Source organism: Serratia sp. TSA_198.1 (assembly GCF_052686505.1).
In genome coordinates this window covers 1-57,671 of sequence record NZ_JBQZFP010000008.1, presented here as the reverse complement: position 1 = coordinate 57,671, position 57,671 = coordinate 1, and the positions used below count along the sequence as shown (strand labels likewise).

52 protein-coding genes (1 of these 52 running past the window's edge) are annotated in these 57,671 nt (G+C 58.0%); 35 read left to right on the top strand and 17 right to left on the bottom strand.

The features are described from left to right. The 4 genes from aceF to yacL form a co-directional block, all read left to right on the top strand. On the top strand, positions 1 to 480 hold the final stretch of the coding sequence (aceF, locus tag ACUTSW_RS22865) for a pyruvate dehydrogenase complex dihydrolipoyllysine-residue acetyltransferase (protein WP_445585445.1). The gene continues 1,410 nt to the left of window position 1, outside the view; only the last 480 of its 1,890 coding nucleotides appear in the window; its start codon lies off the left edge, out of view; its stop codon occupies positions 478 to 480. Between the two features lie 234 nt (positions 481 to 714). Then, a complete protein-coding gene (gene lpdA, locus ACUTSW_RS22860) occupies positions 715 to 2,139 on the top strand; it encodes a dihydrolipoyl dehydrogenase (RefSeq protein WP_004947933.1) in 1,425 nt (474 codons plus the stop codon). Between the two features lie 949 nt (positions 2,140 to 3,088). After that, entirely contained in the window at positions 3,089 to 5,686 is a 2,598-nt protein-coding gene (acnB, locus tag ACUTSW_RS22855; protein WP_004947931.1) for a bifunctional aconitate hydratase 2/2-methylisocitrate dehydratase, read from the top strand. A gap of 138 nt (positions 5,687 to 5,824) precedes the next feature. Further along, positions 5,825 to 6,187 carry a protein YacL gene (gene yacL / locus ACUTSW_RS22850; protein WP_004947927.1) on the top strand — a complete coding sequence of 121 codons (363 nt, stop codon included), beginning with the start codon at positions 5,825 to 5,827 and terminating at the stop codon, positions 6,185 to 6,187. Positions 6,188 to 6,228: 41 nt separating this feature from the next. Here the strand turns inward: yacL and speD are convergent, their stop codons facing one another. From speD to ACUTSW_RS22835, 3 genes are all read right to left on the bottom strand, one after another. Further along, positions 6,229 to 7,023 (bottom strand): adenosylmethionine decarboxylase, encoded by a 795-nt coding sequence (gene speD / locus ACUTSW_RS22845; protein WP_004947924.1) that lies wholly within the window; start codon positions 7,021 to 7,023, stop codon positions 6,229 to 6,231. Positions 7,024 to 7,049: 26 nt separating this feature from the next. Beyond that, on the bottom strand, positions 7,050 to 7,913 hold the full coding sequence (speE, locus tag ACUTSW_RS22840) for a polyamine aminopropyltransferase (RefSeq protein WP_004947920.1): 864 nt from the start codon (positions 7,911 to 7,913) through the stop codon (positions 7,050 to 7,052). Between the two features lie 111 nt (positions 7,914 to 8,024). After that, positions 8,025 to 8,372: a YacC family pilotin-like protein gene (locus ACUTSW_RS22835; protein WP_006327880.1), complete on the bottom strand. Its 348-nt coding sequence runs from the start codon at positions 8,370 to 8,372 to the stop codon at positions 8,025 to 8,027. 268 nt (positions 8,373 to 8,640) lie between these two features. Here ACUTSW_RS22835 and cueO point away from each other — a divergent pair, with 268 nt between their 5' ends. Together cueO and hpt are read left to right on the top strand one after the other, a co-directional pair. Next, a complete protein-coding gene (gene cueO, locus ACUTSW_RS22830) occupies positions 8,641 to 10,299 on the top strand; it encodes a multicopper oxidase CueO (RefSeq protein WP_445585444.1) in 1,659 nt (552 codons plus the stop codon). 87 nt (positions 10,300 to 10,386) lie between these two features. After that, positions 10,387 to 10,923: a hypoxanthine phosphoribosyltransferase gene (hpt, locus tag ACUTSW_RS22825; RefSeq protein ID WP_004947911.1), complete on the top strand. Its 537-nt coding sequence runs from the start codon at positions 10,387 to 10,389 to the stop codon at positions 10,921 to 10,923. A gap of 50 nt (positions 10,924 to 10,973) precedes the next feature. Here the strand turns inward: hpt and can are convergent, their stop codons facing one another. After that, positions 10,974 to 11,636 carry a carbonate dehydratase gene (gene can, locus ACUTSW_RS22820; RefSeq protein WP_013814459.1) on the bottom strand — a complete coding sequence of 221 codons (663 nt, stop codon included), beginning with the start codon at positions 11,634 to 11,636 and terminating at the stop codon, positions 10,974 to 10,976. Positions 11,637 to 11,825: 189 nt separating this feature from the next. On the opposite strand from can, the gene ACUTSW_RS22815 reads away from it, so the two are divergent. The 3 genes from ACUTSW_RS22815 to ACUTSW_RS22805 all read left to right on the top strand — a co-directional run bounded on the left by ACUTSW_RS22815 (position 11,826) and on the right by ACUTSW_RS22805 (position 14,972). After that, positions 11,826 to 12,749 carry an ABC transporter ATP-binding protein gene (locus ACUTSW_RS22815; protein WP_004947905.1) on the top strand — a complete coding sequence of 308 codons (924 nt, stop codon included), beginning with the start codon at positions 11,826 to 11,828 and terminating at the stop codon, positions 12,747 to 12,749. Then, positions 12,746 to 13,516 carry an ABC transporter permease gene (locus ACUTSW_RS22810; RefSeq protein ID WP_004947902.1) on the top strand — a complete coding sequence of 257 codons (771 nt, stop codon included), beginning with the start codon at positions 12,746 to 12,748 and terminating at the stop codon, positions 13,514 to 13,516. The genes ACUTSW_RS22815 and ACUTSW_RS22810 overlap by 4 nt, the downstream gene beginning before the upstream one ends. Positions 13,517 to 13,691: 175 nt before the next feature. Further along, the gene (locus tag ACUTSW_RS22805) at positions 13,692 to 14,972 is read left to right on the top strand and encodes a polysaccharide deacetylase family protein (protein ID WP_445585443.1); all 1,281 of its coding nucleotides are present in this window, start codon (positions 13,692 to 13,694) and stop codon (positions 14,970 to 14,972) included. Positions 14,973 to 15,008: 36 nt separating this feature from the next. Here ACUTSW_RS22805 and panD read toward each other — a convergent pair whose 3' ends face one another. From panD to panB, 3 genes are all read right to left on the bottom strand, one after another. Then, complete coding sequence (panD, locus tag ACUTSW_RS22800; protein WP_004947897.1) at positions 15,009 to 15,389, bottom strand: aspartate 1-decarboxylase; 381 nt, start codon at positions 15,387 to 15,389, stop codon at positions 15,009 to 15,011. Positions 15,390 to 15,524: 135 nt separating this feature from the next. Further along, on the bottom strand, positions 15,525 to 16,379 hold the full coding sequence (gene panC / locus ACUTSW_RS22795) for a pantoate--beta-alanine ligase (RefSeq protein ID WP_063200498.1): 855 nt from the start codon (positions 16,377 to 16,379) through the stop codon (positions 15,525 to 15,527). Between the two features lie 22 nt (positions 16,380 to 16,401). Then, positions 16,402 to 17,196: a 3-methyl-2-oxobutanoate hydroxymethyltransferase gene (gene panB, locus ACUTSW_RS22790; RefSeq protein WP_445585442.1), complete on the bottom strand. Its 795-nt coding sequence runs from the start codon at positions 17,194 to 17,196 to the stop codon at positions 16,402 to 16,404. Between the two features lie 159 nt (positions 17,197 to 17,355). Between panB and qseB the strand changes: the two genes are divergently transcribed. Together qseB and qseC are read left to right on the top strand one after the other, a co-directional pair. Then, positions 17,356 to 18,018 (top strand): quorum sensing response regulator transcription factor QseB, encoded by a 663-nt coding sequence (gene qseB / locus ACUTSW_RS22785; protein ID WP_445585471.1) that lies wholly within the window; start codon positions 17,356 to 17,358, stop codon positions 18,016 to 18,018. Next, on the top strand, positions 18,015 to 19,373 hold the full coding sequence (gene qseC, locus ACUTSW_RS22780; protein WP_445585441.1) for a quorum sensing histidine kinase QseC: 1,359 nt from the start codon (positions 18,015 to 18,017) through the stop codon (positions 19,371 to 19,373). Before qseB ends, qseC begins: the two co-directional genes overlap by 4 nt. 24 nt (positions 19,374 to 19,397) lie before the next feature. Here qseC and folK read toward each other — a convergent pair whose 3' ends face one another. The 6 genes from folK to thpR form a co-directional block, all read right to left on the bottom strand. Continuing rightward, positions 19,398 to 19,898, bottom strand: coding sequence for a 2-amino-4-hydroxy-6-hydroxymethyldihydropteridine diphosphokinase (gene folK, locus ACUTSW_RS22775; RefSeq protein WP_004947882.1), 501 nt, complete (start codon positions 19,896 to 19,898; stop codon positions 19,398 to 19,400). Next, a complete protein-coding gene (pcnB, locus tag ACUTSW_RS22770) occupies positions 19,898 to 21,451 on the bottom strand; it encodes a polynucleotide adenylyltransferase PcnB (RefSeq protein WP_071990204.1) in 1,554 nt (517 codons plus the stop codon). Before pcnB ends, folK begins: the two co-directional genes overlap by 1 nt. A 61-nt stretch (positions 21,452 to 21,512) precedes the next feature. Continuing rightward, on the bottom strand, positions 21,513 to 22,412 hold the full coding sequence (gene gluQRS / locus ACUTSW_RS22765; protein WP_445585440.1) for a tRNA glutamyl-Q(34) synthetase GluQRS: 900 nt from the start codon (positions 22,410 to 22,412) through the stop codon (positions 21,513 to 21,515). Positions 22,413 to 22,607: 195 nt separating this feature from the next. Continuing rightward, complete coding sequence (dksA, locus tag ACUTSW_RS22760; RefSeq protein WP_004947862.1) at positions 22,608 to 23,063, bottom strand: RNA polymerase-binding protein DksA; 456 nt, start codon at positions 23,061 to 23,063, stop codon at positions 22,608 to 22,610. A 182-nt stretch (positions 23,064 to 23,245) separates the two neighbouring features. After that, the gene (gene sfsA, locus ACUTSW_RS22755) at positions 23,246 to 23,953 is read right to left on the bottom strand and encodes a DNA/RNA nuclease SfsA (RefSeq protein WP_063200511.1); all 708 of its coding nucleotides are present in this window, start codon (positions 23,951 to 23,953) and stop codon (positions 23,246 to 23,248) included. Next, on the bottom strand, positions 23,950 to 24,492 hold the full coding sequence (gene thpR / locus ACUTSW_RS22750) for an RNA 2',3'-cyclic phosphodiesterase (protein WP_062868587.1): 543 nt from the start codon (positions 24,490 to 24,492) through the stop codon (positions 23,950 to 23,952). The genes sfsA and thpR overlap by 4 nt, the downstream gene beginning before the upstream one ends. Positions 24,493 to 24,572: 80 nt before the next feature. Here thpR and hrpB point away from each other — a divergent pair, with 80 nt between their 5' ends. The 6 genes from hrpB (at position 24,573) to fhuB (ending at position 35,920) form a co-directional block, all read left to right on the top strand. Beyond that, positions 24,573 to 27,011: an ATP-dependent helicase HrpB gene (gene hrpB, locus ACUTSW_RS22745; RefSeq protein WP_445585439.1), complete on the top strand. Its 2,439-nt coding sequence runs from the start codon at positions 24,573 to 24,575 to the stop codon at positions 27,009 to 27,011. Positions 27,012 to 27,233: 222 nt separating this feature from the next. Then, positions 27,234 to 29,738: a bifunctional glycosyl transferase/transpeptidase gene (gene mrcB / locus ACUTSW_RS22740; RefSeq protein ID WP_445585438.1), complete on the top strand. Its 2,505-nt coding sequence runs from the start codon at positions 27,234 to 27,236 to the stop codon at positions 29,736 to 29,738. A 248-nt stretch (positions 29,739 to 29,986) separates the two neighbouring features. Then, positions 29,987 to 32,182 (top strand): ferrichrome porin FhuA, encoded by a 2,196-nt coding sequence (gene fhuA / locus ACUTSW_RS22735; protein WP_445585437.1) that lies wholly within the window; start codon positions 29,987 to 29,989, stop codon positions 32,180 to 32,182. Positions 32,183 to 32,229: 47 nt separating this feature from the next. Beyond that, on the top strand, positions 32,230 to 33,027 hold the full coding sequence (fhuC, locus tag ACUTSW_RS22730) for a Fe3+-hydroxamate ABC transporter ATP-binding protein FhuC (RefSeq protein WP_434461387.1): 798 nt from the start codon (positions 32,230 to 32,232) through the stop codon (positions 33,025 to 33,027). Then, complete coding sequence (gene fhuD, locus ACUTSW_RS22725; protein WP_445585436.1) at positions 33,027 to 33,935, top strand: Fe(3+)-hydroxamate ABC transporter substrate-binding protein FhuD; 909 nt, start codon at positions 33,027 to 33,029, stop codon at positions 33,933 to 33,935. The genes fhuC and fhuD overlap by 1 nt, the downstream gene beginning before the upstream one ends. Continuing rightward, the gene (gene fhuB, locus ACUTSW_RS22720; protein WP_445585435.1) at positions 33,932 to 35,920 is read left to right on the top strand and encodes a Fe(3+)-hydroxamate ABC transporter permease FhuB; all 1,989 of its coding nucleotides are present in this window, start codon (positions 33,932 to 33,934) and stop codon (positions 35,918 to 35,920) included. The genes fhuD and fhuB overlap by 4 nt, the downstream gene beginning before the upstream one ends. 27 nt (positions 35,921 to 35,947) lie before the next feature. Here fhuB and ACUTSW_RS22715 read toward each other — a convergent pair whose 3' ends face one another. Beyond that, positions 35,948 to 36,214: a hypothetical protein gene (locus ACUTSW_RS22715; RefSeq protein ID WP_445585434.1), complete on the bottom strand. Its 267-nt coding sequence runs from the start codon at positions 36,212 to 36,214 to the stop codon at positions 35,948 to 35,950. A gap of 14 nt (positions 36,215 to 36,228) precedes the next feature. Beyond that, on the bottom strand, positions 36,229 to 37,383 hold the full coding sequence (gene metK / locus ACUTSW_RS22710) for a methionine adenosyltransferase (RefSeq protein ID WP_004947833.1): 1,155 nt from the start codon (positions 37,381 to 37,383) through the stop codon (positions 36,229 to 36,231). 826 nt (positions 37,384 to 38,209) lie between these two features. On the opposite strand from metK, the gene ACUTSW_RS22705 reads away from it, so the two are divergent. Together ACUTSW_RS22705 and speA are read left to right on the top strand one after the other, a co-directional pair. After that, a complete protein-coding gene (locus ACUTSW_RS22705) occupies positions 38,210 to 38,353 on the top strand; it encodes a virulence promoting factor (RefSeq protein ID WP_006327842.1) in 144 nt (47 codons plus the stop codon). Further along, complete coding sequence (gene speA / locus ACUTSW_RS22700; protein ID WP_004947831.1) at positions 38,346 to 40,322, top strand: biosynthetic arginine decarboxylase; 1,977 nt, start codon at positions 38,346 to 38,348, stop codon at positions 40,320 to 40,322. The genes ACUTSW_RS22705 and speA overlap by 8 nt, the downstream gene beginning before the upstream one ends. A 675-nt stretch (positions 40,323 to 40,997) precedes the next feature. On the opposite strand, the gene ACUTSW_RS22695 is transcribed toward speA, so the two are convergent. After that, positions 40,998 to 41,168 (bottom strand): hypothetical protein, encoded by a 171-nt coding sequence (locus tag ACUTSW_RS22695; protein ID WP_161941312.1) that lies wholly within the window; start codon positions 41,166 to 41,168, stop codon positions 40,998 to 41,000. Positions 41,169 to 41,273: 105 nt separating this feature from the next. Between ACUTSW_RS22695 and speB the strand changes: the two genes are divergently transcribed. The 16 genes from speB (at position 41,274) to ACUTSW_RS22615 (ending at position 56,605) form a co-directional block, all read left to right on the top strand. Continuing rightward, entirely contained in the window at positions 41,274 to 42,194 is a 921-nt protein-coding gene (gene speB, locus ACUTSW_RS22690; RefSeq protein WP_062868575.1) for an agmatinase, read from the top strand. 223 nt (positions 42,195 to 42,417) lie between these two features. After that, complete coding sequence (gene rluF / locus ACUTSW_RS22685) at positions 42,418 to 43,281, top strand: 23S rRNA pseudouridine(2604) synthase RluF (RefSeq protein ID WP_197929663.1); 864 nt, start codon at positions 42,418 to 42,420, stop codon at positions 43,279 to 43,281. A gap of 360 nt (positions 43,282 to 43,641) precedes the next feature. Beyond that, positions 43,642 to 43,959, top strand: a complete 318-nt coding sequence (locus ACUTSW_RS22680) for a non-heme iron oxygenase ferredoxin subunit (protein ID WP_004947822.1) — start codon at positions 43,642 to 43,644, stop codon at positions 43,957 to 43,959. 2 nt (positions 43,960 to 43,961) lie between these two features. Then, positions 43,962 to 44,270: a recombinase-like helix-turn-helix domain-containing protein gene (locus tag ACUTSW_RS22675; protein WP_062868571.1), complete on the top strand. Its 309-nt coding sequence runs from the start codon at positions 43,962 to 43,964 to the stop codon at positions 44,268 to 44,270. An 18-nt stretch (positions 44,271 to 44,288) separates the two neighbouring features. After that, positions 44,289 to 45,332, top strand: a complete 1,044-nt coding sequence (locus tag ACUTSW_RS22670) for a Rieske 2Fe-2S domain-containing protein (RefSeq protein WP_445585433.1) — start codon at positions 44,289 to 44,291, stop codon at positions 45,330 to 45,332. Continuing rightward, the gene (locus ACUTSW_RS22665) at positions 45,329 to 46,084 is read left to right on the top strand and encodes an SDR family oxidoreductase (protein ID WP_062868569.1); all 756 of its coding nucleotides are present in this window, start codon (positions 45,329 to 45,331) and stop codon (positions 46,082 to 46,084) included. Before ACUTSW_RS22670 ends, ACUTSW_RS22665 begins: the two co-directional genes overlap by 4 nt. Positions 46,085 to 46,112: 28 nt before the next feature. Continuing rightward, a complete protein-coding gene (locus tag ACUTSW_RS22660; RefSeq protein WP_004947809.1) occupies positions 46,113 to 46,907 on the top strand; it encodes an IclR family transcriptional regulator in 795 nt (264 codons plus the stop codon). Between the two features lie 109 nt (positions 46,908 to 47,016). Beyond that, complete coding sequence (locus ACUTSW_RS22655) at positions 47,017 to 47,958, top strand: VOC family protein (protein WP_445585432.1); 942 nt, start codon at positions 47,017 to 47,019, stop codon at positions 47,956 to 47,958. Further along, positions 47,955 to 49,166, top strand: coding sequence for an NAD(P)/FAD-dependent oxidoreductase (locus ACUTSW_RS22650; RefSeq protein WP_063200541.1), 1,212 nt, complete (start codon positions 47,955 to 47,957; stop codon positions 49,164 to 49,166). Before ACUTSW_RS22655 ends, ACUTSW_RS22650 begins: the two co-directional genes overlap by 4 nt. A 23-nt stretch (positions 49,167 to 49,189) precedes the next feature. Beyond that, positions 49,190 to 50,452: an MFS transporter gene (locus tag ACUTSW_RS22645; RefSeq protein WP_208904387.1), complete on the top strand. Its 1,263-nt coding sequence runs from the start codon at positions 49,190 to 49,192 to the stop codon at positions 50,450 to 50,452. Positions 50,453 to 50,481: 29 nt separating this feature from the next. Further along, entirely contained in the window at positions 50,482 to 51,006 is a 525-nt protein-coding gene (locus ACUTSW_RS22640; RefSeq protein ID WP_017893910.1) for a cupin domain-containing protein, read from the top strand. After that, positions 51,006 to 51,824 carry an alpha/beta fold hydrolase gene (locus ACUTSW_RS22635; protein WP_445585431.1) on the top strand — a complete coding sequence of 273 codons (819 nt, stop codon included), beginning with the start codon at positions 51,006 to 51,008 and terminating at the stop codon, positions 51,822 to 51,824. The genes ACUTSW_RS22640 and ACUTSW_RS22635 overlap by 1 nt, the downstream gene beginning before the upstream one ends. Then, positions 51,821 to 52,615 (top strand): SDR family oxidoreductase, encoded by a 795-nt coding sequence (locus tag ACUTSW_RS22630; protein ID WP_445585430.1) that lies wholly within the window; start codon positions 51,821 to 51,823, stop codon positions 52,613 to 52,615. Before ACUTSW_RS22635 ends, ACUTSW_RS22630 begins: the two co-directional genes overlap by 4 nt. A gap of 17 nt (positions 52,616 to 52,632) precedes the next feature. Next, complete coding sequence (locus tag ACUTSW_RS22625; protein ID WP_006327812.1) at positions 52,633 to 53,427, top strand: aspartate dehydrogenase; 795 nt, start codon at positions 52,633 to 52,635, stop codon at positions 53,425 to 53,427. A 16-nt stretch (positions 53,428 to 53,443) separates the two neighbouring features. Then, a complete protein-coding gene (locus ACUTSW_RS22620; protein ID WP_445585429.1) occupies positions 53,444 to 54,913 on the top strand; it encodes an aldehyde dehydrogenase in 1,470 nt (489 codons plus the stop codon). A gap of 51 nt (positions 54,914 to 54,964) precedes the next feature. Then, entirely contained in the window at positions 54,965 to 56,605 is a 1,641-nt protein-coding gene (locus ACUTSW_RS22615) for a thiamine pyrophosphate-binding protein (protein WP_445585470.1), read from the top strand. 38 nt (positions 56,606 to 56,643) lie between these two features. Here ACUTSW_RS22615 and ACUTSW_RS22610 read toward each other — a convergent pair whose 3' ends face one another. After that, entirely contained in the window at positions 56,644 to 57,396 is a 753-nt protein-coding gene (locus tag ACUTSW_RS22610; RefSeq protein ID WP_004947785.1) for a M48 family metallopeptidase, read from the bottom strand. Positions 57,397 to 57,671: the final 275 nt, after the last annotated feature.

Here is a 57,671-nt window from a genome sequence, read left to right as displayed (position 1 = left end):
GAGCAGATGCCGCGCTTCAACAGCTCTCTGTCCGAAGATGGCCAGAAGTTGACGCTGAAAAAATATATCAACGTCGGTGTTGCGGTTGATACGCCAAATGGTCTGGTGGTTCCGGTATTCAAGGATGTGAACAAGAAAAGCATCACTGAGCTGTCCCGCGAGCTGATGGCTATCTCCAAAAAAGCGCGCGACGGCAAGCTGACCGCAGGCGAAATGCAGGGCGGTTGCTTCACCATCTCCAGCCTGGGCGGTATCGGGACGACTCACTTCGCGCCTATCGTCAACGCGCCGGAAGTGGCTATCCTGGGCGTCTCCAAGTCCGCTATGGAGCCAGTCTGGAACGGTAAAGAGTTCGTGCCGCGTCTGATGATGCCAATGTCGCTCTCCTTCGACCACCGTGTTATTGATGGTGCAGATGGTGCGCGCTTTATTACCATCATCAACAATATGCTGGCTGACATTCGCCGTCTGGTGATGTAATGAAAAAAGGGCGCAGCATGCTGCGCCCTTACTACTTCAGTAGCAGTTTTGTCGGTTTTTGCATGACTCGACAAAATTGTTGAGACACGGGTCACTTCGAACGCGCTTTGCAGATTATTAACAATTCTGTAAACTGCTCGCGGTGTAAGCGTCCCGGTGGATGAAGGGCGTTATGAGATCGATTAGCAATAAAAATGACGTCTGACCCGCCGGACAATCAATTAAGAGGTCATGATGAGTACTGAAATTAAAACTCAGGTCGTGGTACTTGGGGCGGGCCCGGCAGGTTACTCTGCTGCCTTTCGTTGCGCTGACTTAGGTCTTGAAACCGTTCTGGTTGAACGTTATTCCACGCTGGGCGGTGTTTGCCTGAACGTGGGATGTATCCCTTCCAAAGCACTGTTGCACGTTGCCAAAGTGATCGAAGAAGCCAAAGCGCTGGCCGAGCACGGCATCGTTTTCGGCGAGCCGAAAACCGACATCGACAAAGTGCGCGTCTGGAAAGAAAAAGTCATCAATCAGCTGACCGGTGGTCTGGCTGGCATGGCTAAAGGCCGTAAAGTTAAAGTCGTTAACGGTCTGGGCAAGTTCACCGGCGCTAACACCCTGGTCGTTGAAGGCGAAAATGGTCCTACTACCATCAACTTCGACAACGCCATCATCGCCGCAGGCTCCCGTCCGATCCAACTGCCATTCATTCCTCATGAAGACCCGCGCGTGTGGGATTCTACCGATGCGCTGGAACTGAAAACCGTCCCTGAGCGTCTGCTGGTGATGGGCGGCGGTATTATCGGCCTGGAAATGGGTACCGTATACCATGCGTTGGGTTCACAGATCGACGTGGTCGAGATGTTTGACCAGGTGATCCCGGCTGCCGACAAAGACGTGGTGAAAGTCTTCACCAAACGCATCAGCAAGCAGTTCAACCTGATGCTGGAAACCAAAGTGACTGCGGTAGAAGCCAAAGAAGACGGCATCTACGTCACTATGGAAGGCAAAAAAGCGCCTGCAGAACCACAGCGTTACGACGCGGTGCTGGTAGCTATCGGCCGTGTGCCGAACGGCAAACTGCTGGAAGCGGGCAAAGCCGGTGTGGAAGTTGACGAGCGTGGCTTTATCCGCGTCGACAAACAGCTGCGTACCAACGTGCCGCACATCTTCGCTATCGGCGACATCGTCGGTCAACCGATGCTGGCGCACAAAGGCGTGCATGAAGGCCACGTTGCCGCTGAAGTTATCGCCGGCATGAAGCACTACTTCGACCCGAAAGTGATCCCATCAATCGCTTACACCGAGCCGGAAGTTGCATGGGTGGGTCTGACCGAGAAAGAAGCGAAAGAGAAAGGCATCAGCTATGAAACGTCCACCTTCCCGTGGGCAGCTTCCGGGCGTGCTATCGCTTCCGATTGTGCAGACGGCATGACCAAACTGATCTTCGACAAAGAAACTCACCGTATCATCGGTGGCGCGATTGTCGGCACCAACGGCGGCGAGCTGCTGGGCGAAATCGGTCTGGCTATCGAGATGGGTTGTGATGCGGAAGACATCGCGCTGACCATCCATGCTCACCCAACCCTGCATGAATCCGTAGGCTTGGCGGCAGAGATCTTCGAAGGCAGCATCACCGATCTGCCAAACCCGAAAGCCAAGAAGAAGTAATTCTCCGGCTGATAAGGTTGAAACAGCGGCTCCTGAAAAGGGGCCGTTTTTTATGGGTGGCAGTTAGGTAAAAGGCCGCTCAATGAGCGGCCAGTAGCTTACTTGTTCTGGAATATCACGTTCAACGTGAGGCTGTTGCCTTTAACCGACTTTGCTCACGCCAAACGCCGATCCCAGTACAATGAGCAGGATAAACAAAGAACTCCCTTTCATTGCGCGATCCTTGTGGAACCACGACCACCGCGACTTCACCGGAAAAATCCCGGCGGAACAAGTGCCCGGTAGCGCTTGTATCGTTCTTTAACGATGTAAGAATTCCCTAAGGTGTCTGCTAACACCGAACGGAACAACAGAACCGCCTTAACGGCGGTTTTTTTGTGCCTTTCACTCCCAATTTTTGGTATTCACAATTAATAGCCATTGTAAGTGAGCGGGTATTATGTTGTGCTCATCGGGCTGTTTTATGTTGTGAACGGAACCTTCCAGCAGCCCCGTTGGGCCTATGCCGCAGCCGATTACACTGCGCTCAACGATTCAGCAAAGATTTAATGTTGCTTTTATGTGAACGAATTAACAACCGTTTCAAATCCTGATATGCTGGCTGAGCGGAACCGGGCACTGTACCTTACAGGCCAGGACATCGACAGCAGTGCCCCGTCAGGATCAATGGCACCAACACCGTGCGCTAAACCCGGTTTGAACATATGCCCTATGGCTTTCAAGTTGCAGTTAGGCGCCCAGTTCGTTCATCCCCAGGCGCTTACTCAGGTAAGTAACTGGGGTGACAAATCTGCCGGGAGCAGATTTGAACGCTGCTCGCAGCGGCCCCGAAGGGGTGTGGCCCATGGACGGGCCACATAACTGAACGCAGGTAACAACACTGCGGCTTGAAAGACGACGGGTATAAACGCCAGGCACAATAAATGACAATGAGAGCGAGGAGAATGTCGTGCTAGAAGAATACCGTAAGCACGTAGCCGAGCGTGCTGCAGAGGGCATCGTCCCTAAGCCGTTAGACGCCACACAAATGGCAGCGCTGGTTGAATCATTAAAGAATCCGCCACAAGGCGAAGAAGAATTCCTGTTAGACCTGCTGATTAATCGTGTTCCACCAGGCGTCGACGAAGCCGCCTACGTCAAAGCAGGTTTCCTGGCGGCCATCGCCAAAGGCGAAGCGACCTCTCCCCTGATTACCCCCGAGAAAGCCGTAGAACTGTTGGGCACCATGCAGGGCGGTTACAACATTCATCCGCTGATCGACGCGCTGGATAACGAAAAACTGGCCGCTATCGCCGCCAAAGCGCTTTCCCATACGCTGCTGATGTTCGACAACTTCTACGACGTGGAAGAGAAAGCCAAGGCGGGTAACCCGCACGCCAAACAGATTATGCAGTCCTGGGCCGATGCCGAGTGGTATCTGTCACGCCCGAAACTGGCGGAAAAAATCACCGTTACCGTATTTAAAGTCACCGGCGAAACCAACACCGACGATCTGTCGCCGGCGCCGGATGCCTGGTCGCGTCCGGACATCCCATTGCACGCCCTGGCGATGCTGAAAAACGAACGTGAAGGCATAGTGCCGGATCAACCGGGCAGCGTTGGCCCGATTAAGCAAATTGAGCTGCTGAACAAGAAAGGTTTCCCGCTGGCCTACGTCGGTGACGTGGTCGGTACCGGTTCTTCCCGTAAGTCCGCCACCAACTCTGTGCTGTGGTTTATGGGCGACGACATCCCGTATGTGCCGAACAAGCGCGGTGGCGGTGTGGTGCTGGGCAGTAAAATCGCGCCTATCTTCTTCAATACCATGGAAGATGCCGGTGCCTTGCCGATTGAAGTGGACGTTTCCGAGCTGAACATGGGCGACGTGATCGACGTTTACCCGTACAAAGGCGAAGTGCGCAACCACGAAACCGGCGAACTGATCGCCAACTTCGAACTGAAAACCGACGTATTGCTGGATGAAGTCCGCGCCGGCGGCCGTATCCCGCTGATTATCGGCCGTGGTTTGACCACCAAGGCGCGTGAAGCGCTGGGCCTGCCGCACAGCGACGTGTTCCGTATCGCCAAAGAAGTTGCCTCCAGCAACAAGGGCTTCTCGCTGGCGCAGAAAATGGTGGGCCGCGCCTGTGGCGTTGCCGGCGTGCGTCCAGGCGAATACTGCGAGCCGAAGATGGCCTCCGTAGGTTCTCAGGACACCACCGGCCCGATGACCCGTGACGAACTGAAGGACCTTGCGTGCCTGGGCTTCTCCGCCGATCTGGTCATGCAGTCGTTCTGTCACACCGCCGCGTACCCGAAACCGGTTGATGTGACCACTCACCACACGCTGCCGGACTTTATCATGAACCGTGGCGGCGTATCGCTGCGTCCGGGCGACGGCGTTATTCACTCGTGGCTGAACCGCATGCTGTTGCCGGATACCGTCGGCACCGGCGGTGACTCCCACACCCGTTTCCCGATCGGTATTTCCTTCCCGGCCGGCTCCGGTCTGGTGGCGTTTGCCGCAGCGACCGGCGTTATGCCGCTGGATATGCCTGAGTCGGTGCTGGTGCGCTTCAAAGGTAAAATGCAGCCGGGCATCACACTGCGCGATCTGGTGCACGCCATTCCTTACTATGCGATCCAGCAGGGCCTGCTGACCGTTGAGAAGAAGGGCAAGAAGAACATCTTCTCCGGCCGTATTCTGGAAATCGAAGGCTTGCCGGAGCTGAAAGTCGAGCAGGCGTTTGAACTGACCGACGCCTCTGCCGAACGTTCCGCTGCCGGTTGTACCATCAAGCTGGATAAGGCACCGATCGAAGAGTACCTGAACTCTAACATCGTGCTGCTGAAGTGGATGATCTCCGAAGGTTACGGCGATCGCCGTACGCTGGAGCGCCGCATTCAGGGTATGCAGAAATGGCTGGCGGATCCGCAACTGCTGGAAGGCGATGCGGATGCGGAATACGCTGCGGTGATCGACATCGATCTGGCAGAGATCACTCAGCCAATCCTGTGTGCGCCGAACGATCCTGACGACGCGCGCCTGCTGTCCGACGTGGCTAACAGCAAGATCGATGAAGTGTTCATCGGTTCTTGCATGACCAACATCGGCCACTTCCGCGCCGCCGGCAAGCTGTTGGACCAGCACAAGGGGCAACTGCCAACCCGCCTGTGGGTTGCGCCGCCGACCAAGATGGATGCGGCTCAACTGACCGAAGAAGGCTATTACAGCGTGTTCGGCAAGAGCGGTGCGCGTATCGAGATCCCGGGTTGTTCACTGTGCATGGGTAACCAGGCGCGAGTGGCCGACGGTGCGACGGTGGTTTCCACCTCTACCCGTAACTTCCCGAACCGTCTGGGTACCGGTGCCAACGTTTATCTGGCCTCTGCAGAACTGGCGGCGGTTGCTTCGCTGCTGGGCCGTTTGCCAACGCCGGACGAGTATCAAACGTACATGGAACAGGTCGATAAAACGGCGGCGGATACTTACCGCTACCTGAACTTCGACCAACTGGGCCAGTACACCGAAAAAGCCGACGGCGTGATCTTCCAAACCGCCGTTTAAGCCGCTATATTGCGCAACTGTTCAACGGGAGGCCTTGGCCTCCCGTTTTATTTTGCTCAGTTGCCAACTTTGCGAGCGCTCGCTGAGTTAGTCATGAATTAATGTTTACACTAAGAAAAAGGCTCAGGAGGGCGTGCTATGGATTACGAATTTCTGCGTGACGTGACCGGTCAGGTGGTGGTCAGATTTTCGATGGGGCATGAAGCGATTGGCCACTGGATCAATGAGGAAGTCAAAGGCGACTTCAACCTGCTGGATCGGATCGAAGCCGGGGCGGCGGAAGTCAAAGGCAGTGAGCGTCAATGGCAGTTGGAAGGCCACGAATATACATTGCTGATGGACGGTGAAGAGGTGATGATCCGCGCCAATCTATTGGCGTTTGAAGGCGACGAGATGGAAGAGGGGATGAATTATTATGATGAAGAAAGCCTCTCATTCTGCGGCGTCGAAGACTTCCTCGCGGTGCTGAAGGCCTACCGTTCTTTTATGCTCAAATATTAAATGTAAGGGCGCGGCGTGTGTATGGCCGCACCCTTAACCCATTACAAGTGCGGAATATTGCGGCCGTAATAGATTTCCTGCATCTCTTTCCACAGCAGATCGGTAATCTCTTTACGCTCGGCCTCGCTCAGGGCTTCCGGCTTGGCGTTAAACAGGTAATGCTTCAGATCGAAATCCTTCAGCAGCATCTTGGTATGGAAGATGTTCTCCTGGTAAACGTTGACGTCCATCATGTGGTACAGCGCCTTCATATCGTCAGACATAAAGTTCTGGATCGAGTTGATCTCATGATCGATGTAATGCTTCACGCCATTTACGTCGCGGGTAAAGCCGCGCACACGGTAATCCATGGTGACGATGTCGGATTCCAACTGGTGGATCAGGTAATTCAGCGCTTTCAGCGGTGAAATCACGCCACAGGTCGACACTTCAATATCGGCGCGGAATGTGCACAATCCGCCTTCTGGATGGCTTTCCGGATAGGTATGAACGCAGATGTGGCTCTTGTCCAGGTGTGCGACCACCGTCTTTGAGAGGGGGCCAGGCTGTTCCGAAGTATCTACATCTTTCGGGTCGACCGGTTCTTCGCTGACCAAGATGGTCACGCTGGCGCCCTGAGGCTCGTAGTCCTGACGTGCGACGTTCAGAATATTTGCGCCAATGATCGAGCAGGTTTCACTCAGGATCTCGGTCAGGCGATTGGCGTTGTATTGCTCGTCAATGTAGGCGATATAGCCATCGCGGTCATCCGCGGTTTTGGCGTAACAAATATCGTAAATACAAAAACTCAGGCTCTTCGTCAGGTTGTTGAAGCCGTGCAGTTTTAGCTTTTGCAATTGGGTTCACCTCCTTATCTTCTCGCTTAACGTGTAACGTTCAGTGCGTTGAGCAAGTACTGTGGCAGGGCAAAGCTGCCTGCGTGGATCGCCGGGTTGTAATAACGGCAGTTTAGGCCGCTTTGATTAAAGCGATGTTGCAGGGCGGATAAATCGAGCTGACGCAGCGCCGGGTTTTGGCTCGCCCAGGCGAAGGTCATGATGCCGCCGTAATAGGTCGGGATCGCCGCCTGATAGAAGCTGACGTCGTTGAAATATTGGCTTAGTTTGGCATGGCTGTTGACCGCTTCGTCCTGTTGCAGGAAGCAGACGCCGTTTTGCGCGACAAAAATGCCGCCCTCGTTCAGGCAGCGTGCGCAGCCTTCGTAGAACGCCGAGGTGAACAGGCTTTCGCCGGGGCCGATCGGATCGGTGCAGTCCGAGATAATCACATCGAATTTTTCATCGGTCTGATTAACGAAGTTGACGCCGTCGTCGATCACCAGTTTGAAGCGCGGGTCGTCGTAGGAGCCGGCATTGTGATTAGGCAGGTACTGGCGACAGAACTCCACCACCCCGGCGTCGATCTCGACCATGGTGATCTGCTCTACGCCCCGATGGCGGCTGACTTCACGCAGCATGCCGCCGTCGCCGCCGCCGATGATCAACACTTTCTTCGCCTGGCCATGTGCCAGCAACGGAACGTGGGTCATCATTTCGTGATAAATGAACTCATCGCGCTCGGTGGTTTGCACCACGCCGTCGAGCGCCATCACGCGCCCCAGTACCGGGTTTTCAAAAATCACCAAATCCTGATGCTCGGTCTTCTCGCGGTACAGCACATTCTCTACCGAGAAGTACTGGCCGAAGTTGGCATGCAGCGTTTCATACCAAATTTCTTTCTGGGTCATGTGCGGGAACTCCGTAATAACGGCCATGAAAAATTGGCGCAACATCATAGCTAACTCTGCCTGGTGATGCACGGCTGAATTTCAAACAGAGGTAGCGGAAGGCAGAAGGGATTAGTTGGCGTATGCCAGCAGGCTTAGCGAATCGCGTGCCAGAGATTTGCATTTGTTGGGAGTAGGGATGGCGATGCCACTGAGATCGCGATAGCTGTCTTCGCCCAGCGCCTTCATGTTGTAGCTATTATAGTTGCTCAAATCCCAGCGGTTTTGCTGGGCGAAGTAAACGATGGCGCGTTTGATTTGCGCGTTGGGCAAGTCGTTGTAGCCGCAATCGTTTTTCAGATAAATAAATACCGCCGTCAGATCGGCCAGATCTTCCGCCTCAGACTCATTGAGCGCCAGACTGGCGTTGGAGAACCCCAGCATGGTGAGCAGCAGCACCAGTAACGTTGTTTTTTTCATCATGAAAATAGACCTGTTTATTGTCTGCAAACGTTATCACACTTGCCTGTAAAGGCACCAAATTTTATTACTTGCGGATAACATAACCGACAGCAAAGGCTTGACCTTCCGCTAAGGGGAGGGTTTAGGCTGTCTGGCATGAAAGTTATACCTGTTGTCTTTCAAGCTGCGGCGTTATTACCTGCGCTAGCGCCCCGATTGACAGGGGATGAATGAGCTGGAACTTGAAAGCCATAGGGTACATATCACTGAGAAAAGGGAGTCAGCGATGTTACGCCGTGATTTTATCAAATTGACCGCTGCGCTGGGCGCGGCAAGCGCCTTACCGCTGTGGAGCCGAAGCGCGTGGGCAGCCGGGTTGCCGGCGTTGCCGATCCCGCCGCTGTTGATGCCGGACGCACAGGGAAAAATCGCGCTGGCGCTGCAAACCGGTGAAATGAACTGGTTGCCGGGCAAAGCGACCCAAACCTGGGGCGTCAACGGAGCGCTGCTGGGGCCTGCGGTGCGGCTGCAGCGCGGCAAACCGGTGACGGTCGATATCAAAAACGGCTTGCCAGAGGCCAGCACGGTCCACTGGCACGGGTTGGAAATCCCCGGCGATGTCGATGGTGGCCCGCAGGCGCTGATTCAACCGGGTACCACGCGCAGAGTGAGTTTCACTGTCGAACAGCCCGCGGCCACCTGTTGGTTCCATCCGCATACCCACGGCAAAACCGGCCATCAGGTGATGATGGGGCTGGCGGGGCTGGTGCTGCTGGAAGACGACGAGAGCAGTAAACTGCCGTTGCCGAAGACCTGGGGGCTGGATGATATTCCGGTGATCCTGCAGGACAAACGCTTGGGCAAAGACGCACAGATTGAATACCAACTGGACGTGATGAGCGCCGCAGTTGGCTGGTTCGGCGACCGTATGTTCACCAACGGAGCCCAATATCCGCAGCACGTTGCGCCGCGCGGCTGGTTGCGGTTACGTTTTCTCAACGGCTGCAATGCACGTTCGCTGAACCTGGCGGCCAGCGATAATCGGCCGCTATACGTTATCGCCAGCGACGGGGGGTTCCTGGCCGAACCGGTGAAGCTGACCGAATTGCCGATGCTGATGGGCGAACGCTTTGAAGTGCTGGTGGATGCTTCGGACGGCAAGCCGTTCGACATCGTCACGCTGCCGGTCAAGCAGATGGGCATGACGCTGGCGCCGTTCGACCAGCCGCTGCCGGTGTTGCGCATTCAGCCTTCGCTGGCGCAGGGCATCAAGACGATGCCGGACAGCCTGGTGAAATTGCCGGCACTGCCGCCGCTGGCCGGCATTCAGGAACGCTGGCTGCAACTGATGATGGACCCGCAGTTGGACAAGTTGGGCATGCAGGCATTGATGGATCGCTACGGTCATCAGGCGATGGCCGGGATGAGCATGGATCACGGTAGCATGAGCAACAGCGATGGCGGAATGGCCGGCATGGATCATGGCAGCATGAAAGGTATGGATCATGGCAATATGCAGGGCATGGATCATGGCAGCATGAAAGGTATGGATCACGGCAACATGAAGGGTATGGATCATGGCGCCAAGCCTTTCGACTTCAGCCACGGCAATAAGATCAACGGCAAGGCCTTTGATATGACCAAACCGGCGTTTGAAGCCAAACGCGGCAAGTACGAGAAATGGACCCTGTCCGGCGAAGGCGACATGATGCTGCACCCGTTCCATATCCACGGCACCCAGTTCCGCATCCTGTCGGAGAACGGCAAGCCGCCGGCGGCTCACCGCAGTGGCTGGAAAGACACGGTGCGGGTCGAGGGTTGGCGTAGTGAAGTGCTGGTGCGTTTTGATCATCCGGCTAACAGCGAACATGCCTATATGGCGCATTGTCACCTGTTGGAGCATGAGGATACCGGCATGATGCTGGGCTTTACCGTAGCCGACTAGAGCAGAAGTGGCGGCGCACTCGCGTCGCCACCGGCTTCAGGCTATGCTAAACTCTGCGCCCTTCTTCCGGCAACTGACCTGAAACCTATGAAACACACTGTAGACGTAATGATTTCCGAGCAGGAAGTTAAGACCCGTATCGCCGAACTTGGCCGTCAAATCACCGAACATTACCGCGATAGCGGCAGTGATATGGTGTTGGTCGGGCTGCTGCGCGGTTCCTTCATGTTCATGGCCGATCTGTGTCGCACGATTGAAGTGCCGCACGAAGTCGACTTTATGACCGCCTCGAGTTACGGCAGCGGCATGTCCACTACCCGCGATGTGAAAATCCTCAAGGATCTTGATGAAGACATCCGCGGCAAAGACGTGCTGATCGTCGAAGACATCATTGATTCCGGCAATACGCTGAATAAAGTGCGCGAAATTTTGGCGCTGCGCGGGCCGAAATCTCTGGCGATCTGTACCTTGCTGGACAAACCCGAGCGCCGTGAGGTGGAGGTGCCGGTGGAGTTCGTCGGGTTCTCGATCCCGGACGAGTTCGTGGTGGGCTACGGCATTGACTACGCTCAGCGTTATCGTCACCTGCCGTACGTCGGCAAAGTGGTGCTGCTGGACGAGTAATCGACGGGGGCGCGGCTTGGCCGCGCCCCCATAGAGAGCAAGATAACGTTCTAGGCTTTTACGCCCTTGTCCTGCTGCAGTTTGGCCATGGCCTTGCGATACCCCATTTCCAGGCTCTCGCGGCTGGTGGCGGCCACTTCCAGATCCCGCAGGCGCCCGTCCTGAATCCCGTACACCCAACCGTGGATCGTCACTTTCTGGCCGCGTTTCCAGGCCGATTGCATAATGGTGGAGTGGCCCAGGTTGTACACCTGTTCGATCACGTTGATCTCACACAGTACGTCGAGGCGTTGTTCCGGTTCCAGTTCACCCAGCAGTGAGCTGTGCTTGTACCACAGGTCGCGGATATGCAGCAGCCAGTTGTTGATCAGCCCCAGCTCCGGGTTTTCCACCGCGGCTTCTACGCCGCCGCAGCCCAAATGGCCGCAGATGATGATATGTTCAACTTCCAGCACATCCACCGCATACTGCACGACCGACAGACAGTTAAGATCGGTGTGAACCACCAGGTTTGCCACATTGCGATGGACAAAGAGTTCGCCTGGCTCCAGGCCGGTCAAACGTTCTGCCGGAACACGGCTGTCTGAGCAACCTATCCATAAAAAGCGGGGCTTTTGCGCCTGGGATAAACGTTCAAAAAAGTCTGGATCTTCCTGGTTGATATTGGCCGACCAGGCTTTGTTGTTGGCGATCAGCGTTTCGATTTCTTTCATGGAGGGTTATAGACCTGTAACAAACAGATTGCGTTGGGCTAATATAGGACAAGCGTCACAATTTGGAAATCGGAACAGTCACGCTTTTTTCCGCACGGATTCGCCTCAGTGAAATCGCTGCTGATGATAAGATCATCTCTATTACAAGACGCGGCAGCATACTCATCGTCACAAGGTACTTTCTAACTTATGAATTATGCACTGGAATTAGCGCAGTTGACCAAGACCTACGCGGGTGGCGTCAAGGCGTTGCGCGGGATCGATCTTAACGTCGAAGCGGGGGATTTTTATGCCCTGTTAGGGCCAAACGGCGCTGGAAAATCTACTACCATCGGCATTATCAGCTCGCTGGTGAACAAAACGGCCGGCAGCGTACGGGTGTTCGGCTATGACATCGATAAAGATATCGTTAACGCCAAGCGCCAACTCGGGCTGGTGCCGCAAGAATTCAACTTTAACCCGTTTGAAACCGTCATGCAGATTGTGGTCAATCAGGCGGGTTACTACGGCGTGACCCGGCGCGAAGCCTTGGCGCGTGCGGAAAAATACCTGACCCAGTTGGATCTGTGGGGCAAGCGCGATGAACGCGCCCGCATGCTCTCCGGCGGTATGAAACGCCGTCTGATGATCGCCCGCGCCTTGATGCACCAGCCAAAGCTGCTGATCCTCGATGAGCCGACGGCTGGGGTGGATATCGAACTGCGCCGCTCCATGTGGGGCTTCCTGAAAGAGCTGAACGCCCAGGGCACGACCATTATCCTCACGACCCACTATCTGGAAGAGGCGGAAATGCTGTGCCGCAATATCGGCATTATCCAGAACGGGGAACTGGTGGAAAACACCTCAATGAAAGGATTGCTGGCCAAGCTGAAGTCCGAAACCTTTATCCTCGATTTGGCGGCCAAAAGCCCCTTGCCGAAGCTGGATGGCTATCGCAATCGCCTGACGGATACCTCGACGCTGGAAGTGGAAGTGATGCGCGAGCAGGGCCTGAACGGCTTGTTCGCTCAGCTCAGCGCGCAGGGGGTGCAGGTATTGAGCATGCGTAATAAGGCTAACCGACTGGAAGAGCTGTTTGTCACCCTGGTTAACGGTAATGGAGAAAAAGCATGACGCGTTTGTATTGGGTGGCTTTACAGAGTATCTGGGCCAAAGAGATCAACCGTTTTGCCCGTATCTGGATCCAGACCCTGGTGCCGCCGGTGATCACCATGACGCTGTATTTCATCATCTTCGGCAACCTGATTGGTTCGCGCATTGGCGATATGCACGGTTTTGATTACATGCAGTTTATCGTGCCCGGCCTGATTATGATGGCGGTAATCACCAACTCGTACGCCAACGTCGCATCGTCGTTCTTCAGCGCCAAGTTCCAGCGCAATATCGAAGAGCTGCTGGTGGCGCCGGTGCCGACTCATGTGGTGATTGCCGGTTACGTCGGTGGCGGCGTGGCGCGCGGCATTTGCGTCGGCGTGCTGGTGACGGTGATCTCGCTGTTCTTTGTGCCGCTTCAGGTGCATGCCTGGTGGGTGATTGTGCTCACGCTGCTGCTGACGGCAATCCTGTTCTCGCTGGCAGGCCTGATCAACGCGGTGTTCGCCACTACCTTTGACGACATCAGCCTGATCCCGACGTTCGTATTGACGCCGCTGACCTATCTGGGCGGGGTTTTCTATTCGCTGACGTTGCTGCCGCCGTTCTGGCAGGCGGTGTCCAAACTGAATCCGATCGTCTATATGATCAGCGGTTTCCGCTACGGCTTCCTCGGCATCAGTGATGTACCGCTGGTGCTGACCATGGCGGTGCTGGTGGCGTTTATCCTGGTGTTCTATCTGCTGTCCTGGTACCTGATAGAGCGCGGTCGTGGCCTGCGCACCTGATGTACTGATGCCCCCGGACCCGCGTTCGGGGGCGCTGTTATCGATCTGAAGCTGGCATCACATAAATCAATAGAATTGCTCACATAACCCCTTTCTCCCCGATGTTCAAATCGTGCTATGCTGGCGCTCCACATTTTCTCCATTTTTATCACGCACTCGTAAGCAGAACATAACCATGCGGCCTCAACACAAGATAGCGGCTGGGCTACTCGGCATCCTGATGTCACTCGCTTCTCCGGCGACGCTGGCAAATTTGTTGTCGGAAGACAGCGCTGTTAAATCTGAATATATGGAAGCGCAACGCGACAGTGAGGTTTATTCGCTGATTGGCGAGCATGTTATCCCGGTCGGAGAAGTGAAGCAGGGGCAGCTGATTCAGGTGTTCCCGGCGGATGCGGAATATTACGAATTCAAGTTTGGTCACGGCACGGGGTTTATCGATAAAGACGACGTGCGCAACCTCAAAAAATCACGCAAGGTGCAAGACGATCTCGGTGAGCTGAATAAGCCGCTGACCAATCAGAACCTGATCACTCAGAAGGCGATCAACGTCTATACCGAGGCGGATAACGCCAGCGAAGTGTTTGGCGTGCTGGAAGAGAATCTGCGTTATCCGATCATCGGCAAACTGAAGGATCGACTGAACAATACCTGGTATGAGATCAATATTGGCGATCGTCTGGGCTATATCAGCGAGCTGGATTGCGAAATAGACACCGGCATTCCGGTGTTGACCTACCACCATCTGCTGAAAAACGAAGAGAACAAGCGTTTCCGCCATACCTCGACCACCACTTCGGACGTGGCGTTCAGCAACCAGATGACCTACCTGAAGCAGGCCGGTTATGACACCATTTCCCTGTACCAGTTGGAAGCCTACCTGAAGAATCAGATCAATCTGCCGGGCAAGGCGGTGGTGTTGACCTTTGATGACGGGCTGAAGTCGGTCTATCGCTATGCCTATCCGGTATTGAAGGACTACGGCTTCCGCGCAACGGCGTTTATTATTTCTTCGCGCATCAAACGCCATCCGCAGAAGTGGAACCCGGACTCGCTGCAGTTTATGAGCATTTCCGAACTGAAGCAGATACAGGACGTGTTCGACGTGCAGTCACATACGCATTTCTTGCACCGTACCGACGGCAACCGTCAGCCTATTCTGCTGAGCCGTTCGCTGCACAATATCGAATTCGATTTTGAGCGTTCGCGCCGCGCGCTGTCGCAGTTTAATCCGCACGTGTTGTACGTATCCTATCCGTTTGGCGGCTACAATCAGCGGGCGATACAGGCGGCGAAAGACGCTGGTTTCCACATGGCGGTGACCACGGTGCAGGGTAAGGTAAAGCCGGGGGATAATCCGTATACGCTGAAGCGGCTGTATATTCTGCGTACCGACTCCATTCAGACCATGGCGGACAGGATAGCCAACAAGCCGGGGGCGGTGGTGGTGCAATAACAGGAAACGGGCGCTGAAAGGCGCCCGTTTTTATTCTCAGGCTACCTGAACCGGCACGGCTTTCGCTTTGCGTTGCAGGTTGTTGTCACCTTCGAAATAGGCGACTTTCGGGTGGTGCTGGCGGGCATCGGCATCGCTCATTTGCACGTAAGAGCAGATGATCAGTTTGTCGCCCACGCAGGCGCAACGTGCCGCGGCGCCGTTGACCGAAATGATGTGCGAACCGCGTTCAGCGGCGATGGCGTAGGTCGAGAAACGCTGACCGTTATCAACGTTATAAATATCTATAGCTTCATATTCCAGAATGCCTGCGGCCTCCAGGAAATCCTGATCGATGGCGCAGGAGCCTTCATAGTGCAAGTCGGCCTGAGTCACTTTCACCCGATGCAGCTTGCCTTGCAGCATAGTACGTATCATAACTTTACCTAACTGAGTATCAGCCTTCACAGGCGATTGAGGTTGAACATCCATCCGGCGTTTATCGTCACCGATAAGTCCCTCCATGTCTACTTTCAGAGGGGCTGAAACAGTGACGATTGCACAAAAAGTAGCTTACAACGTCAGGTCAACCTGCTGGTTGTCGATCAGGCGCGCCTTGCCCAGCCAGGCGGCCATCAGTACCACTGCGCGTTGGCTTTCAACACCCAGCGGTTGCAGGCTGTCTGCGTCACGGATAAACAGTTCGTCCGGGGTGAAACCGGCGGCGCGCAGGTGCGCGGCGGTTTGCTCCAGCAGATCGTCGATGTGGCGCTCGCCGTTGCTGAGTTGTTCTGCCAATGCGTTCATGATCTTGCTGAGCTGAGGGGCGATTTTGCGTTCTTCGGCAGTCAGGTAGCCGTTGCGCGAGCTGAGCGCCAGGCCGTCTTTAGCGCGCACGGTCGGCACGCCGACGATATCGATGTCGTACCCCATGTCCGCCACCATCTTGCGGATCAGCGCCAGTTGCTGGTAGTCCTTCTCGCCAAAACAGGCCAGATCCGGCTGAACCAGATTGAACAGTTTGCTGACGATGGTGGCGACGCCGCGGAAATGACCGGGGCGGCTGGCGCCTTCCAGCATGGTGGAAATGCCCGGCACGTCGACATAGGTTTGCTGTTCCAGCCCCTGCGGGTAGACATCGGCCGGCGCCGGTGCGAATACCAGGTCGACGTTGCGGCGGGTCAGCTTTTCGCTGTCCTCCTGCAGGGTGCGCGGGTAGCGCGCCAGATCGTCAGGGCGTTCGAACTGCATCGGATTCACGAAAATGCTGACCACCACGATATCGGCGCGCGCGCGGGCTTCATCAACCAGCGTCATATGGCCTTCGTGCAGATTGCCCATGGTCGGTACCAACGCGATGCGTTTGCCGTCCTGGCGCCAGCGGCGGATCTGCTGACGCAGCAAAGGCAGGGTTTCGATAATAATCATTGATAGCTCCTGGAACGATCGCTTAATTAAAAGAGTGTTCTTCAGCGGGGTAAGCGCCTTGCTCCACTTCCTGCATGTACTGTTGCACCGCCAGGCGAATATCGCCGCTTTGCGCCAGGAAGTTTTTAGCGAATTTCGGCGTATGGCCACCGGTAATGCCAAAGGCGTCGTGCATCACCAGGATCTGGCCATCGGTCACGTTGCCGGCGCCAATGCCGATCACCGGAATGGACAGCGCTTCGGTGATCTTGCGCGCCAGTTCGGTCGGTACGCACTCCAGCACCAGCAGTTGCATGCCGGCCAGCTCCAGATTTTGCGCATCTTCCAGCAGTTGTTTGGCAGCGAGCTCGTCACGGCCTTGTACCTTGTAGCCCCCGAACACGTTCACCGACTGCGGCGTCAGGCCGAGGTGGCCGCACACCGGCACTGCGCGCTCGGTGAGCATTTTCACCGTTTCGCACAGCCAGCTGCCACCTTCCAGTTTCACCATATTGGCACCGGCCTGCATCAGTTCGGCGGCGTTGACGAAGGCCCGTTCCGGGGTGGCGTAACTCATGAAAGGCATGTCAGCCAGCAGCAGGCAGGCTGGGGCACCACGGCGTACGGCCCGTGTGTGGTAAGCGATGTCGGCGACGGTGACCGGCAGCGTGGAGTCGTGGCCCTGCAGCGTCATGCCCAGCGAATCGCCCACCAGCAGTACTTTAACGCCTTGCTCTTCAAACAGTTGGGCAAAGCTGGCATCGTAGGCGGTCAGTGAAGCAAACTTGCGTTGCTCCTGTTTCCACTGGCGCAAGTGGGTCACGGTGGTGGGTTTCATCACTACGTCTCCTGAATAGAGCCGCGCGGTACGCGCAGGGCCCTGGCTGCAAAAAAGTGCTGTCATTCTACTGTAACCCTAACGGGGTGGGTAGCGCAGATCATGAAGCTTAAGGGGTTCTTAAGAACCTTGTGATGTAATAGCGAAAAAGGGATGAGCATGCGAATTCTGCTGATAGAAGATGACAAGTTAATCGGTGACGGCATCAAAGCCGGGTTGACCAAACTCGGCTTTAATCTGGACTGGTTTACCGACGGGGTGGTCGGCAAAAGCGCGCTGGAAAGCGCACCTTACGATGCGGTGATCCTCGATCTCAGCTTGCCGGGCATGGATGGGATGGATTTATTGCGCCAGTGGCGCCAGGCCGGCCATGATGTGCCGGTGCTGATCCTTACCGCGCGCGATGCGCTGGAGCAGCGGGTCAGCGGCCTGCAGAGCGGTGCCGATGATTACCTGTGCAAACCTTTCGCCCTGACGGAAGTTGCGGCGCGCCTGCAGGCGTTGATCCGCCGCCGTCATGGCCAACTGATGCCGCAACTGGTGCATGGCAATCTGGTGTTTGACTCGGCCACTCGCAGTGTGAGCTGCAACGGCGAGCCGGTAACCTTGACGCCGCGTGAGCTGGCGGTGCTGGAGCTGTTCCTGCATAACAAGGGACGAGTGCTGGCGCGGTCGCTGATCCAGGAAAAACTGTACAACTGGGATGACGAAGTCAGCAGTAATGCCGTGGAAGTGCATATTCATCACCTGCGGCGCAAGTTGGGTAACGGTTTTATCCGTACCATTCACGGCGTGGGCTACACGTTGGGGGAGGTAGAGTGAAACATCTCAGCTTGCGGTTGCGGTTGATCCTGATTTTCAGCCTGCTGGCGCTGGTGACCTGGTGTTCCGCCAGCCTGGTGGCGTGGATGATGACGCGCAACAACATCAATGAAGTGTTTGATACCCAGCAGATGCTGTTTGCCAAGCGCCTGGCGACCGCCAATCTGGGCGATCTGCTGGCCGACGAAAGCGTGCGTAGCCTGCCGAAAACCAAGAAGCTGGTGCATCACGGCAAGCGAGGCAAGCAGGATGACGACGCGTTGGCGTTCGCGATCTTCGACCGCAACGGCAAGATGTTGCTCAATGACGGTGAAAACGGCGCGGATTTCCTCTTTGACGGCGAGCGTGAAGGCTTTACCGATGGCGAAAGGCGGGGCGATGACGACAGTTGGCGGCTGCTGTGGCTGACCAGCCCGGACGGCCGCTATCGTATCGTGGTCGGCCAAGAGTGGGATTACCGGCGGGATATGGCGCTGGGTATGGTCACCGGGCAACTGGTGCCGTGGTTGGTGACGTTGCCGATTCTGATGCTGTTGATCGCGCTGATGGTGGGGCGTGAACTGCGCCCACTGCGCGTGGTGGCCGCCGGGCTGCGTAAGCGCGCGCCTGACGACGCTACGCCGCTGGATGCGCGTCAGGTACCGACCGAAGTCAGGCCGCTGGTGGATGCACTGAACGCGCTGTTTGCGCGCATCAATGCGTTGCTGGTGCGTGAGCGGCGTTTTACCTCCGATGCCGCCCATGAGCTGCGTAGCCCATTGGCGGCGCTGCGGGTGCAGACGGAAGTGGTGCAATTGGCCGGTGACGATGAGCCGATGCGCGAGCATGCGCTGGGCAATCTGACTGTGAGCATCGATCGTGCCACCCGCCTGGTCGATCAGTTGCTGACGCTGTCGCGGTTGGATTCACTGTCGGATCTGGCCGATTTGGAGCCGGTCGACTGGAGTCGGCTAGTGCCGATGACGTTGGCGGAGCAGGATCGTCATGCTCACGCCGCCGGCGTCACGTTGCGTTACGAACAGCAGGGCATGCCGGCACCGTTACAGGGCCAAGCGCTGCTGCTGTCGCTGCTGGTGCGTAATTTGGTGGACAATGCGGTACGTTACACGCCTGCGGGCGGCACCGTCACTGTGAGGCTTACAGAGCGCTTGCTGGCGGTCGAAGACAATGGGCCGGGGATAACGGCGGAGCACCTGGTACGGCTGGGGGAGCGTTTTTATCGTCCGCCGGGCCAGGAGCAAACCGGCAGCGGGTTGGGGCTGTCTATCGTGCAGCGCATCGCCGGTTTGCACGGGCTGCGCATCAGCTTTGCCAACCGGGCAGAAGGCGGGTTTGTCGCTCAGGTGATGCTGTAGGGGGCGCCGCATGCCGCGCCCGACTCAGGCTTTTTGCTTGGGCTGATGCCAAAGTTCCATGCCGTTCTCCGGCACGCGCTTCAGGCAACTGGCCAACGACTCACCGTCAGGGAACACCAATTCGGGGGCGATTTCCGCCAGCGGGTAGAGCATGAACTCGCGTTCTTTCAGGCCGTAATGCGGCACTGTCAGGCGATCGGTATGAATAACCTGCTCGCCATACAGCATGATGTCCAGATCGAGGGTGCGCGGGCCCCAGCGCTCATCTTTGCGCACACGGCCCTGATTGCGTTCTATCGCTTGGGTATGATCGAGCAGTTGTTCGGCGGGCAGCAAGGTATCCAGCGCCACCACCGCATTGAGAAAGTCCGGCTGGTTCTGCGGCCCCAGCGGCTTGGTGCGGTAAAACGACGAACAAAGGATCAATCGGGTGCGCGGAAGATGCTCCAGCGCCTCCAGTGCGGCTTTTACCTGTTGCAGCGGTTGCGCCAGGTTACTCCCCAGCGCGATATAAACGCGGATCATTATGCTCCTTCTTTACGCGGCGTCCGGCGGCGAGGGCGACGCTGACGCGCGCGACGTGGCGCGGGGTCGTCACCCAAAGTACTCAACATGGTTTTTTGACGCGCCGGCGTGGCTTCCTGGAACTCGCCCCACCATTCGGTCAGACGCAGCATTTCCTGGTTTTCTTCCACTTCGGCGCGCAGCGCCAGCAAATCGTAAGCGGCGCGGAATTTCGGGTGTTCCATCAGCTTGTGCGCACGCTTGCCCTGACGGCGAGACAGGCGCAACTGCAACTGCCAGATATCGCGAACCAACGTGGTGATGCGTTTCGGGATCGCCAGCGAGCGACACTGTTCGTCCAGTACGTCATTCATCGCCAACGCGAAGGCGTCGTAATACGCCAGCCCGCTCTCCTGCGCCAGTTTCTGCGCATGTTCCAGCAGCGGATACCAAAGCATAGCAGCAAACAGGAACGCCGGATTGACGCGCATGTCGTTCTGCAGCCGATAATCGGTGTTTTTCAGCACCTGTGCCAGAATGCGCTCCATCGGCGTGTCATGGCTAGGCGTGAAGTGGCGTGCTATCTGCGGGAACAGAGGCTGGAACAGCTGGTATTCGCACAGTTTCAAATAGGTTGGGTAACCGTAACCTGCCTGCAGCAGCTTGAGCGATTCCTCAAACAGACGTGCCGGCGGGATCTCATGCAGCAACGAAGCCAGGCGTGGGATCGGCTCGGCGGTTTCGTCGCTGATGCTCATGTCCAGCTTGGCGGCAAAGCGCACCGCACGCAGCATGCGCACCGGATCTTCCCGGTAGCGGGTTTCCGGATCGCCGATCAGGCGAATCACGCCCTGTTGCAGGTCACGCATACCGTCAACGTAATCACGCAGGGTAAAGTCCGCCACGCCGTAATACAGACTGTTGATGGTGAAGTCGCGGCGCTGGGCATCTTCTTCGATCGAACCGAAGATGTTGTCGCGCAACAGCATGCCATTTTGGGCCTGCTGGGAAGAATTCTTGTCTGATTCCGGGGTTTGCTGCTCGTGGTGGCCGCGGAAAGTGGCAACCTCGATGATTTCCGGCCCGAACATCACGTGCGCCAGACGGAAACGGCGGCCGACCAGGCGGCAGTTACGGAACAGCTTGCGCACCTGATCTGGCGTGGCGTTGGTGGTGATGTCGAAATCTTTCGGCTTTTTGCCGAGCAACAAATCGCGCACGCCGCCACCGACCAGATAGGCTTCGTAGCCGGATTTGTTCAGGCGGTACAACACCTTCAGCGCATTCTCACTGATGTCTTTGCGTGAGATTGAATGTTGATCGCGTGGGATCACGGTCATGGGGCCGGTTCCCTCCGCTGCGGGAAAAGGTGGGCGCTTACGCGGCGCAGGCCGGCGGGCAGGGGCTTCTCTGCCGCTTTCGGCGTGCCGTTGTTGTTGCGGCGCGGCAGGCTGTTCAGCCACCACGCTTTCTTCGCGGATTACCTTTTTATCGCTCACCGGCGCATCCTCGCGGGGCAGCTTGTCATCGCGGATTAGTACCTTACGGCAGAAATTGGCTACTCGGGTAAAAATGGTACACCTCGATAGTGACTGATAAAAATGGAGCTAACAAAAAATAGCGGCTAATCATAGCTCACCATAGCTCCTTTGAGAATGCCGATGTGTTTTCATCCACCTGGCGCGGCACATTTTCCAGCTTCCAGTGTGCTATAGCCCAGCTCAATAATAACGACAGGTCAAGATCTTGCCAGCTTTCCGGTAGCGGTTGACGCAGAAATTTCAGCGCGGCGATCAGCACCGGGCGAGGATCGCCTTCGGGCAGCGCGGGTGCATGATTTTGCTTCGACAACTTGATGCCGTTTGCGCCCAGCGCCAGTGGCAAATGCACATAAGCGGGGACCGGCGCCTGCAACTGATGATACAGCGCAATCTGGCGCACCGTCGGTTCAATCAGATCGGCGCCGCGCACGATTTCGGTCACACCCTGGAAATGGTCGTCAACCACCACTGCCAAATTATAGGCAAACAACCCATCGCGTCGGCGAATGATAAAATCTTCCCTCGCCAGAGCCGGATCGGCCCGCAACTCGCCTTGCAGGCGATCGTGAAAGGCGTAAACCGGTGTGGATTGACGTAAACGGATAGCGGCGCCCTGCGGACCAAGATGCAAATCACGGCAGTGGCCGTCATACAAACCGCCAATTTGCTGGATACGACTGCGGGTGCAATTGCAGAAATAGCTAAGCCCCTGTTGTTGCAGCTGATCCAGGGTTGCGCGGTAGGCTTCGTGACGTTGGGATTGATAGATGACCTGGCCGTCCCAGAGGAGACCATAGTGTTCCAGTGCGGATAAGATACGGGCGGCCGCACCGGCGACTTCGCGCGGAGGGTCAATATCTTCAATGCGAACCAGCCACTGCCCGCGTTGGGCACGAGCCTGGAGGTAGCTTCCCAGAGCGGCAATCAGCGAGCCGAAATGCAGATCCCCGGAAGGCGATGGGGCAAAGCGCCCCACATAATGACTTTCTTGCATATCAGAGGGGAAAGGTTCCCTTTTCTCTGTGTGGCGCACGTTGGAGCGTGCACCACAGCGGTAACATACTCGTTATGCTTGAAACTGCATCTGTGTTGGCTGCGCTTGCTTACCCGAATCACTTACCGAAGTAAGCTCATCGGGATGCGCAATCTTGCCGCCTTGATGCAGCTCCAATCATTTAGAGTAGCGGTATTAGCCGGCCATCTGCTTTTCGCGGATTTCTGCCAGGGTCTTGCAGTCGATGCACAAATCGGCAGTCGGACGCGCTTCAAGGCGACGAATACCGATCTCCACGCCGCAGGAGTCGCAGTAGCCGAAATCTTCGTCTTCCACTTTCTTCAGCGTTTTCTCGATCTTTTTGATCAGTTTGCGTTCACGGTCACGGTTACGCAGTTCAAGGCTGAACTCTTCTTCCTGCGCGGCACGGTCTACCGGATCCGGGAAGTTGGCCGCTTCGTCTTGCATATGCGATACAGTACGGTCCACTTCGTCCCTGAGCTGGTTGCGCCACGCTTCAAGAATAAGCTTGAAATGCTTCAACTGGGCGACGTTCATGTACTCTTCGCCCGGCTTCTCTTGGTACGGCTCCACCCCAGCGATGGCGAGAATGCTCAAGGACGAGGTTTTACGGGTTTGCCCTTCTTGCATGTTGCTTCTCCTACATACACACGCACTATCGAATCCCCAATGCGGGGGAAAAACAGGCCGCTATAAATAACAGATGGAAGGTAGGTTGGCAATTATTCCTGTCGCCTGCTTGACAATGCTGTGAAGGAAGGCGTATTTGGCGACGCGATGACCGGTTGTTGAATTATTGGTGCCCGGTGCCGCTAATCGATAAAAAACGGTAACTTATCGCAGAGAGATATACCGTCAGGTGATAATTTAGCCCCATAACAAACGACTTCTACTCCCAACTGCCGAACCTGTGCCAACAGTGCCGCATAACGCTCATCTATATGATGTGCCGGTGCGACCTGTTCAATACCGCTATGTAACACAGCAAAAAACAAAACCGCCCGCTGCCCGCTTTCAACCACGCCGAGCAACTCACGCAGATGCTTTTGTCCTCTGAGCGTTACCGCATCAGGGAAGTAACCACGTTGTTGTTGCAGTAATGTGACTGACTTAACTTCAATATAGCAGTTAACCCTGTTTTCTGCCTGTAATAACAAATCGATACGGCTGTTTTCACTGCCATATCTTACTTCGCCGCTGATTTTACTGTAACCGGATAATTCATTGATTAAATTCTGTTCGATGGCTTCGCGCACCAATCCGTTGGCGCGAAGGGTGTTGACGCAGATCCAATCCCCCTGTTGGGTGTGCGTCAACTCCCAGCTGTGGGCATATTTGCGCTTGGCGTTATCCGAAGTGGAATACCAAAGGGTATCGCCTGGGGTGGCGCAGCCGGTCATGGCACCCGTGTTGGCGCAGTGCAGGGTAAATGTTTCGCCTTCCGGGGTAATCGCGTCGGCCAGAAAGCGCTTGTAGCGTTTAATCAGCGTGGCGGAACGTAGCGGTGGGGTGAAAATCATGGGGTATCCTGATGGGCTAAAGGCCATTGTTCCAGCGGGTGATAACGCGTGCGACCGTTCTCAAATACCGACTGGTACAGGGTGAAGGAGTCGGCGCTGAAGGTCCAGCCCGGCGTTGCGGGCGGCACGGCTACCGGTTGCGTGGCAGAGCGCAGCAGGGTGATGTGCGGATGAAACGGCATCGGGCTTTGGTAGCAGCCGCTGCGGGCCGCCTGCGATCGCAACAGCTCCGCCAGTTGCAACGCCCCTCGCGGTGCGCGGCGGGTGCCAAGCCATACCACGCCAGGGCGTGGCCAGTGGCCAAGATCGTCCAGTATCATGCTGAAGCCGGGTTGGATAATGCGGCCGGCCAGCTTTTTCAGCGCGGTTTCCTTTTGCGCGCTGACATCACCGAGAAACGCCAGCGTCAGATGCAGGTTGGCTGCGGCGACTGGCCGACCGGCTTCGGGCGTGAAAGCTTCGGCGCGCCAGCGAATCACCTGTTGCTGCAGTGCATCCGGTAAGGTCAGGGCGAAAAACAGGCGGCGCGAACTGGACATAGATACCCGGCAAATGAATGAAACGCAGAGTCTAATGCTACAATGTGCGCCGCCCAATGTTAACCACTACGGAGAGTTCTGTGTCTTCACTGCCCGTCAGTGCGGTTCTTGATGAATTGCTCACTGCGCTGCAATCCGCCCCGCAGGTGTTGCTGCACGCGCCAACCGGCGCCGGTAAATCGACCTGGTTACCGCTGCAAATCCTGGCTAAAGCCGGCCTGCCGGGCCGCATCATCATGCTGGAGCCGCGCCGGCTGGCGGCGAAAAACGTGGCGTATCGGTTGGCACAACAGTTGGGGGAAGAACCGGGCCAGACCGTGGGTTACCGCATGCGCGCCGAAAGCAAAAGCGGGCCGCATACCCGGCTGGAGGTGGTGACCGAAGGCATTCTCACTCGCATGTTGCAGCAGGACGCCGAGTTGCAGGGCGTCTCGCTGCTGATCCTCGATGAATTCCATGAACGCAGCCTGCAGGCCGATCTGGCGTTGGCGCTGTTGCTGGACGTGCAACAGGGGCTGCGTGAGGATCTCAAACTGCTGATTATGTCGGCGACGCTGGATAACGCCCGCATGACGCAGTTGCTGCCGCAAGCGCCGGTGGTGGTGTCCGAGGGGCGCAGCTTCCCGGTTGAACGCCAATATCAGCCATTGGCCAGCCATCAACGGCTGGAGGATGGCGTGGCGGCGGCGGTGAAACGCCTTCTGTCCGAACAGCGCGGATCGCTGCTGTTGTTCCTGCCCGGCGTGGCGGAAATCAACCGGGTGCTGGAGCGGCTGAACGGTGAGGTGGCGGCCGATACCGACCTGTGCCCGCTGTATGGCGCATTGCCGCTGGCGCAGCAGCAAAAAGCGCTTCAACCGTCGCCGGCCGGGCGTCGCAAGGTGGTGCTGGCGACCAACATCGCCGAAACCAGCCTGACCATCGAAGGCATTCGGTTGGTGGTGGACAGCGGGCTGGAGCGCGTGGCGCGTTATGACGTGCGTAACGGCCTGACGCGGCTGGTGACGCAGCGCATCAGCCAGGCGTCGATGATCCAGCGCGCCGGCCGTGCCGGGCGTCTGGAGCCCGGTATTTGCTGGCACCTGTTTGCCAAAGAGCAGGCGGAGCGGGCAGCGGAACATGCCGAACCGGAAATCCTGCAAAGCGATCTCGCCGGCTTCTGGCTGGAGCTGTTGCAGTGGGGTTGCCATGACGTTGGGCAATTGACCTGGCTCGATCGGCCGCCGGAGACGGCGCTGGCGGCGGCAAGAAAGCTGCTGCAACACCTTGGCGCTACCGACGACGGCGGCAAATTAACCGCACGGGGCCGGCAGATGGCTATGCTGGGTTGTGAACCGCGATTGGCGGCGATGCTGACCCAGGGTGCAGAGCAGGGGACGGATGGATTGGCGACCGCTGCGGCGTTGGCTGCGCTGCTGGAGGAACCGCCACGCAATGGGCAGATGGATATCGGCTACTGGCTGAGCCGCCCACAGCCAAACTGGCAGCGCCGTGCTGCCCAGTTAGCGCGGCGTTTGCAGCCGCGAAGCGGGCAGATTGATGCAGATTTGGCGCCGAGCCTGCTGGCGTTGGCGTTTACCGACCGCATCGCCCAGCGGCGCGGTCAGGATGGCCGTTATCTGCTGGCCAACGGCATGGGGGCGGCGATGAATCAGGATGAGGCGCTGTCGCGTGCGCCGTGGCTGATCGCGCCAAGCCTGCTGCAGGGCCACAACAGCCCCGATGCGCGCATTCTGCTGGCGCTGCCGGTGGAGATTGATGCGCTGGCGGCGCAACTGCCGGCGATCGTTTCCCAGCAAACCGCGGTGGAGTGGGATGAAGAAAAGGGCACGCTGCGCGCCTGGAAACGCCAGCAGATTGGCCGTCTGACGCTGCGGGCGCAGCCGTTGGCCAAACCGGCCGATGAAGAATTGCAACTGGCGCTGCTCAACTGGGTACGCGCCCAGGGTATCGCGGTGCTCAACTGGGATACCGCCGCCGAACAGCTGCGTCTGCGTTTGCAGTGTGCGCAAAATTGGCTGCCGGAGGCTGCCTGGCCAGCGGTCGATGATGAGTCGCTGCTGGAGAGGCTGGAGCAATGGCTGCTGCCCTCCCTGAATGGCGTACGCGATATGCGCGGGTTGAAGCAGGTCAATATCGCCGAGGCCCTTGCGCGCCTGCTGGACTGGCAGCAAAAGCAGCGGCTGGATAATGCGCTGCCCACTCATTACACTGTGCCGACCGGCAGCCGTTTGCCGATTCGCTATGATGCCGGCAAACCGCCGGCGCTGGCGGTGCGTTTACAGGAAGTGTTCGGTGAACAGCGCAGCCCAATGCTGGCCGAGGGTCGCATCCCGGTGGTGCTTGAGTTACTCTCACCGGCACACCGGCCGCTGCAAATCACCGGCGATCTGGCGGCGTTTTGGCAAGGTGCCTACCGGGAAGTGCAGAAAGAGATGAAAGGGCGCTACCCGAAACACGTGTGGCCGGATGATCCGGCGAATACCGCCCCCACGCGGCGCACGAAAAAATATCAGTAACCCCCGTCATACTTGACGCCGCATCTGTGTTGGCTGTGCTCACTTACCCGAATCACTTACTAGAGTAAGCTCATCGGGATAAGCTCTCTTGCCACCTTGATGCAACGCCAATTATTTAGGGGGGAGAATTCAGATGTTTCTTCTGTTCAGCGGCCTGGCGTCGGGACAGATTAAGCGACTAATAATGGCCGGCAGTGCCGCCAAGTCTGGAGAATGACAGCAATGGCTGGGGATGACCGCGAGCCCATCGGGCGCAAAGGGAAACAACCAAAACGCACCGCGTCGGGCAAACCGCCGCGCCGTCGCCGAGACGACGATTATGACGATTACGAGGAAGACGAGCAGCAAGATGACGATGATGAATATGAAGACGAGGAGGAAAGCGTGCCGCGTAAGGTAAAAGCGACTCCGCCGCGTAAAAAACGCCGTTGGCTTGGCCTGCTTATCAAACTGATTCTGGTGGTCGCGGTGCTGTTGGCGATCTACGGCGTGTACCTGGATTCCCAGATCCGCAGTCGCATTGACGGCAAGGTCTGGCAGTTGCCGGCCGCGGTTTATGGCCGCATGGTCAACCTGGAACCGGGCATGCCGTACAGCAAGAAGGAAATGGTCGATCTGCTGGAAGGTATGCAATACCGCCAGGTTAGCCGCATGACCCGGCCGGGCGAGTTCACCGTGCAGGCCAACAGCATCGAGATGCTGCGCCGTCCGTTTGACTTCCCGGATGGCAAAGAGGGGCAAATCCACGCCCGTCTGGATTTCCAGAACAACCGTCTGGCGAAAATCGAAAACATGGAGAACCAGCGTAACTTCGGGTTCTTCCGCCTCGATCCGCGCCTGATCACCATGTTGCAGTCACCGAACGGTGAACAGCGGCTGTTCGTGCCGCGCGCCGGTTTCCCGGACCTGCTGGTGGATACGCTGATTGCCACCGAAGACCGCCATTTCTACGAGCATGACGGCATCAGCCCTTACTCCATCGGCCGTGCGATGCTGGCGAACCTGACCGCCGGGCGTGCAGTGCAGGGCGGCAGTACCCTGACGCAGCAATTGGTGAAGAACCTGTTCCTGACCAACGAACGCTCGCTATGGCGTAAAGTCAACGAAGCCTACATGGCGCTGTTGGTGGATTACCGTTACAGCAAGGACCGTATTCTTGAGCTGTATCTGAACGAGGTGTACCTCGGCCAGAGCGGCAGCGACCAGATCCGCGGCTTCCCGTTGGCCAGCCTGTATTACTTCGGCCGCCCGGTGGATGAACTGAGTCTGGATCAGCAAGCATTGCTGGTGGGGATGGTGAAAGGCGCGTCCTTGTATAACCCGTGGCGCAACCCGACGCTGGCGCTGGAGCGCCGCAATCTGGTGCTCAAGCTGTTGCAAAATCAGGGGGTTATCGATGCCGAGCTGTACAACATGCTCAGCGCGCGGCCGCTGGGCGTGCAGCCGAAGGGCGGGGTGATCACGCCGCAGCCGGCGTTTATGCAGATGGTGCGTCAGGAACTGCAGGCCAAACTGGGCGACAAGGTGAACGACCTGTCCGGGGTGAAAATCTTCACCACGCTGGATCCGGTATCTCAGGATGCGGCGGAAAAAGCGGTCGAAGACGGCATTCCGGCGCTGCGTGCCGCCCGCCATCTTAACGATCTGGAAGCGGCGATGGTGATTGTCGATCGCTTCAGCGGTGAGGTGCGTGCCATGGTTGGTGGTGCCAATCCGCAGTTCGCCGGTTTTAACCGCGCGATGCAGGCACGCCGCCTGGTCGGGTCGCTGGCCAAACCGCCAACCTACTTGACCGCGCTTTCCGAGCCGGACAAATACCGCCTGAATACCTGGCTGGCGGACCAGCCGCTGTCGCTGAAACAGCCGAATGGCAGCGTGTGGCAGCCGAACAACTACGACCGCAAATTCCGTGGACAGGTGATGCTGGTGGATGGCCTGGCCTTCTCGCTCAACGTGCCGACGGTGAATTTGGGCATGGCGGTCGGGCTGGATCAAATCAGCGCTACCTTGCAGCGCCTGGGTATTCCGAAAGCGGAAATCAATCCGGTGCCTTCGATGCTGCTGGGGGCGATTGGCCTGACGCCGATGGAAGTGGCGCAGGAATACCAAACCATCGCCAGCGGCGGTAACCGTGCGCCGCTGTCTGCGGTGCGTTCGGTGATTGCGGAAGACGGTTCGGTGCTGTACCAGAGCTTCCCGCAAGCGGAACGCATGGTGCCGGCTCAGGCCGCTTACCTGACGCTGTACGCCATGCAGCAGGGCGTAGCGCGCGGGACCTCCCGTTCTCTGTCGGTGAAGTTCCCCAACTACAACCTGGCGGCGAAAACCGGTACCACCAACGATCTGCGCGACAGCTGGTTTGCCGGTATCGACGGTAAAGAAGTGGCTATCGCCTGGGTTGGCCGTGATAACAACGGTCCGGCCAAGCTGACCGGTGCCAACGGTGCGCTGACTCTCTATCGTCGCTATCTGGAAAACCAGACGCCGCTGCCGCTGATGCTGCAGGCGCCGGAAGGCATCAACCAGATTGGCATCGACTCCGCCGGTAACTTTGTCTGTGGCGAGGGCGGGCGCAGCATCCCGGTGTGGACCGATAATCCGCAAGGGCTGTGTCAGGCGAGCCAGGCCGCTCAGCAGCAACAACAGCAGCAACAGCCGGCGGGTGAGCAAAAAGACGCTGACGGCGTCGCCGGCTGGATCAAGGATATGTTCGGCCAGGGCCAGTAAGTTGGCGAGCGGTTACTCCCCGTTGCCGAAAGGTTTTTTGTTGCAGGCCCGTAACTTCGGTTGCGGGCTTTTTTATTTTCCGCGCAGTTTATTTCCATCAGGTTAATACGGTTAAACGGTTAATCCCCCACCTGTTTATTGGCTGAATTCGACTTGCAGTTTAATTTGGCTTCTGCATAAAATGCGTCGCTTATAATAATTATTATCGTTTACATTCGTTATCAAATAATTCATCAGAGAAACCACCTATGCTGACCAAGCGTCCATTCTCACCGCAGGCCATGAAGGGCCGTTCTCCCGTTAGTGGGTTGGCGATCACTATCGCTGCCGCGCTGGGTACGCTGGCGATGCCGGCATTTTCCGCTGAAGCCAATCCGGTAGCCAAAGAAGATACCCTTACCGTGGTGGGCAGCAGCCAGCCGCAACAGGAAAGCGCCTGGGGGCCGGTCGGCACCTACGTGGCCAAACACAGCGCCACCGGTACCAAAACCGATACGCCGATTGAAAAGAACCCGCAGTCGGTTTCCGTGGTCACGCGTGAAGAGATGGATATGCGCCAGCCGGATACGGTGAAAGGCGCGCTGGCTTATGCGCCAGGGGTTTATGCCAGCCGTGGCAGTTCCACCACCTATGATTCGGTGGCCATTCGCGGTTTCCCGGCGGTGAATACCAACCAGTATCTGGATGGCCTGCGTCTGCAGGGCGACAACTATAGCGAAGCTTCGGTCGATCCTTATTTCCTCGAGCGAGCGGAACTGCTGCGCGGCCCGGTATCGGTGCTGTACGGCAAGAGCAGCCCGGGTGGGCTAGTGGCGATGGTCAGCAAGCGGCCAACCACCGAACCGCTGCACGAAATCCAATTTAAAATGGGCACCGACAATCTGTTCCAGACCGGCTTTGACTTCAGCGATGCGCTGGATGATAACGGCGTCTATTCCTACCGTCTGACCGGCCTGGCGAAAGACAGCGATGCGCAGCAGAACATGGCGAAAGAGAAGCGCTATGCAATTGCGCCGTCATTCAGTTGGCGGCCGGATGACAAGACCAACTTTACGCTGTTGGCCAATATCCAAAACGATCCCTATACCGGTTTCTACGGCTGGCTGCCGAAGCAGGGTACGCTGATCCCGCTGCCGGACGGCAGCAAGCTGCCAACCAGTTTCAACGACGGTGAAGCAAGCAATTACTTTGCGCGCAAGCAGCGCATGATCGGCTATAGCTTCGAACATGCGTTCAACGACACCTGGGCGGTGCGCCAGAACCTGCGTTATATGCAGTTGGAAAGCGACATGAAGAGCATCTATGGCAGCGGCGTTAGCGCGACGGCCCCGACCACGCTGAACCGCGCCTATGTGCAGTCGAAGGAGCACCTGAACAGCTTCTCGGTGGATACCCAGGCGCAGGCCAGGCTGAAAACCGGCTATGTCGACCACACCCTGCTGTTTGGCGTCGACTATTCGCGCATGCGCAATGACATCAACTCCGGCTTCGGTTCTGCCGACAGCCTGAGCATGACCGATCCGCAATACGGCAACGACGCCACCACCGTGACTTTCCCGTATAACTACCTGAACCGTCAGGAACAGACGGGGTTGTACGTGCAGGAGCAGGGCGAATGGAACCAATGGTTGCTGACGCTGGGCGGCCGTTATGACTGGGCCAAAACCTCGGCCAATAACCGCATCGATAACTATACCAACGAACGCTCGGACGGCCAGTTCACCTGGCGTGGCGGTCTGAACTATCTGTTTGATAACGGCATCACGCCGTATTTCAGCTACAGCGAGTCATTTGAACCGACGTTGGATACCTCCGCTAACGGGCAGACGTTTATCCCGTCGATTGGCAAGCAGTACGAGGCCGGCGTGAAATACGTGCCGAAAGATCGTCCTATTGTCCTGACCGGTGCGCTGTACCAACTGACCAAAAACAACAACCTGACGCCGGATCCGGATAACGCACAGTTCAGCGTCCAGAGCGGTGAGATCCGCTCGCGCGGCGTAGAGCTGGAGGCCAAGGCGGCGTTGAACGCCAACGTCAACCTGATCGCTTCCTACACCTACACCGACGCGAAATACACCAAGGACAACACTTATCAGGGCAAGCCAACCACCGAGATCCCTAAACATATGGCGTCGCTGTGGGCGGACTACACCTTCCACGAAACGGCCGTCAGCGGTCTGACCCTGGGTTCCGGCGTGCGTTATGTGGGGTCCAGCTCATCCTTCAACAGTGACAACAGCACCTTCAAAGTACCGGATTACACGTTGGTGGATGCGACCATCAAATACGATCTGGCGCGTTTTGGCCTGCCGGGCTCGTCAGTAGGCGTCAATATCAACAACCTGTTTGATAAGACTTACGTTTCAAGTTGTTATCGCGACTACGCCTGCTATTGGGGCGCAGAACGTCAGGTGGTCGCCACCGCAACCTTCCGCTTCTAACCGGATAATCGGGGCGGCGGATCGTCGCTCCGAACAGAGTAGGGCCTATGCAGGATAAACACCTCGATCACGACGCCACTTTCGCGTTAGACAACGTCAGCTTTGCCGTTCCCGGCCGTGTGCTGTTGCAACCGCTGTCGCTGACCTTTCCCCAGGGCAAAGTCTGCGGGCTGATCGGTCACAATGGTTCCGGCAAATCCACATTGCTGAAAATTCTTGGCCGCCATCAGAGCCCTACCGCCGGCAGCGCGCAGCTTAACCGACGCCCGCTGGCGCAATGGGACAGCAAAGCCTTCGCGCGTCAGGTCGCCTATCTGCCCCAGCAACTGCCCGCAGCAGAAGGCATGACGGTACGCGAGCTGGTGGCGATCGGCCGCTATCCGTGGCACGGCGCGCTGGGCCGCTTTGGCGTGAACGATCGCGAACAGGTGGAAGAAGCGATAGCGCTGGTTGGCCTGAAGCCCTTCGCCAACCGTCTGGTGGACAGCCTGTCCGGCGGCGAGCGCCAACGCGCCTGGCTGGCGATGATGGTGGCGCAGGACAGCCGCTGCCTGCTGTTGGACGAGCCGACCTCTGCGCTGGATATTGCGCACCAGGTTGAGGTGTTGGCGCTGATTCAACGCCTGAGCCATGAACGTGGCCTGACGGTGATTGCAGTGCTGCACGACATCAACATGGCGGCGCGCTACTGCGACCATCTGGTGGCGTTGCGCGGTGGCGAGATGATTGCGCAAGGTGCCCCGCTGGAACTGATGCAAGGGCCGGTGCTGGAGCAAATTTATGGTATTCCAATGGGCACGCTGGCGCATCCGAGCGGCGGTGCGCCGGTGAGTTTTGTCTACTGATGCCTGCTTCCTCTGATTTTCAACACGATCCCGTACGTCGCCGTTTGCTGACCGCCATGGCGTTGTCGCCGCTGCTGTTCTCTCTACCGGGGCGCGCGACGATGACCCCGCCCGATCTTACGCGCATCGTGGCACTGGAATGGCTACCTATTGAGCTGCTGCTGGCGCTGGGCGTTACGCCGCTGGCGGTGGCGGATATCCATAATTACAACCTGTGGGTGGAAGAGCCGAAAATGCCTGCGTCGGTTATCGACGTGGGCCAACGCACCGAGCCGAATCTGGAGTTGCTGCAACAATTGCAGCCTTCGTTGATGCTGCTGTCAAAGGGGTATGGCCCTACGCCGCAAAAACTGGCTCCAATAGCGCCGACGATGAGTTTTGGCTTCAACGACGGCAGCGGAAAACCACTGACGGTGGGCCGGAATTCGTTGCAGCAATTGGCGCAGCGGCTGGGGCTTGAGGCACGCGCTGAACAGCATCTGATGCAGTTCGACCGGTTCATTCAGGATGCACGCCAGCGTCTGCATTCTTACACCAGACAGCCGCTGTTGTTGTTCTCCTTGCTGGATACGCGGCATGTGCTGATTATCGGCCAGAAAAGTCTGTTCCAGGAGGTGATGGATCAGCTTGGCATCCACAATGCCTGGGAAGGGGAAACCAACTTCTGGGGCACGGCGGTCGTTGGCATTGAACGCCTGACTACGGTGAAAAATGCGCGGGCGATTTATCTCGACCACGGTAATCAGGCGATGATGGAAAAGGTCAGCTCGACGCCGTTGTGGCAGGCTTTGCCCTTTGTGCGTCAGAACCAATTGCGGCAGGTGCCGGCGGTCTGGTTCTACGGTGCGACGCTGTCGGCGATGCGTTTTTGCCATCTGCTGGAGCAGACGCAGGAGAGCTATTCATGAGCGCGCGCATCCGGGTATTGCCGCTGACGCTGATCCTGCTATTGCTGGCGGCGTCGGGCGGCTTGACGATCTACAACCTGTTGCAACAGTTGCCTTGGGCGTTGTGGGCGCAGGCGCTGAGCGCGCCGAATCACGACGATGTGCGTCAGATGCTGTTCCATTACAGCCTGCTGCCGCGGCTGTCGGTCTCCCTGTTGGCCGGTGCCGGTCTGGGGCTGGTCGGCGTGCTGTTCCAGCAGGTGTTGCGCAATCCGTTGGCGGAGCCGGCGACGCTGGGCGTATCCGCCGGTGCGCAGCTCGGGTTGACCATCGCCACTTTGTGGATGCTGCCGGGCGGCGAGATAACCCGGCAACTGGCGGCAATGGCCGGGGCGATCCTGGTCGGCGGGCTGGTGTTCGGCGTGGCCTGGGGCAAACGCATGTCGCCGGTGACGCTGATTCTGGCCGGCCTGGTGTTGGGATTATACTGTGGGGCGGTCAACAGCCTGTTGGCGCTGTTTAATTACGATCAACTGCAGGGGTTGTTCCTGTGGAGCACCGGTGCGTTGAACCAGCAGGACTGGAGCACTGCGCAATTTATCCTGCCGCGCCTGGTGGTGGCCGGGCTATTGGCGGTGCTGTTGCTGCGCCCGCTGACGTTGCTGGGGTTGGACGACGGCGTGGCGCGCAATTTGGGGCTGGGGCTGTCGATGGCGCGTTTTTGCGCGCTGGCGGTGGCGATTATCTTCAGTGCGATGCTGGTGAATGCAGTGGGTGTCATCGGCTTTATTGGGCTGTTTGCACCGCTGATGGCGAAGATGCTGGGGGCGCGCCGGCTGGCGCACCGCATGATCTTGGCGCCGCTGCTGGGCGCTTTGCTGCTGTGGCTGACCGATCAGGTGATGATCTGGCTGACGCAGATCTGGCGTGAAATTCCGACTGGGGCGGCGACCGCGTTGTTTGGCGCTCCGCTGTTGCTGTGGCTGTTGCCGCGCCTGCGTAGCGCCGCCACGCCGCCGCCGATGAACCTGGGCGACAAGGTACCGGCCGAACGCGGCCATCTGTTGGCCTGGGTGACGCTGGCGGGGGTTGTGCTGCTGGTTGGCATCGCCGTGGCGCTGATGTTCGGGCAGAACGCCACTGGCTGGCACTGGAGCTACGGCGCAGAACTGGAGTCATTGATGCCGTGGCGTTGGCCGCGGGTGCTGTCCGCGTTGGCGGCGGGGATGATGCTGGCCGTGGCCGGCACCTTAATCCAGAAGTTGACCGGCAACCCGATGTCCAGCCCGGAAGTGCTGGGGATCAGCTCCGGCGCGGCCTTTGGCGTGGTGGTGATGTTGTTCATCGTACCGGGCGATGCCTTCGGCTGGCTGCTGCCTGCAGGCAGCCTGGGGGCGGCGGCGACGTTGCTGGTGATTATGGTCGCCGCCGGTCGCGGCGGTTTTTCTACCGAACGCATGCTGTTGGCCGGCATTGCGCTCAGCACGGCGTTTACCACCACCATTTTCCTGTTGCTGGCCAGCGGCGATCCGCGCATGGGCGGGCTGCTGACCTGGATTTCCGGCTCGACCTATTCGGTGACGTCGGAGCAGGCGATTCGTACCGCAGTCATTGCGGCAACGCTGATAGTGCTGGCGCCGCTGTGCCGCCGTTGGCTGACCATTCTGCCGCTGGGCAGCGCGACCGCCCGCTCGGTGGGCATTGCGCTGACGCCGGTGCGGGTGGCGATTCTCCTGCTGGCCGCCACGCTGACCGCCATGGCGACCTTGACCGTGGGGCCGCTGAGCTTTATCGGCCTGATGGCACCGCATATGGCGCGCATGCTGGGCTTCCGCCGCGCATTACCGCAGATGGTGATTGCCGCGCTGCTGGGTGGCCTGCTGATGGTATTCGCCGACTGGTGCGGCCGGATGGTGATGTTCCCGTATCAAATCCCCGCCGGGCTGCTGGCGACCTTTATCGGCGCGCCGTATTTCGTTTATCTGCTGCGTAAACAAACTTCGTAGCCGTCATCGCAACGCCCGTTTCTGCCATCAAAGGCTCAGCATTGCTGGGCCTTTGTCTTTTCTGTTTTCAGTGGGTTGTAACGTTTTGCGCAAGGTTGCGCAGAAACGAAATTTAGCGCAGAAAGGGCCGCCAAAACCTGGGGAGAGACGCATATACTGCGCGCGGGTGCTCTGGCTCTCTGCCGAGAACCAAGGAAAGGAGCCCATTACACTCAAATCACCTTGGTGTACTATGTACCTCAACATGGAGAGGATAAAAACAAAAACGGCAAGCCTTGGCTTGCCGTTTTTCATGATAATGCGCAGGCTTATTTCAGGCCGGCGGCATCGCGCAGCAATTCTGCTTTGTCGGTCGCTTCCCAAGGGAAGTGCTCACGACCGAAGTGGCCGTAGGCTGCGGTTTCGCGGTAGATCGGTTGCAGCAGGTCCATCATCTGGATCAGGCCGTATGGGCGCAGATCGAAGAACTCGCGCACCAGCAGGGTCAACTGTTCGGTAGGCACTTTCTCGGTACCGAAGGTTTCCACCATGATGGAGGTTGGCTCTGCCACGCCGATGGCGTAGGAAACCTGGATCTCGCAGCGGTCGGCCAGGCCGGCAGCAACGATGTTTTTCGCCACGTAGCGCGCCGCGTATGCCGCTGAGCGGTCAACTTTGGACGGGTCCTTACCGGAGAATGCACCGCCGCCGTGACGGGCCATGCCACCGTAGGTATCCACGATGATTTTACGCCCGGTCAGGCCGCAGTCGCCCATTGGGCCACCGATAACGAAACGGCCTGTCGGGTTGATGTGGTATTTGGTGCTCGCGCTCAGCCATTCGGTAGGCAGAACCGGCTTGATGATCTCTTCCATCACCGCTTCTTGCAGGTCTTTCAGAGAGATATCTTCGGAATGCTGAGTGGACAACACCACTGCGTCGATGCCGACGATTTTGCCGTCGTCATACTGGAAAGTGACCTGGCTTTTTGCGTCCGGACGCAACCACGGCAAGGTACCGTTTTTACGGACTTCGGCCTGGCGTTGTACCAGACGGTGCGCGTAAGTCACCGGCGCAGGCATCAGCACTTCGGTTTCGTTGGTGGCATAGCCAAACATCAGGCCCTGGTCGCCGGCACCCTGTTCCAGCGGATCGGTACGGTCAACGCCCTGATTGATATCCGGGGATTGCTTGCCGATAGCGCTCAGCACGGCACAGGAGTTGGCGTCAAAACCCATATCCGAATGAACATAACCGATTTCACGTACGGTTTTACGGGTGATTTCTTCGATATCTACCCAAGCGCTGGTGGTGATTTCGCCACCGACCAGCACCATGCCGGTTTTCACGTAGGTTTCGCAAGCTACGCGCGCCTTCGGATCCTGTTCCAGGATGGCGTCGAGAACGGCATCGGAGATCTGGTCGGCAATTTTATCGGGATGCCCTTCGGATACGGACTCGGACGTGAATAGGTGTTTAGCCATTGTATTCTTTACCTTGCATAAGACGGGTTAGAAATTACTGCACAGCGCTGGAGATCCGGCATCGAAGCGAAGGGTCTTCCGCTGATGGCGCGAGATACATCCTGCAACGCCCCTCAGGCAAAGCCGTTAAGCAGTTTCTTAGTTATGCCGGTCGTCTTTCAAGCTGTCGCGTTGTTACCTGCGCTCGCTCACCTGGCGGCAACTTGAAATTCATAGGGCACAAATCAGTATAGATGGATTAACATCTGGACGTCTATTTTAGGTCAGGCTTTAGCCGGATTGCCAGTATTTTTTTGCCGTTTCGCTCTTTTGTGTAAAGCCCTCGGCGCCATTTTCATCGCTTGAAACAGTTTCCGGCGAATTTTCATTTTGCATTTTCCCCAGGTTATCGGTATAAACTGCGCGCGCGGCTCATTTGGTGCACAGTGCGGAGCAAAAGTGGCAAGCTCCCGCTCATGGCCTTAACGGTCAGCCGCAGACGCTGACAGTTGGCGTCGCCGCTTCATAGAACGGTCACGTTCTTACACTATTAATAGAGGCTCAGTCGTTCATTCCGGGCGACGTGCGTGGAGGTGGTTGGATTAATGATCCGTTGTCTACCGGTTGTTGGTTCTCAACAGCAGTGCCGTTCTGGCGCACATTCTTCTGCTATTTCCCGTCTTGTCTCTACTCCACCTTCCAGGTGTGATAAACACTTGGGCGCTACTCAGGATTCTCGGGCCGGTTAACGGTCGTCTGAAGAACTGAACAAGGGTAGCCTGCAGCCTTCCTGTGGGATGTTTCTTGACCCGATTCACGAGGTTTGAACAGGGTGTCTTACAATTATATGAGTGATAAACCGATCGCTGACCGCGAACGGCAGTTTTATTCGCTGCCGCAAGGGCGGTTTGTTGGGTTGTTCTCGCGGGTTGTAGCTGCGATAGTGGCTGACTGTATCGTCAGTACGGGATGTGAGGCGAGTAATGTCTGATGATCTGTTGATTCACCGTCCGCCAGCCGCGGGCGAACCTATATCTTTACGCTCCATGCAGGAGGTTGCCATGAATGACCGTGATGCCAGCAAGATGCTGCGCACTTATAACGTCGCCTACTGGGGCAACAATTATTATGACGTCAATGAACTGGGCCACATCAGCGTGTGCCCGGATCCGGACGTCCCTCAGGCGCGTGTCGATCTGGCTGAACTGGTGAAAGAGCGTCGCAAAGACGGCCAGCGTCTGCCGGCGCTGTTCTGCTTCCCGCAGATCCTTCAGCACCGCCTGCGTTCGATTAACGCGGCGTTCAAACGCGCGCGCGAGTCATTCGGCTATGAAGGCGGTTATTTCCTGGTTTACCCGATCAAGGTCAACCAGCACCGCCGCGTGATCGAATCCCTGGTCAATTCCGGCGAACCCTTGGGGCTGGAAGCCGGCTCCAAAGCCGAACTGATGGCGGTGCTGGCGCATGCCGGCATGACCCGTTCGGTCATCGTTTGTAACGGCTATAAAGACCGCGAATATATTCGTCTGGCACTGATCGGCGAAAAACTGGGGCACAAAGTGTACCTGGTGATCGAGAAGATGTCCGAGATCAACATGGTGCTGGAAGAAGCCGAGCGTCTGAACGTGGTACCGCGTCTGGGCGTGCGTGCGCGTTTGGCGTCTCAGGGCTCCGGCAAATGGCAATCGAGCGGCGGCGAGAAGTCCAAGTTCGGTCTGGCGGCCATTCAGGTCCTGAAACTGGTGGAAACCCTGCGTGAAGCGGGCCGCCTCGACAGCCTGCAACTGCTGCATTTCCATCTGGGCTCGCAACTGGCCAATATTCGCGACATCGCCACCGGCGTGCGTGAATCGGCGCGCTTCTACGTTGAATTGCACAAGCTGGGCGTTAACATCCAGTGCTTCGACGTGGGCGGCGGTTTGGGCGTGGATTATGAAGGCACCCGTTCGCAATCCGACTGTTCGGTGAATTACGGCCTGAACGAATACGCCAACAACGTGATTTGGGGTATCGGCGACGCCTGTAATGAGCACGGCCTGCCGCACCCGACGGTGATCACCGAATCCGGCCGCGCGGTCACCGCTCACCATACGGTGCTGGTGTCCAACGTGATCGGCGTTGAACGCAACGAGTTCAGCGATCCTTTGCCGCCGGCGGAAGATGCGCCGCGTGCGCTGGAAAGCATGTGGGAAACCTGGCAGGAAATGAACGAGCCGGAGAACCGCCGCTCGTTGCGCGAATGGCTGCACGACAGCCAAATGGATCTGCACGACGTTCACACCCAGTACGCTCACGGCATGCTGGATCTGACCAAGCGCGCCTGGGCCGAGCAGCTGTATCTGAACATCTGCAACAAGATCCAGCAGCAGCTTGATCCAAGCAACCGTGCGCACCGTCCGATCATCGACGAACTGCAAGAGCGTATGGCAGACAAGTTCTACGTCAACTTCTCGCTGTTCCAGTCCATGCCGGACGCCTGGGGTATCGATCAACTGTTCCCGGTGCTGCCGCTGGAAGGGCTGGATAAGCCGCCGGAAGGCCGCGCGGTGCTGCTGGACATCACCTGTGACTCCGACGGTACTATCGATCACTACATCGACGGCGACGGCGTGGCGACCACTATGCCAATGCCGCCGTACGATCCGGAAAACCCGCCGGCGCTGGGCTTCTTTATGGTGGGTGCCTACCAGGAAATCCTCGGCAACATGCACAACCTGTTCGGTGATACCGCCTCGGTTGACGTGTTCGTCTTCCCGGACGGTACGGTAGAAACCGAGTTGTCCGACGAAGGCGACACCGTTGCCGACATGCTGGAATACGTGCAGCTCGATCCGATCGCGCTGCTGGCCAAATTCCGCGATCAGGTGAAAGAAACCGATCTGGACGATGAATTGCAGGCGCAGTTCGTAGAAGAGTTCGAAGCCGGTTTGTATGGTTATACTTATCTGGAAGACGAGTAAGTCATAGACCTGTCGGTTTTCAGATTGCCGCCTGTTTGGCGGTAGTCTGAAGTGAATGACCGGATGAAATAATAAATGGGTGCATTTAGCACCCATTTATCTTCTATACTGGCCATTAACGCGGCCTCCACTTCTAAAGTATCAGCTTTGATGAACACCCTCGGCCTTCATAGCCAGAATCTGCATTTCCACCAGAAATGGTGAGTATTTCCTTTGTTGTTAGCTCTCTCATAACGCTTATTTCCTTTCAAGACGTTGATAAAGATAATCCACTGTGATCATAGATACAGGGACATAGATGAGAATGATTTCTAAGGTAATATCATTCAGTGAATCAATTTGAGAACAAAGATAGCCCAGAGGAATAATTAATAAAAAAGTCATAACCTCTAGCGTTACATAAAGCTTTTTATTTTTAATTGTCCGTTTGTGACGTGTTGGCATGATGTTAAACATCGGGTTTATTTATCTCGCTTTTATCTTTATATGTAAGCTCTAATTGTTATTCGTACTGTTAACTTGTCTGGTTTAAATTTATTTTCAAAGTGAGTTTCTTCTTGGGTTTAATATGACAATCACTAAGTCCGTGTATTATTAATAGTATGGCCGGAATTAATTTATATATTGTCGCCTTCAGATAAAGGGATCGAAATCACAAAACTAATCATCGGGAGCTCAATGGATGATGTCAGCTTCCAGGCTCGTGAAGGCGGTAACGGTCACATAGCTGAAGGATGTAGGGTCTATACTTGCTAACGACGAGCAGCCAGGAAGACGATGCGCGGGCTTGAAGCGCGAACCAAATACGGCGATAATCTGCCGCATCAGCAGTAACGAAACAGACATCGTATCAATCCCTTTCTCGTCGGGCTAACGACGCGGGAGGGATTTTTTTTTGCCAACGCCTGGTGATTTTACCGCAGGCGAAACGTTGAAATATGAGGGTTTACAATGAGCACGTTAGGCCATCAGTCCGATAATTCCTTAGTGTCCAACGCCTTTGGTTTCCTGCGCTTTCCGCTGAATTTCATGCCTTATGACAGCGATGCAGAGTGGGTCATCACCGGCATTCCATTCGATATGGCAACCTCCGGCCGCGCCGGTGGCCGTCATGGCCCTGCGGCGATCCGTCAGGTTTCCACCAATCTGGCGTGGGAAGGCAACCGCTGGCCGTGGAGCTTTGATCTGCGCGATCGTCTGAACGTGGTTGACTGCGGCGATATCGTGTTCAACTTCGGCGACGCTCAGGACATGAGCGACAAGCTGCAGGCGCACGCGGAGAAATTGCTGAAGGCCGGCAAACGCATGCTTTCATTCGGCGGTGACCACTTCGTCACGCTGCCGCTGCTGCGTGCGCACGCCAAACATTTCGGCAAACTGGCGCTGGTGCATTTTGACGCCCACACCGACACCTACGCCAACGGCAGTAAATACGACCACGGTACCATGTTCTTCCATGCGCCGAACGAAGGCCTGATTGATCCGAACCGCTCGGTGCAGATCGGTATTCGTACCGAGTTCGATCACGACAACGGTTTCACCGTGCTGGATGCCGCACAGGTTAACGATCGCAGCGTGGACGACCTGTTGACGCAGATCAAACAGATCGTCGGCGATATGCCGGTGTACCTGACCTTCGACATCGACTGTCTGGATCCGGCGTTCGCACCGGGCACCGGCACCCCGGTGATCGGCGGCCTGACCTCCGATCGCGCGCTGAAACTGGTACGCGGCATGCAGTCGCTGAACATCGTCGGCATGGACGTGGTAGAAGTGGCGCCAGCCTATGACCAATCCGAAATCACCGCGCTGGCCGCGGCGACTCTGGGCCTGGAAATGCTGTATCTGCAAGCCGCTAAAAAAACGAAATAAGTTCCTAATAGTATTAACAGGCGGCTATAGGCTGTAAACCGAGTCGTTTGTAACTGTACCATAGAGAAATACACACAACCGGTATCTATATACCCTATGGATTTCAGGTCACAGCTAGGCGCCCAGCTCGCTCATCCCCAGGAGCTTACTTTTGTAAGTGACTGGGGGGAGTGAGTGCAGGTAACAGCGCTGTGGCTTGAAAGACGACGGGTATGGAGAAAACATGCTGACCAAGCCTTCAACACGTCTTAACAAATATATCAGCGAGAGCGGTATCTGCTCCCGCCGCGATGCCGATCGTTATATCGAACAAGGCAACGTTTTTATCAATGGCAAGCGCGTTGCGCTTGGCGATCGAGTGTTTCCAGGGGACGTGGTCAAGGTCAATGGCCAACTGATTGAACCCCGCAACGAAGACAACCTGATCTTCATTGCGCTCAACAAACCGGTGGGGATTGTCAGCACCACGGAAGAGGGCGAGAAAGACAATATTGTCGATTTCGTAAACCACAGCACCCGCATCTTCCCGATCGGCCGTTTGGATAAGGATTCGCAAGGGCTGATCTTCCTGACCAACCACGGCGATCTGGTCAACAAGATCCTGCGCGCAGGCAACGATCACGAGAAAGAATATCGGGTTACGGTCAACAAACCGGTGACCGACGATTTTATCCGTGGCCTGGGGGCCGGCGTGCCGATGCTGGGCACGGTGACTAAAAAGTGCAAGGTAAAGAAAGAAGCGCCTTTTGTCTTTCGCATCGTGCTGGTCCAGGGGCTTAACCGCCAGATCCGCCGCATGTGCGAGCATTTTGGCTATGAGGTTACCAAGCTGGAACGCACTCGCATTATGAATGTCAGCATGGCCGGGCTGCCGCCGGGTGAATGGCGCGATTTAACGGATGACGAACTGGTCGAACTGTTTAAATCGATTGAGGATTCCTCCTCAGAAGCCAAGCCGGCGAAGAAGGCCAAACCTGCGGTGAAAAAACCGGCCGGCAGTGCGCCGAAAAGCGCCGATAAACCCGCCGGCAATGCGGCTGCCCGCAAGCGTTTTGCCCAGCCAGGCCGCAAAAAGAAAGGCCGCTGAGTGGTCAATAATCCCCGTTAGCCACCGCGCCGGGTGATTATTAAATAGCGATAATGAAACGCCCCCGGTCTTGATGATCGGGGGCGTTTTGCTTTATGGGGCTGCTCTCGCCAACAAAAACGACAGAACCCCGTTAACGACTTCTAATATATAAACTCACTATGAAAATCACGCCTGATATCGGTTTTTCATATCGGTGCATTTTTTCGTGATCCTTCCCACACTTGTTACGATAAAACAACCTTTCATTAACATTTGCCACCTTGCTCCCTTGACGAAAGTTTCGCCAGACTTATAGTGAGTGTATTAAATAAGAAACTGAGTTTCATATATGAAACAATCAGATAGAGGATAGAAGCAATGAGCTGGAAGAACGTGTGTGAAGTGTCTCAGGTGAAAGAAGATTTTCCTTTCTCCGCCAACGTGGAAGGGAAAGAAGTCGGGGTGTATCTGATCGACGGCAACTATTACGCGCTGGAAGACGTTTGCCCACATGCTTATGCCTTGCTCAGCCAAGGGTTTGTCGATGACGGCAAGATCGAGTGTCCGTTGCACGAAGCGCTGTTCGACGTGCGTACCGGTCAGTGTCTGCGTGAGCCAGGCGGCCGTGATCTGCAAACCTATCCCACCCGGGTGATAGACAATCAAATCCAAATCACCTTTATTGCGGAGGAGTAATCATGCAGCACATCACCGATTTCAATCCCTGGCTGCCGGACACCCAACAGGTAATCCCGGCACGCGTTGGCGGCAACGGTCAGATCCACCAACCTGGCCAATTCCAAAACGTCATCTGGCAGAACCGCAGCCGGGTACCGGACGGTTTCGAGACCGCACTGGTCGCGGCGCTGGAAGAGATCTTCGAGCAGGGTGCGGAAGAGCTTGAGCAGATCGTCAGCGCGCTGAACCAGCGCCGTCTGTTTGATCGCAGCGGCCAGCCGTGGAATGAGGCGGCGTTCCGCGAATTCCTTCACGTTAACGGTTACTGAGCAGCCCGGGAGAAGGCAATGACAGCAAACACAACATCCTCCGCACAGACTTTGCAGGACTATCTCGATCAGGGGCTGCGCGGCATGTGGTACCCGGTGCTGGCCAGTTGGGAAGTGGGCAATAATCCGGTAGGCATTACGCGTCTTGAGCAGCAGATTGTGGTGTGGCGCGACGCTGAAGGCGCGATCCACGCGCTGGAAGATCGTTGCCCGCATCGCGGCGCACGGCTTTCGATGGGCTGGAATCTGGGCGATCGCATCGCCTGCTGGTATCACGGCGTGGAGGTCGGTGGCGACGGTACGGTCAAAGACGTGCCTGCAGTCGATCGCTGCCCGCTGGTGGGGCAGAAATGCCTGCGTTCTTATCCGGCCAAAGAGGCTTACGGCGCCGTGTTCCTTTATTTCGGCATCACCGCCGACGAAGCGCCGCCGGAATTGACTTTCCCGCAGGAATTGGCGGACGAGGCGGCTTACAGCAACTTCCTGTGTACCGCCAGTTGGGACTGCAACTATCAATACGCCTTGGAAAACGTCATGGATCCCATGCACGGCACCTACCTGCATTCCTCTTCGCATTCGATGGCGGAAGGGGATCGCAAGGCGGACATGGCGCTGGAGCCGACCGATACCGGGTTCATCTTTAAGAAGAATGGCCAGATTGGCGTCAACTTTGACTGGGTAGAGTTCGGCAGCAGCGGAGCCTACTGGATGCGGCTGTCGATCCCATACAAAAAACGCTTTGGGCCGGGCGGTCACTTCTGGATCATCGGCATGGTGGTGCCGGAAGATAAAGATCATTGCCGGGTATTCTTCTGGCGTATCCGCAAGGTCAAAGACTGGCAGCGCGACATCTGGCGCTTTATGTACCGCAACCGCCTGGAAGCACTGCATTGGGACGTACTGGAACAAGATCGCATCGTGCTGGAGAACATGGCGCCAAACGCGCGTGGCCGTGAATATTTGTATCAGCATGACGTCGGCCTTTCTCGCCTGCGCCGCATGATGCAGAAAGAGGCGCAAAAACAACTGACGATGCTCGCTGAACAGGAGGCCGCGCAGTGAACGGCCTGCTGGCGGGAAAACGCATTGTGGTGACCGGCGCGGCGCGCGGTCTGGGCCGTAGCTTTGCCGGGGCCATCGCCCAGGCGGGTGGTCGGGTGGTGATGTGCGATATTCTGGCGGATGAACTGGCGGACAGCGCCGCCGGCCTGCGTGAGCAGGGAGCCGAAGTGGAAACGCAGGTTATCGATCTGGCGTCGCCGGCCTCGATCACCGCTACGTTCAGCGCCATTGCCGAAGGCGGTACGATCGACGGGCTGGTGAACAACGCGGCGCTGGCGACCGGCGTCGGCGGTAAAACCATGATGGAATACGATATTGATCTGTGGGATCGGGTCATGCAGGTTAACGTGCGCGGCACTTGGTTGGTGAGCCAGGCCGCGGTACCGCTGCTGGCGCAAAACCCGCATGCCAAGATCGTCAACGTGGCTTCGGATACCGCGCTGTGGGGCGCACCGCGCTTGATGGCCTATGTGGCCAGCAAAGGGGCGATTATCTCGATGACCCGCTCGATGGCGCGTGAACTGGGCCCGCAGGGGATTTGCGTTAATGCTATCGCGCCGGGCCTGACGCGGGTAGAAGCTACCGAATATGTGCCCGCCGAGCGCCACCAGCTGTACGAACAGGGCCGGGCGCTGGCCGGGGCGCAACATCCTGACGACGTGAACGGCACGGTGCTTTATCTGCTGTCGCCGCTGGCGAACTTCGTGACCGGTCAACTGTTGCCGGTCAACGGCGGCTTTGTCTTTAACTAATCTACATTTTATTAGCCAGGAGCAGCACATGGCAGACGATCAAGCGTGTAAATATCTGATCCCGGGGCTGGATCGCGGGTTGCAGCTGCTGCTGGCGTTTGGCGAGCAGCACAAGGAAATGACCTTTGCAGAATTACATCGCCTGGTCGATATGCCGAAGGCGACCGCCTACCGCGTGGTGCAAACGCTGGAACATCTGGGTTTTCTGGAGCGTAACCCGCGCACCAACACCTTTGCACTGGGCATCAAGGTGCTGCGGCTCGGTTTTGAATATATCGCCTCGCTGGATGTGGCGCAGGCCGGCCAACCGGTGATCGAACAGCTGCGCGACCGCAGCCAATGCAGCAGTCACCTGGCGATCCGCGATGAGCGCGATGTGATCTACATCGCCCGCGTCAGCGCCGCCGGTTCGCAAATCAATCAGGTCAGCGTCGGCACTCGCCTGCCGGTGCACCAGACTTCGCTCGGCCGCATGCTGCTGACCAGCGCCACCCGCGAAGAGTTCGAACTGTTGTACCCGCAAGAACAATTGCCGGGCAGCGGGCCGGGCACCCCGGCGGATCGTGAAACCTTGTGGCAAATGGTTCAGCAGGACAAAGCGCGCGGCTATGTGATCGGCGAATCGTTTTTCCGCCACGGCATTTCTTCGATCGTCTATCCGATCTTCAACCGCGAGCAGCGGGTTGAGGCTGTGGTCAGCATTATGGTGCCGTTCGATGAGATCCCGAAAGCGGATCGCGAACGGTTGCGCAAGGAGGTGCGGGATGCCGCAGAGAAAATCTCCGGCTTCCTGGGCGCACCGCCGCAGGCAAACGTCGGTTAACTGACGACACCGACTCTTTTACTCAGGCAGGGATAAGGTCCACACCAATCAGGGGCCGGGGTTCGATCATGCCTGAAAAACGCATTCAGCGAGAACGTGAGGCACAATAATGAGCGTAATCGGAATCGAAAAACTGGAATTTGGCGTCGAAGATCTGCCAACTTGCGAAAAGTTCATGCAGGACTTCGGCCTGCAGGCGGCGCAGCAGCATTGGGGGGAACGCCAGCGCGAATTCACTACCCTGAGCGGTGCGCGCGTGGTGTTGCATCCGTTGCAAAGCGAAGCATTGCCGGCGGCATTTGAGGGCGGGTCCACTCTGCGCCGGATGACCTGGGGCGTCGGCAGCCCAAGCGAATTGGCGACCCTGGCGCTGTTGTTGGCGCAGATGCCGGGTTTCCGCCAGGTGGGGGAAGAGCTGGAGTGCCGCGATCCGAACGGCATGACGCTGCGCTTTAGCGTCAGCCAACAGCGCGATGTCGAGTTGCCGGTATCGCCGATCAACCAATGGGGTGACGTGCGCCGCATCGATCAGCCCAGCCCAGTATATGCGCAGGCGCAACCGATCAACATCGGCCACGTGGTGTTCTTCGTCGAGGATCTTGCCGCCACCGAAAAATTTTACCGTGAAGCGCTGGGTTTTCAGGTGTCGGATCGTTATATCGACCGCGCGGTGTTCCTGCGGACCCAGGCGCGCGGCGGCCATCACAATCTGTTCCTGCTGAAACTGCCTAATCGCCCGCGTGGCCTCAATCACGTGGCCTTTACCGTGCGCGATATCCACGAGGTGATCGGTGGCGGCATCGCCATGAACAAAGAGAAGTGGAGCACGTTCATCGGCCCTGGTCGCCACCCGATTTCCTCGGCCTATTTCTGGTACGTCAACAGCCCGACCGGCGGCGCATTCGAGTACTACACCAACGACGATTACCTGACCGAAAACTGGCAACCGCGCGAATTGGAGCACTCACTGGTGTCGTTCACCGAGTGGGCGGTGGAAGGCGGTATCGACCACGACACGCGTCGCCAGCAGAAAAAACCGGAGGCGCTATGAGCCAGCCAGTGCAGGCGGGCATCGTGATTATCGGCGGCGGGCAGGCCGGCGGTTGGGCGGCGAAAACGCTGCGCGATCGGGGTTACGCGGGCCGGCTGACGGTGATCAGCGACGAACCCTATGATTTTTACGAACGCCCGCCGCTTTCCAAGGCGGCGTTGCTGGACGGCAATGCGCCGCTCAGTAGGCTATTCAGCGAACAGGTGGTCGCGGGGTTGAACATCGACTGGTGTCGCCCGTTGCGTGCCGAAGCCATTGATGGGCAGCAGCAAATCGTCACGCTCAGCGACGGGCGGCAGTTGCAGTTTGATCAACTGTTGATCGCCACCGGCGGCCGGCCACGCCTGCCGGACGCCCGTTGGGCCAGCCATCCGCGGGTGATGACGCTGCGCTCCTGGGACGATGCGGCAAAACTGCGCCAGGCGTTGCAAGGGTGTCGCCAGTTGGCGATCGTCGGCGGCGGCTGGATTGGGCTGGAGATCGCCGCTTCCGCCCGGCGGCTCGGTGCCGAGGTGACGGTGTTTGAGCGCCAGCCCGCGTTATGCATGCGCAGCGTAGGCGCGGATGTTTCACAGGCGTTGCTCGAGCTGCATCAGCAGCAGGGCGTAACGGTACGCTGCGGCTGCGGCGAGATCTCGCTGGAAGATCGCGACGGCGCTGCGTGGATCGGCAGTGAAAGCAGCGATCCTCAGGCTTTCGATCTGGTGGTCGTGGGGATCGGCGTCGAACTTAACCTCGAGCTGGCTCACAGTGCCGGGCTGAAGGTCGACGCCGGTATCGTGATCGACGGCCAGGGGCGCACCAGCCACCCGGCCATTTTCGCCGCCGGCGATGTGGCGCGCCACCCGACGCTTGGCCTGTGCCTGCAGTCCTGGGCCTATGCGCAGAACCAGGCGATCAGCACCGCTTGTGCGATGCTGGATGCCTTTGCCGCCCCTTACAACGATGTGGCCTGGCTGTGGTCGGATCAATACGACACCAATATTCAGATCCTCGGCGTGCCGATCGGCGGGGTGCATCACGTGGTGCGCCGCACGCCGCAGTCGCAGGTGTTCTTTACGCTCAACGCCGACCGGCAACTGGTGCAGATGGTGGCGTTTAACGACGCGCGCACCATCAAGCTGGGCAAACGCTGGCTGGCCGGCGGGCGGGTGCTGGAGCCGCAGCAGTTGGCGGACGCGGAATTTTCTCTGATGGCGTTGAAATAACGCCCGAACCTCGGGAGCGTTTTATGACTACGCAAGACATTGACGCCCGCGCTGGACGGGTGGGGGATACCGTTGCCGAAAATCCGCAGCAACGGGTGCGCTGGTCGGTGCCGATCGCGCTGTTCGCCTGCGTGCTGCTGGCGTTTTTCGACAAGATCAGCATTGCGGCGCTGTTTTCCGACAGCGAGTTCCAGCAGGCGCTGGGCATCAGTTTTGATCCGGCGCGGCTCGGCTTGCTGATGAGTGCGTTTTTGTTCTCTTACGGCATATCTTCCATGCTGTTGAGCGGCATTGGCGACCGGCTGAATCCGGTTAAGGTGCTGATCGGCATGATGGTGGTGTGGGGCGTGCTGATGGTGTTGATGGGGTTGTCCCGTTCTTATCACACCATGATGACGCTGCGCATCCTGCTCGGCATCGCGGAAGGGCCGCTGTTGCCGATGGCATACGCCATTATCCGCCAGGCTTTCCCGCAGCGGTTGCAGGCTCGCGCCACCATGTTATGGCTGCTTGGTACGCCGCTGGGGGCCGCACTCGGTTTCCCGGTCACGCTGTATATCCTCAATACCTTCGATTGGCAGACCACCTTCTTCTTTATGGCGTTTCTGACGCTGCCGGTGATGCTGTTGGTGCTGTTTGGCATGCGTCATCTGAACGTGGCGCGCCCGGCAGCCAAAACCGATGCGCAACCTGTGGCGGCGGAGCGTAAACAGCAGCGCCGGGAACTGTTGCGCAATCCGCATTTCTGGATGATCTGCCTGTTTAATATCGCCTTCCTGACCTACCTGTGGGGGATGAACGGCTGGCTGCCCAGCTACCTGATCAAGGGGAAAGGCATCCATCTGGAACATGCCGGTTACCTGTCTTCGTTGCCGTTTATCGCCATGCTGCTCGGCGAGGTGGTCGGTGCCTGGCTGTCGGACAAGCTGGATCGTCGCGCGCTGGCCTGCTTTGTCTCGCTGTGCGGCGCCGGGCTGGGGTTGGCCGTGGTATTGCATCTGCAGGGCACCTACAGCGTGATTGCCGCGATGGCCTTCAGCACCTTTATGTGGGGCGCCGGTGCGCCGAACATCTTTGCGCTGCTGGCGAAAGCCACCAGCAGCAAGGTCAGCGCCACCGCAGGCGGTATTTTTAACGGATTGGGCAATTTTGCCGGCGCGTTGGCGCCGGTGCTGATGGGGGCGCTGATCGCCGCCAGCGGCAACATGGATAACGGCCTGCTGTTCCTGGTGGTGATGGCCTTCATCGGCTGCATCATCCTGCTGCCGTTGCTGAAAAAATACTGATTTATCTATGGCTACAGAGGAGTGACAACATGTCCCAGGTTGAGAAACAAGCCGGCGTCAAGCCGCAGGATCAGTCGATAGAGAATTGGGTGGAATCGCGTATCGCCCGCTTTGAAGGCCGTAAATATGACTGGAATGCGTTGAAGTTCCAGGCCGACTACGACCCGAAATACCGTCGTGCGCAGATGCGTTACATCGGCACAGGTGCTACCGGGGTGGTTAACGACACCAACACCATTCCGGCGGGAAACTTCACCTTCTCCACCATGGTGCTGCCGTCAAAATGCGAAGGGCCGCTGCACCTGCACGACGACGTGGAAGAGGTGTTCTTTATGCTCAAAGGCAGCATCACGCTGATGATCCAGGACGGTACGGAATACTACGAAACCAAGCTGAAAGAGCGCGATCTGATCTCGGTGCCGGCCGGTGTCTACCGTGGGTTGTTCAACCACGGCGAGGAAGAGGCGCTGATGTGCGTGATGCTTGGCACGGCCAAACCGGAAACGCCGACCTACCCGGCCGATCACCCGTTATCCAAAGTGAAGCGTAACTGATGAACGGCCTGGCACAACGTCAGCAGCGGCGCTGCGGGGGGTACTCCCTCAGTTGGCGCGAAGCGGGACAGGGCCGGCCGGTGGTGTTGCTGCACGGCATCAGCTCAGGCTCAGCTTCGTGGATCAAGCAGTTTAACGACGCTGGGTTGACCGACGGCCACCGTCTGCTGGCCTGGGACGCTCCCGGCTATGGTGGCAGCCTGCCGCTGGCCTCCGCTGAGCCGGACGCTGCCGCCTATGCCGCTGCGCTGGCCGCGCTGGTGGCCGAACTGGGGCTGGAGCAGCCGCTGATTGTTGGCCACTCGCTCGGCGCGTTGATCGCCAGCGCCTATGCCGCAGGTTATCCGGACGGGTTGTGTGGGCTGGTGTTGGCGGACCCCGCACAGGGCTATGCCACGGCGCCGGAGGAAAAACGCCGACAGGTTTACAGCCAGCGTAAACAGATGATTGAAACGTTGGGGCCGCTGGGCTACGGCGAACAGCGGGCGGCTGCGCTGCTGAGTGACGAGGCGTCGGAACAGGATATCGCCTGGGTGCGCAACGGCATGCAGCAGCTCGATCCCGAGGGCTTCCTCAGCGCCGCCTGGATGCTGGCCCACGAGGATATCGGCCGCTATTTGACGCGTTATCGCGGCCCGCTGGAAGTGTGGTGCGGTGATAAAGACCGCATCACGCCCCCCGAGGCGGCCGCGAGGCTGGCGCAACAGCATGACGCGCCGCTGCGCCTGATTGACGGCGCGGGGCATGCCAGCTATCTCGAGGCGCCTGTGCTGTTTAACCGCTATCTGCAGGATTTTACGGGAGCAATTCAACCATGAATTTTCAGCTTGAGGATCGGGTCGCGGTCGTCACCGGCGGCTCGTCGGGCATTGGCTTCGAAACCCTGCGTCTGCTGCTGGCTGAAGGGGCGAAGGTGGCGTTTTGCGGCCGCAATGCGGACAAACTGGCCGGCGCGGCAGCCAGCCTGCGCAATGAATTCCCGCAGGCGCAAGTGCTGGCGCTGTGCTGCGACGTGCTCGATGAGCTGCAGGTGGCGCAGTTCGCTGAACGGGTGGCCGCGCATTTCGGCGGCGTTGATCTGCTGATCAATAACGCCGGTCAGGGATTCGTCGCCCATTTTGACCAAACGCCGCGCGCCGCCTGGCTGCATGAGGCGGAGCTGAAGCTGTTCGGCGTGATTAACCCGGTACAGGCGTTTCTACCGGCTTTGGAGCGCTCGGACATTGCCTCAATCACCTGTGTGAATTCGCTGCTGGCGCTGCAGCCGGAAGAACACATGATCGCCACCTCGGCGGCGCGCGCCGCGCTGTTAAACCTGACGCTGACGCTGTCGAAAGAGCTGGTGGAGAAGGGCATTCGCGTTAATTCGATTCTGCTGGGCATGGTCGAGTCCGGCCAGTGGCGGCGGCGTTTCGAGGAGCGCAGCGACAAGGATCAAAGTTGGGAACAATGGACGGCGGCGATCGCCGAACGGCGCGGCATTCCGATGAAACGCCTCGGTAAGCCGCAGGAACCGGCGCGGGCGTTGCTGTTCCTTGCCTCGCCGTTAGCGTCCTTTACCACCGGTGCGGCGCTCGACGTCTCCGGCGGATTTAACCGCCATCTGTAATGGCTGGGAGCTGAAAAATGAAGAACATCATGATGATTGGCTACGGCGCGATGGCGAAGGAAGTGCTTTCCCGCCTGCCGGAGGGCGTCTGCGTCGGCTGGATTGTGGCGCGCGCGGCCCATCATGCGGCTATCAATAGTGCTTTCGACGGCAAAGTGCAGGCCTTGACGCACCCGGATCACTGTACCGGGCAGCCGGATCTGGTGCTGGAGTGCGCCAGCCAGCAGGCGGTGGCGGAGTTTGGCGAGGCGGTGGTGAAACGCGGCTGGTCGTTGGCGGTGATCTCTACCGGTGCGCTGGCGGATGCGGCGCTGCAACTCAGGTTGCAGCAGGCCGGTCGGCAATATCAGGGGCGGGTGATTGTGCTGTCCGGTGCGGTGGCGGGCATGGACGGGTTGGCGTCGGCGCGCGAGGGCGGGCTGGACAGCGTCACCTATCAGGCCAGTAAAAGCCCCGCCAGTTGGCGCGGCAGCCTGGCAGAAAAACTGATCGACCTCGATACGGTCAGCGAGGCGCGGGTGTTCTTTGAAGGCTCGGCACGCGAAGCGGCGCGGCTGTTTCCGGCTAATGCCAACGTGGCGGCGACCATCGCGCTGAACGGGCTGGGTATGGACGCTACGCGGGTGCGATTGCAGGTCGATCCGCATACCCGGCGCAATACTCACCGGCTGCAGGTGCGCGGCAGCTTCGGTGAGTTCCATATAGAGCTGAGCGGCAACCCGCTGGCGAGCAATCCCAAGACATCAACCCTGGCGGCGCTGAGTGCGGTACAAGCCTGTCGCCGTCTGATCGACGGTGGCTTTATTGCCTGAACGGCAGGAGCGGAGCATGGAAAAGTTAAAGATTTTTGTGGCTGGGCGCTGGTGCGAAGGCCGGGGCGATGAAATGGCCTCGGTATTCCCGGCCGACGGCAGCATCAATGCGCGGCTGAATGCCGCCAGCGTTGAGGACGTGAATGAGGCGGTGGAAGCGGCGGAGCGCGCCTGGCGCGCCCCCGAGTGGCGCGGGCTGGTGCCGCACCAGCGCGCCTCGATCCTCTATCGCGTCAGCAACCTGATTCTGGCGCAGCAGGAACAGCTGGCGCAGTTGCAAACCCGCGACAACGGCAAGCCGTTGGCGGAAACCCGTGGTCTGGTGGCCAGCGCGGCAGCCACTGCCCGCTATTTCGCCGCCGCCTGCGAAGTGCTGGAGGGCGAGCTGCCCACCCAGCGCAGCGCCGAAGTGATGACCCTGAGCCAGTATCAGCCGATGGGCGTTATCGCCGCCATCACGCCGTGGAACTCGCCTATTGCCAGTGAAATGCAAAAGGTGGCCCCGGCGCTGGCCGCGGGCAATGCGGTGATCCTCAAGCCGGCCGAAGCCACGCCGCTGATGGCGCTAAAACTGGCGGAGCTGTTCGAACAGGCGGGGCTGCCTGCCGGGCTGCTCAGCGTGCTGCCGGGCAAAGGCTCGGTGATTGGCGAAGCGCTGGCGCGTCATCCGTTGGTGAAAAAGATTTCCTTTACCGGCGGCACCAGTACCGGCCGCCATCTGGCGCATATTGCCGCTGAAAAACTGATCCCCACCTCGCTGGAACTGGGCGGCAAGTCGCCGACCATCGTGTTGGAAGACGCTGATCTGGAACAGGCGGCGCGCGGGATTTGTTACGGCATTTTCAGCTCAGCCGGGCAGGCGTGCATCGCCGGTTCGCGGTTGTTTGTACAGCGTTCGCTGTACCAGCCTCTGCTGGCGCGCCTGAGTGAGCTGGCGGCGGGATTGCGGGTGGGCAACCCGCTGACGCCGGGGGTGCATCTTGGTCCGCTGATTAACGACAAACATCGCCAGAGCGTGGCGGACTATGTGGCGCTGGCGCAGCAAGAGGGCGGGCGGGTCGTGATTGGCGGCGAAGCACCGGCCGATCCGCTGCTGGCGGGCGGCAGCTATTACCTGCCGACGATTATCGACGGGTTGAGCAACAGCGCCCGCGCTTGCCAGGAAGAGATCTTTGGCCCGGTGCTGGTGGCGCTGCCGTTCGACGACGAACAGCAGTTGATCGAACAGGCCAATGACTCGGTGTACGGCTTGGCGGCCGGGATCTGGAGCCGTGACTTCCCACGGGCAATGGCGCTGGCGGAGCAATTGGAAACCGGCACGGTGTGGATCAATACCTACAAAACATTTTCTATTTCTACGCCTTTCGGCGGTTTCAAAGAGAGCGGTCTGGGCCGCGAAAAGGGCCTGCACGGCATCAAAGCCTACATGCAGCAGAAAAGCTTGTATCTGGCGCTGAGCCATCAGGTGAACCGCTGGAGCGATTAGCTTTGGTCGACGGTGCGTACCCCTATAACGAACATAATGAGAAGGCAGATGATGAGCGATAAAATAACGGTTGGTGAAGCGATAGCCCGGACGCTGGAGCAATACGAGGTGTCGGCGATGTACGGCATCATTTCGATCCACAATCTGCCGATTGCCGATGCGGTGGGGCAGCGCGGAAAAATCCGCTTCGTACCGGCACGCGGCGAAGCGGGGGCGGTCACCATGGCCGACGCTCACGGGCGCTTTTCCGGCCTGGGCGTGGCGCTGACCAGCACCGGCGCAGGGGCCGGCAATGCGGTCGGCGCGATGATCGAGGCGTTAAACGCCAACACGCCGCTGCTGCACATTACCGGCCAGGTGGAAAAAGCATATCTGGATGCCGACGCCGGGTTTATTCATGAAACCCGCGATCAGCTCGGTTTCCTGCGCGCCTGTTCCAAGCGCGCTTACCGGGTGAATTCCCCGGAGCAGGCGGTGGCGGTGATCCAGCGGGCGATCCTGGATGCGCAGACCCTGCCTTGCGGCCCGGTGGCGGTAGAGATCCCGATCGATATTCAAAGCAGCCTGGTGTCCAGTTCGGTGCTGAGTCGGCCGTTAGCGCCCGCGCCACTGCCGCCGGCGGATGATGAGGCGGTAGAACGTCTGTATCAGCGGGTGAAAAGTGCCAAACGGCCGCTGTTGTGGCTGGGGGGCGGGGCGCTTGCCTGCAGCGATGCGGTGCGCAAGCTGGCCGACGCCGGTGTGGCGGTGATCTCCAGCACCCACGGACGCGGCATTCTGCCGGACAGCCATCCGCGTAGCCTGAGGGCGTTTCATAATTCGCCGAGCATTGAGGCGATCCTGACGCAGTGCGATCTGACGCTGGTGGCCGGTTCGCGCCTGCGCAGCAACGAAACCCGCACCTGGACGTTGCCGCTGCCGCGCCCGTTGGTGCAGATTGATATCGATCCGGCGGCGGGCAACCGCAACTATCTGGCCGATGAGCAAATCAACGGCGACTGCGCCGCATTGCTTAACGCGCTGGCCACCCGGTTGGGCCCGTGCGAGAAGGTGAATGCCGACTGGGATGCCGAGATCGCCTCTGCGGTGCGGCAGGCGGAAAGCGCGTTGCGCGAGCAGTCGGGAGAATATGCCAAACTGAACGACGCCATTGCCGCCGCGTTGCCGCAGGATGGGCTGTTGGTGCGCGATATCACCGTGTCCGGCAGCGTATGGGGCAGCCGTTTGTTCCGCGCGATTTCGCCGCTTTGCAACATTCACTCGTTGGCCGGGGCGATCGGCATGGGCCTGCCGATGGCGATCGGCACCGCGATCGCTAACCCGCAGCGCAAGGTGGTTGGGCTGGTGGGCGACGGCGGGCTGGCGTTGGGGCTGGGAGAACTGGCGACGATGGCGCAGGAGCAGGCCAATATCACGCTGCTTATCATGAACGACGGCGGGTATGGCGTGATGCGCGGTATTCAGGATAAATACTTCGCCGGCCGCCAGTATTACAACGAGCTGCATACCCCGGCGTTTACGCTGGTCGCCGAGGCGATGGGGTTGAAGGCCTGGAAGGTGGACAGTGCGGCGCAGTTCAAGGGCGTGCTGGCGGAAGCGATTAACTATCCGGGGCCGTCGGTGGTGGAGGTGGATATGAACAGTATCGGGCCGCTGACCTTCGCCGGGCCGCCGCAGAAGTCGTTGTATTAAGAGATAAAAAATGCCCGGCGGACGCCGGGCTTTGAGGTTTACTTGCCTGCCGCGATGCGGTCGCGAATATGCTGCGCACGCTCTTCGGAGGCCGGGTGATCGTCGAACATGCTGCTTTGACGACCGGCTTCCATTTTCGCCAGTTTTTCAAAGCTGGTGACCAGGCCGTTAGGATCGATACCGCGTTTTTTCAGCAGATCGAACGAATAATCGTCCGCTTCGCTTTCCTGTTTCTGCGAGAACTGGGCGTTAACCAGTTTTTCGCCCACATCCGCCAGTTGTGATTGCGACAGCGAACCTATGATGCCGCCGGTTGAGGATGCCGCAGTGCGCAGCGCCACAGTGCCGTAAGCGACCTGCATCGCCTTGCGGGTATGGCCCAGCGCCACGTGGCCCATTTCATGGCCCAGCACGCCTTCCACTTCGTTGTCGGTCATCATGTCCATCAGCCCGCTGTAAACGCGGATACAGCCGTTGGCCATCGCCCAGGCGTTCACGTCTTTGGTGACGTAAACCTTGTAGTTGGCCGGCGTGCCGTTGATATTATCTCCCAGCGCCGCCGCGATTTTGTTCAGACGTTTGGCGTAGGTGCTGTCGGCAGGCGCGATTTGTGCCTTGCTGTCCATCTCTGCGCAGGATTTAACACTCAGGGTTTTTACGTCGTCATTGCTCAGCGTTGCCGCCTGAAACGCCTGCGCCCCAGACTGCATCAGCGTATCGGTATTCAGGTTTTGACAGCCGCTCACCAAAGTGGCAATGCTTAATGCAATCAAAGAGGTACGAATCTTCATAAGGCCATCTTCCTGTAATGGTAACAAGGGGGAGTGCGATTGTAGTTTAGGGGGAAATCTTGTCGCATGAGACTAGTGTACGTCAGCAATCGGGAGAATAGTGTTATTCCGAAAAAACGGCCGATCGTGCTAATAAGTTGTGAACTCGCTCTCATTTGGCATTAGGGATTGCCGTTTTAATGCTGAGTCTGAGAAAATAGAAAACTTGACTGATTTTTTAATCCGACCTGGAGTAAAACATGTCCTCTCGTAAAGAGCTTGCCAACGCCATCCGC

Coding starts and splice junctions, on each gene's coding strand:
- lpdA (WP_004947933.1), top strand. CDS start 715: ATGAGTACTGAAATTAAAACTCAGGTCGTGGTACTTGGGGCGGGCCCG.
- yacL (WP_004947927.1), top strand. CDS start 5,825: ATGGATTACGAATTTCTGCGTGACGTGACCGGTCAGGTGGTGGTCAGA.
- speE (WP_004947920.1), bottom strand. CDS start 7,913: ATGACCCAGAAAGAAATTTGGTATGAAACGCTGCATGCCAACTTCGGC.
- ACUTSW_RS22835 (WP_006327880.1), bottom strand. CDS start 8,372: ATGAAAAAAACAACGTTACTGGTGCTGCTGCTCACCATGCTGGGGTTC.
- cueO (WP_445585444.1), top strand. CDS start 8,641: ATGTTACGCCGTGATTTTATCAAATTGACCGCTGCGCTGGGCGCGGCA.
- hpt (WP_004947911.1), top strand. CDS start 10,387: ATGAAACACACTGTAGACGTAATGATTTCCGAGCAGGAAGTTAAGACC.
- can (WP_013814459.1), bottom strand. CDS start 11,636: ATGAAAGAAATCGAAACGCTGATCGCCAACAACAAAGCCTGGTCGGCC.
- ACUTSW_RS22815 (WP_004947905.1), top strand. CDS start 11,826: ATGAATTATGCACTGGAATTAGCGCAGTTGACCAAGACCTACGCGGGT.
- ACUTSW_RS22810 (WP_004947902.1), top strand. CDS start 12,746: ATGACGCGTTTGTATTGGGTGGCTTTACAGAGTATCTGGGCCAAAGAG.
- ACUTSW_RS22805 (WP_445585443.1), top strand. CDS start 13,692: ATGCGGCCTCAACACAAGATAGCGGCTGGGCTACTCGGCATCCTGATG.
- panD (WP_004947897.1), bottom strand. CDS start 15,389: ATGATACGTACTATGCTGCAAGGCAAGCTGCATCGGGTGAAAGTGACT.
- panC (WP_063200498.1), bottom strand. CDS start 16,379: ATGATTATTATCGAAACCCTGCCTTTGCTGCGTCAGCAGATCCGCCGC.
- panB (WP_445585442.1), bottom strand. CDS start 17,196: ATGAAACCCACCACCGTGACCCACTTGCGCCAGTGGAAACAGGAGCAA.
- qseB (WP_445585471.1), top strand. CDS start 17,356: ATGCGAATTCTGCTGATAGAAGATGACAAGTTAATCGGTGACGGCATC.
- folK (WP_004947882.1), bottom strand. CDS start 19,898: ATGATCCGCGTTTATATCGCGCTGGGGAGTAACCTGGCGCAACCGCTG.
- gluQRS (WP_445585440.1), bottom strand. CDS start 22,412: ATGCAAGAAAGTCATTATGTGGGGCGCTTTGCCCCATCGCCTTCCGGG.
- dksA (WP_004947862.1), bottom strand. CDS start 23,063: ATGCAAGAAGGGCAAACCCGTAAAACCTCGTCCTTGAGCATTCTCGCC.
- sfsA (WP_063200511.1), bottom strand. CDS start 23,953: ATGATTTTCACCCCACCGCTACGTTCCGCCACGCTGATTAAACGCTAC.
- thpR (WP_062868587.1), bottom strand. CDS start 24,492: ATGTCCAGTTCGCGCCGCCTGTTTTTCGCCCTGACCTTACCGGATGCA.
- mrcB (WP_445585438.1), top strand. CDS start 27,234: ATGGCTGGGGATGACCGCGAGCCCATCGGGCGCAAAGGGAAACAACCA.
- fhuA (WP_445585437.1), top strand. CDS start 29,987: ATGCTGACCAAGCGTCCATTCTCACCGCAGGCCATGAAGGGCCGTTCT.
- fhuC (WP_434461387.1), top strand. CDS start 32,230: ATGCAGGATAAACACCTCGATCACGACGCCACTTTCGCGTTAGACAAC.
- fhuD (WP_445585436.1), top strand. CDS start 33,027: ATGCCTGCTTCCTCTGATTTTCAACACGATCCCGTACGTCGCCGTTTG.
- fhuB (WP_445585435.1), top strand. CDS start 33,932: ATGAGCGCGCGCATCCGGGTATTGCCGCTGACGCTGATCCTGCTATTG.
- ACUTSW_RS22715 (WP_445585434.1), bottom strand. CDS start 36,214: ATGAAAAACGGCAAGCCAAGGCTTGCCGTTTTTGTTTTTATCCTCTCC.
- metK (WP_004947833.1), bottom strand. CDS start 37,383: ATGGCTAAACACCTATTCACGTCCGAGTCCGTATCCGAAGGGCATCCC.
- ACUTSW_RS22705 (WP_006327842.1), top strand. CDS start 38,210: ATGAGTGATAAACCGATCGCTGACCGCGAACGGCAGTTTTATTCGCTG.
- speA (WP_004947831.1), top strand. CDS start 38,346: ATGTCTGATGATCTGTTGATTCACCGTCCGCCAGCCGCGGGCGAACCT.
- ACUTSW_RS22695 (WP_161941312.1), bottom strand. CDS start 41,168: ATGTCTGTTTCGTTACTGCTGATGCGGCAGATTATCGCCGTATTTGGT.
- speB (WP_062868575.1), top strand. CDS start 41,274: ATGAGCACGTTAGGCCATCAGTCCGATAATTCCTTAGTGTCCAACGCC.
- rluF (WP_197929663.1), top strand. CDS start 42,418: ATGCTGACCAAGCCTTCAACACGTCTTAACAAATATATCAGCGAGAGC.
- ACUTSW_RS22680 (WP_004947822.1), top strand. CDS start 43,642: ATGAGCTGGAAGAACGTGTGTGAAGTGTCTCAGGTGAAAGAAGATTTT.
- ACUTSW_RS22675 (WP_062868571.1), top strand. CDS start 43,962: ATGCAGCACATCACCGATTTCAATCCCTGGCTGCCGGACACCCAACAG.
- ACUTSW_RS22670 (WP_445585433.1), top strand. CDS start 44,289: ATGACAGCAAACACAACATCCTCCGCACAGACTTTGCAGGACTATCTC.
- ACUTSW_RS22660 (WP_004947809.1), top strand. CDS start 46,113: ATGGCAGACGATCAAGCGTGTAAATATCTGATCCCGGGGCTGGATCGC.
- ACUTSW_RS22655 (WP_445585432.1), top strand. CDS start 47,017: ATGAGCGTAATCGGAATCGAAAAACTGGAATTTGGCGTCGAAGATCTG.
- ACUTSW_RS22650 (WP_063200541.1), top strand. CDS start 47,955: ATGAGCCAGCCAGTGCAGGCGGGCATCGTGATTATCGGCGGCGGGCAG.
- ACUTSW_RS22645 (WP_208904387.1), top strand. CDS start 49,190: ATGACTACGCAAGACATTGACGCCCGCGCTGGACGGGTGGGGGATACC.
- ACUTSW_RS22640 (WP_017893910.1), top strand. CDS start 50,482: ATGTCCCAGGTTGAGAAACAAGCCGGCGTCAAGCCGCAGGATCAGTCG.
- ACUTSW_RS22635 (WP_445585431.1), top strand. CDS start 51,006: ATGAACGGCCTGGCACAACGTCAGCAGCGGCGCTGCGGGGGGTACTCC.
- ACUTSW_RS22630 (WP_445585430.1), top strand. CDS start 51,821: ATGAATTTTCAGCTTGAGGATCGGGTCGCGGTCGTCACCGGCGGCTCG.
- ACUTSW_RS22625 (WP_006327812.1), top strand. CDS start 52,633: ATGAAGAACATCATGATGATTGGCTACGGCGCGATGGCGAAGGAAGTG.
- ACUTSW_RS22620 (WP_445585429.1), top strand. CDS start 53,444: ATGGAAAAGTTAAAGATTTTTGTGGCTGGGCGCTGGTGCGAAGGCCGG.
- ACUTSW_RS22615 (WP_445585470.1), top strand. CDS start 54,965: ATGAGCGATAAAATAACGGTTGGTGAAGCGATAGCCCGGACGCTGGAG.
- ACUTSW_RS22610 (WP_004947785.1), bottom strand. CDS start 57,396: ATGAAGATTCGTACCTCTTTGATTGCATTAAGCATTGCCACTTTGGTG.